Below are 57671 nucleotides of genomic sequence, written 5' to 3'. Positions count from 1 at the left end.
GGCAGGTCAATCAACTCGGCCGTGCTCAGTTCGCCGCCGATTTGCGAGTTGGTGGTGTTCAGGCCGTCGGCCGCGCCGCTCACCGTCACGACCTCGGTGGCCGCTCCGGGCTTCAGCACCGTATCCACCACCAGATCCTGATTCAGCACCAGGTTCTGCGGCTGGGTGATGTACTTCGCGAAACCGTCACGCTCAAAGCGCACGGTATAGGTGCCCGGCTTAAGGAAGGAGATGCGGTACACACCAGCGTGGTTCGTTACCGTCTTGTACTCCGTCTGCGTGCTGTCTTCATGAACAGTCACGGCCACGTCCGGCACCATCGCGCCATCGGAATCTTTCACGATGCCGCCCACCGATCCATAGAAGGTCTGGGCATGGGCGGCGACGCCCAACAGAAGCGCGAACATCAGGATGGCCCCAGCGGCGATGCGGCCCGCTAATCCCCTGCTGCCCGAGGGGCAGGGGCGAAGGCGGGCACGAACGCCGGCGGTTGCCGAAGAAAAGAAGACAGCACACGTCATAAAGGGCTCCAAAAAGCTTGAATGTTCGCAGCAGAAGAGAAGGACAAGGAGGCAAAAGGGGTAGCACAGCCTCCGGGCCGGGCTCCGAACACGTGGGAGTGCAAGGCCAGAGGGTCAGTCAAGGTGCGATGGAGACGACCCTACCAAGCCGATGTTAATAACGGACAAAATAGCACCATACGATGGTAATTATTCTCACAAGATGCCTGAAGTCCGGCTTCGGGCTCTCTTTGCATCAGAACCAGCGCTATTGCCGCCAGTATGCGCAAGATGTATATAATCGCGTGAGCATTTCCGGAGATGACGCACGGCCATGAGTGAGACAAACGAACGTTCGCGTCTCGATTCGATCGTTCAGATGTTAAAAATAAACACCTCCGCTTCCATTGCGGAGATCGCTGAAGCCTGCCACGTCTCGCAGATGACCATTCGTCGCGACCTGCAGAAGCTGGTTGAAGCCGGCCAGGTCATCCGCATCCCAGGCGGAGCGCGTATTGAACACTGGCGCGGTGCGGAACGCAGCTTCTTCGAGCGGCTGGAGAAGATGTCGCACGCCAAGCGCAGCATCGGTGCAGCAGCCTGTGCACTGGTTTCGGACGGCGAGTCCCTGGTGCTGGACTCCGGCACCACCACGTTGTATGTGGCGCGGGAGTTACGCGCGCGCCGCAATATTGTGGTGTTCACCTTCTCGCTGGCAGCGCTCGAGGAGCTGACCTCTGCCGAGGGCATTCGCGTGGAGCTGACAGGAGGCGTCTATCGCTCCAGCAGCCATGACCTGATTGGGCACGCCGTCGCCAAGAGCCTGACCTCGATCTTTGCCGACACGGTCATCTTCGGCGCGGCAGCCATCTCGTTCACTCGCGGAGTGATGGTGCATGACCCCGACGCGCAGCATGAGTTGCTGCAAGCGGGCAAGCGACGCATCCTTGCAGTGGACAGCAGCAAGATTGGCACAGAGGCGACCTATCGCCTCTGCGGCATCGAGGACTGCGACCTCATCCTCACGGACAAGGGAATCTCGCCGGACGATCTGGCCCGGCTCAGCCGCATCACAAAGGTGCAGGTGGCCGACTAGCGTAACGGATTCATACTCCTTGTATAGCGATCCGATAACCTGACCTGGCGAATGGCACCGTGGGATATCAGGAATCTGAACCCCAACCCTCTGGACGAAAAGACCGTCGTCGCCGAGTTGGCGGCACACGATTTCTTTGCGCCGGAGGCTTCTGTGCTGCTCGCACGCGCTCCCGGCCGCCTCGACGTAATGGGCGGCAACGTGGACTACACCGGCGGGATGGTGCTGCAGGGGCTGCTCCGCGAGTCTGTATGGGTTGCTTGCGCGCCAAACGCCACAGGACAGGTGCGAGTGCTGAATCCTGGTGCTGGCCGTTTCGGCTGGAATACCCACTTCGAACTTCCACTGGCCGACCTGGAAGATCCCGCGGCCATCGCCACAATGTGTTCAAGCTCCGCGGCGTTCTGGGGACGATATGTGCTGGGCGCAGTGTGCTTCCTGCTGCGTCGCGAGACAAAAGCACCTGCCGGCTTCCGCTGTGGGCTTGACCTCTTCATCGTCTCCGACCTTCCCCCCAACAAAGGTGTGAGCTCTTCGGCAGCGCTTACCGTGGCGGCGCTTTGCGCGGTCGCAGCGCTGTGGGAGATTCCGCTCAGCGGCGTGGCGCTGGCGACTGCGGCGCAGTGGGTTGAGAACGCGGTAGCCGGAGCCGCCTGCGGCATTATGGACCAGGCCGCTATCGTGCTCGGCCGCAAGGATCACTTACTTCCGCTGCTTTGCCAGCCATGTCTGCCATCCCCGGTGCTAGCGCTGCCTGCTGGGGTTTGCATCTGGGGGCTCGATTCCAATACACCGCGCTCGACAACCGGCCAGGCCTATGAGGCTGCACGGGCGGCTGCGTTCATGGGGTATCGCATCCTGTGCGACCGCGAGGGGCTGGACATCGTCCGCGATGAGAGCTCAGAGATTCCTCGCTGGATCGATGCGCGTTGGAACGGCTATCTCTCCAACCTCGCGCCCTCTGAGTTTCGCTCCCGCCATGAGCGCGCGTTGCCGGAATGGATGCCTGGCAGCGAGTTCCTCTCCCGCTACGGAGAGCATGTCGATCCGTTTACCCGCGTGAATCCCGAGCAGGAGTACCCCGTACGGGCCGCGGTGCGCTATGCGACGGACGAAAGCCTGCGCGTGCGGACGGTGAGAACTCTGCTGGAGTCAGCCCACTGGACCGATAGCACACTGAAGCTGGTAGGGGAGATTCTCTGCCAGTCCCACCGAGCGTATGCAGAGTGTGGGCTGAGAGCAGAGGCCTGCGACGAGTTGGTGCAGCGTGCGCTCCATGCGGGACTGCCAGGCGCAAAGATGACGGGCGGCGGCGCGGGTGGTGTCGTCGCCATACTGGGCCGCGCAGAGGATCGCGAGAAGGTCGCGGCGATCGCGGAGACCTGGGGCCGCGAACACGGCTCTGCCCCCTTGCTCTTCGAAGACAGCTCGGACGGCGTGGATGCCTTCGGCATCCGAATTCTGCGGCTGGAACGGGCTGAAGTCCCATGCTAGTGTGTTTCCCTCAGCGGAGCCGCAACCTCCGCGCCATCTTGTTGCTGATGGCTGCGAACCTGCTGTGGGCGGGCCAAGGCGTCGCGGTGAAGCTGCTTGCGGGTGGGCCGGGGCCGCTGACCATCGCGCTCTTCCCGCTTTACTTCGTTACTGCTGTGGGACTGGTTCTGCTCGCGCTACGTGGCGGGCTTGAGGAACGGTTTCGAGCTGCATGGCAGTGGCGACGCGAGTTCGTCCTCGCCGGCATCGGCGGTCAGTTGATGGCGCAGGTCGGCATGACGCTTGGCGTCACCTGGTCGACCGCTTCGAATGGCGCGATCCTCAGTCTTCTCATCCCGATCTTTGGCGCCGTGATCGCAGTGTGGCTGCTCCACGAGCGGCTTTCGTCGCTACGCGTGGGCGCATTGTTGCTTGGCTTTGCCGGTGTCTTCCTGCTGTCGCCCCTGCCCCGCTCCACTGGACCAGGAACACCAGCGCATGAACTGGCGGGAAACTGCCTCATCGCGATCGGCTGCTTCGGCTCTGCGTTCTACAACGTGTACTCCAAGCGGCTCCTGGAGTCCTTCAGCGGGATCGAGACGTTGTTCTTCAGCTACCTGGCAACCACCGCGTTCAGCCTGCCGCTACTGTTCGCTGTGGAGCCGCATTGCCTGCATTCGCTGGCCCACCTAAGCCTGATCCAGTGGAGCGCCTTCGGTTACCTGGCGGTATTTCTATACGGCGTCTCCATGGTGCTCTTTCTCCGCGCCCTGGCCTCTGTGGATGTCATCGTGGCCTCGGCATCGTTGTACCTGACTCCGCTATTCGGCGTGGCGCTGGCCTTCAGCATTCTGGGCGAGCGACTCGCCCCACAGGCTTTCGTCGGCGCCGGCATCGTGCTCTTCGCCACGCTGATGCTCTTTCGGTACGACTACGCTATATAGCCAGGACATCCCGATGGTGAGATCCCCCAAGACAGTATTGTTAATATTGAACATAACCCGCCCTACACGGGCGAAACGGCATTATCGTTTTGTTTTGTGAGATGTAGTTCGTTGCCTGACTCGCAGGGATTGCGGGACTGCTCAGAGGGAAACGTGGTTTATGTGAATTATTATCTTCGCGAGAGGGGAGAGTTTGTGATCTCCACCGACCCTGAACGTCTGGATCCTGCAGCCGTTCTCGGGTTCCTAGCTGAGGCCAAGTGGTGGGCGGACCTTACGGAGGAGACCCTGCAACGCGCCCTGCGCCATTCTCTATGCTTTTCACTGCTGGAAGGTGGCCGCCAGATCGGCCTGGCGCGCGTCATCACCGACTACGTCACCTACGCTTACCTATGCGATGTCTTCATCGTGGAGCAGCGCCGGGGTCAGGGCTTGGGCGCGTGGTTGATCCGCTCTGTGCTGGAGCATCCGGACCTGACTACGTTGAAACGCATCACCCTAATCACCCACGACGCGCAGAGGTTTTACCTTGCCCTGGACTTCCGCGTTGTCGCGCATCCTGCTTGGTATATGGAGCGATTGCAATAGGATGACCACGTAGACAACGAGGTTGTTGTCACCCGCTTCGTCATGCAAGGACAACTTGCGATTCACCAGTTCTACGCTCGCTTATGGGATATTCATCCGCCGCGCAATGCGCGATGATGCCATGCCCAGTGCCGACATTGGGCGTGGCGTTCAGGCAGAGCGCTGACAACAGGATGACGAGCGAATGACAGCTGTTCCGCGGGCGCTGATTACTTTCATGGATAGCTACATTGAGGAGCTCCATGTCGGCCACTCGCGAAAGCGTCATCCATTGCAACCCGGAAATCTTCACCGAGAACTTCAACCGTCTGCCGCATGCAGTGCAGCACACGCTTTCGGACAACCCGCTCTTCTCAGTTCCCGCCATCGCCGAGCTGGCCCAAAGAGTGGCGGCGCGGGAGAGGCCCCATCACGCCAGGGGCGACATCCACATCGAAGGCACGGCCGCGAGCGGAGCGCAGTTGCGCAGCGACGCGAAGGCCCATGTACAGCAGTTGGTGCAGGAGATCGAGCAGGGGCAGACCTGGATCATCCTGAAGCATATCGAGCGCGAACCTGGGTATCGCGAGGTGTTCGAGAACTGCATTGCGGACCTGGTGCGACTGGCCGGCAAAGAGTTCCTGAAGGATGTGAAGTGGTTCGAGGCGATTCTGTTTATCACGTCGCCGAACCGCGTGACCGAGTACCACATTGACCGGGAGTGCGCGTGGCTGCTGCAGATTCACGGCAACAAGGACATGCACCTGTTCGATCGCGATGATAAAGACGTGCTTCCCGATGAGGAGCTGGAGCGTTACTGGATGGGTGACAATCTTTCGGCGACCTACAAGCCACATCTTGAATCACGAGCGATCGTGCATCGTCTGCGCCCTGGGGTCGGCGTGCATAGCCCGGTGAATACACCACACTGGCTCAAGAACGGAGACAATGTTTCGGTGTCATTGAACATCAATCTCCAGCTTCACGAGTCAGCGTGGGAAAATCTGTTCCGGGCCAACAACTATCTGCGCCGCGCCGGGCTGGTTCCCTCGACTCCCGGCCGGAACCCGCTCGCGGACCGGATGAAGCGGGGCGCTTACACGGCCGTTCAGGACGTCAAGCGACTGCTGAAGGGTCAGCCGAGGGTTCCGTTAACCGAGGCGCGGCGGGAGTACAACCGCATCGTGCAGATGCTGAGAGCGCGGTAGGTGAGTACCCCAAGGGTTTCATCGGATGAACCACACCACTTAGATGGAGCAGGTGGGTCCGAAGAGGTACAAAAATGAACCAAGAAAACGCGCGCCTTTCGGCGCGCGCGCAACCATAGTGGTTGCCCCCCAGGGATTCGAACCCCGATTGAGCGAGTCAGAGTCGCTAGTCCTACCATTGAACGAGAGGGCAGCGCTGGTATGAAACCGTTGATCGCAGGCTCCGGGAGAGCCACCATCGACCAACTTTTCTAGTGTACGGAGAGAGCCGCCAGTGGTCAACCTGTGGAGAACATGGCGGCGATGCGTGATGTGGTGCGGGCCGAAATGAAGCTTCTTCGCGAGAGGAACCTGCTGATGGGCGATTCGCAGCGCAGACGCTTACCGACAGGTTTTCGGCTCCGCCGCACAATGCCGCACAATGAAGCTGTCCTGCTCCAGTCGAAATGACACATCCTCGATTGAGAGATTGCTGCTACAGCTTTAGTCCTCGCGGAGGATCTCGAGCGGCTTCTGGCCGAGGACACGGAAGCTTGCGCTCCAGCCTGCGGCTACGGTGAGAAGGCCAACGAGGAGCCACTCGCCGAGTGAGAGCCAGGGCTGGAACTGGTAGCCGAAGTGGAGTGCGTGCAGCAGCAGCGTGCGCGCGAGCAGGTTGGCGAAGATGATGCCGACGAGGCCGGCGACCAGGCCCAGCACGGCGAACTCGATGGAGAAGATGGTGGCGATGCGTGGACGCGTGGCGCCGAGGGTCTTGAGGACGACGACCTCGCGGATGCGGCGGTAGCGTGTGCCCGCGATGGCGCTGGCGAGGATCACGATGCCGGCGAAGATGGAGAACGCGGCGAGGAACTGAATGACGTAGGTGATCTGCAGGATGACCTGGCGGACGACTTCGAGAGTTGCCGCGACGTCGATGACGGTGACGGTGGGGTAATGCTCGTAGAGCACGCGGCGAAGCTGGCTGGTGGCGCTGGGATCGCAGTGGATGCCGCCGTACCAGACGACGGACATACCTTCGAGAACCTTCGAGGGCACGTTGAACTCGGCGCGCGAGAAGGCGTGGCGGCTATCGGTGTCGTAGAAGGCGACGACCCTGGCGGTGAACTGGGTGTCCTGCTCGGCGAAGGTGACCTGCTGGCCAACCTTGATGTGGAGGCGGTCGGCGCGGGAGCGTTCGATGGCGACGATGGGATGTTGCGCCGCGTCGGCGGCTTCCGCAGAGGTCCACCACTTCCCTGCTACCACGGTCTCGCCGGGGGGCGGAGCGTTGTCCGTCGGGGGCCAGGTGAGATTGATGGAACGGAAGGCGCCGGTGCCAGGACCGTTCCCAGGACCGCGCTGCTGGGGATTGCCTTGCTTTGCGCGCTCGGCGGCGCGCTGTTTTTCGAGTTCGGCTGCGGGTACACCGTCGATGGCGAGGATGCGAGAGCCGAAGACGGGCACGAGCTCGGGCGTGCCTTTGACCTGCGGCTGATGCGCGAGCAAGGTGCGGACACCGGCGACTTCGTCGCTGCTCATGTCGACGAGGAAGATGTTGGGCAGGTTCTCGGCGATGGCGGCCTGCATGTCGTTCACGATGGAACGCTGCACCATGTAGACGGTGGCAATCTGCATGACGCCGAGGCCGAGTGCAGCGAGCAGCGCGGCGGAAGGGTTGCCGGGGCGGTAGAGGTTGGCGAGTCCGTGGCGCAGGACGGAAGGCAGGCTGAGACGGGTGCGGGCGAGGAACTTCTTCAGCAGCCAGAGGAGAAGCGCGCAGGCGGCGAGAAGCACGAGAAGAATGGCGGCGATCGCGAGCGCAAAGGCGAAGCCAACCCTGGCGGAGTCGGAGACGCGCCAGGCGAGGGCTACGAGGCCAAGGAGGATCAGAACTACGGCGAGGATCTCCGCAACGGATTTGCGAAGCTTGCGCAGCAGGCGGGTGGCGAAGGGATCGTCGGAGACTTCGACAGCGCGACGAAGGATGAGGATGGGGCGGACGTCGCGGATGTCGAGCAGTGGCGGGAGCGTGAAGAGCAGCGTGGTGAGCAGGCCGGAGCCGAGGCCAAGCGCGGAGGCACCGGCGTCGATGCGGAAGGCGGGCGTGAGGTGCAGAAGCTTCGCGAGAAAGAGTGGAAACGCGGCTTGCACGCCGATGCCAAAGATCACGCCGAGCAGGCCTCCGCCAAGGCCGAGCAGGAGCGTTTGGATTGTGTAGATCTTGATGACCTGCGAGGAGCCTGCGCCAAGGGACTTCATGATGGCGATGGAGTCGAGGCGTTGCTGCAGGTGGGCTCGCATGGCCATCGCGACGCCGACCGCGCCGAGCACCAGAGCGACGAGGGACATGAGCGAGAGCAGGCCGGTGGCGCCATCGAGCGCGCGGGTGATGGAGGGGTTGGCCTCGCGGTAGTCGGTGAGCTGGGCTTCGGGCAGCGTGGATTCGAGCTGCGCCTTCAGCGCGGCTACGGCAGCGTCCGAAAGCGCGCGGCCCGGCTGTGGTGGTGGGAGTTTGTAGAGGTAGCGGCGATTGGCGTGGGAGCCGGGGGCAATGAGGCCGGAGTCTGTCAGGGCCTGCTGCGAGAGCAGAACGCGCGGGCCGGCGGCGAAGGAGCCGGAGAGGCGGTCGGGCTCTTCGAGCACTGTGGCGGCGATGCGGTACGTGCGGGTACCAAGCTTGATGGAGTCGCCGACCTTGAGGTGCAGGCGGAGCAGGAGGTCGTCGCCGACGGCGACGGTCGCACTCGTGAGGGCCTGCGGGAGGGGCATCGCAGGATCGAGTGTGACGTCGCCGTAAAAGGGATAGCGCGTGGGGTCGACGGCCTTGAGCGAGACGAGGAGTGGGTCGAGCGAACCGGCGGCGGAGGCCATCGAGACGAGTTCGGTGACCTCGGTTTCCTGCACGCCATTGGCTTCGAGAGCGACCAGCTTGGTGCGTTCCTCGGGTGTGGGCGGCTGGAAGGTCTTCGCGGCAATGTCGGCGGCCATGATGGCGCGGGCGCGAAGCAGGAGCGTGGAGCGGAAGGAGGACGAGAAGCCGCGCACGCCGGTGAGCGCGGCGACGCCGATGGCCACCGAGAGCAGCACGAAGGCGAACTTACCCCGCGAGGCTTTGAGCTCGCGCAGGGCAATGCGGGTGGCTGTAGCGTAGGAGAGACCTGCCATCTAGAGGCCTGCCTGCGATGCGTCTTCGAATTCGGAAGACGCGTCGTCGCTCACCACGAGGCCGTCGCGGAGGGTGATGCGGCGGCGGGCTTTGGCGGCGAGGGCGGGGTCATGCGTCACGAGGACGAGGGTGGTGTGTTCGGTTCGGTTGAGGTCGAGGAGAAGGTTGAGCACGTGGCCGCCGTTGGCGGTGTCGAGGTTGCCGGTGGGCTCATCGGCGAGGACGATGGGCGGCCGCAGCATGAAGGCGCGAGCAATGGCGACGCGCTGCTGCTCACCACCGGAGAGTTGCACGGGGTAGTGCTCCATACGCGAGCCGAGCCCGACACTGTCGAGTAGCTGACGGGCTCGCTCGCGGCCGGCTGCCGAAGAGCCTCCCGTGGCGTCATGGGGATCGCCGTTGAGCTCGTACGGAAGCAGTACATTTTCGAGCGCGGTGAGCGTGGGGATGAGCTGGTAGCTCTGGAAGACGAAGCCGATCGTCTTGCCGCGGATCTGGGCGAGGTCGTTCTCGGGCAGGTTGCTGATCACGGCGCCATTGAGCGCGACGCTGCCAGAGGTGGGGTTATCGAGCCCCGCGAGCAGGCCAAGCAGCGTGGACTTGCCGGAGCCCGAAGCACCGATGATGGCGACGAACTCGCCTTGCACGATGCTGAAGGTGATGCCTTTGAGGATGTCGACGGTCGTCGAACCGGTGCGAAGCGACTTACGCAGCGCGTCCACCACGATCATGGGTTTGCCGGGTGATGTGGAGGAGACGGGGGCGGCGTTGGTCAAGGCGAGGAATCCTCTGCAAGAATGATGGTGTGAAACTGGTGGGACGTAGCAACATCTTAGCTGTAACCATGGCAGCCGCGATTCTATGCGGTTCGGCGGTGTCGATTGGATGCAGGAGCGCTGAGCCTGCACCAGAGACTACGCCTGCAGCATCTTCGGAGTTCCACGCAATATCAACAGGGGCTCCTGCGTTGCAGCCGGAGGAGCCGGCAGACGCTCGCCCGCTGATTGTCTGCTTTGGCGACAGCCTCACGGCGGGGTTCGGTACGGATCCCGGCCAGGCCTATCCGGATTATCTGCAGCAGAGGCTCGATGCGGCTGGGTTCCACTACCACGTCGTGAATGCGGGAGTGAGCGGCAACACGACGAAAGATGGCGTGGAGCGGCTTCCCCACATCGTCTCGCGCCACCCGAAGATTGTGGTGCTGGAGTTTGGCGGCAACGATGGGCTTCGCGGGCTGCCGCTGGAGGCGACGCAGCAGAATATGGCAACGATGATCGAAGGGCTGCAGAATGGCGGAGCCACGGTGGTGCTGGCGGGGATCACGCTGCCGCCGGATTATGGGCCAGACTATATCCATCGCTTCAACGCGATGTACCCGGCGCTAGCGAAGAAGTACGACGTGCGGTTGCTTCCCTTCCTGCTGGACAAGGTGTGGGGCGTACCAGGCGACATGCAGGCGGACAGCACGCATGCGACGGCGCAGGGCAACAAGCAGGTCGCGGCGAATGTGCAGGGGCTGATTCAGCCGCTGCTGGCAAAGTAAACTCACGGCCGCGGCCGCCCAAGTAAACTCAAAGCGTGATCATTTCTATGCCCGAGCCCTCGCGCATGACGCGACAGACGCTGCTCTTCGACGCGGACGACACACTGTGGGAGAACAACATCTATTTTGAGAGCGCGATCGCGGCGTTCATCTCGTATCTCGACCACCGGGTGCACACGCCGGAAGAGGTTCGCACGTACCTGAACCACTGCGAGCATGTCACCATTGCGGAGCACGGCTATGGCTTGCTGAGCTTCCGGCGCTCGCTGATTTCATGCTTCGAGCAGCTCGCTGATGAGCCTCTGACGCCAGAGAAGCACACGCGGATTGTGAGCTTCACGGAGTCAATTGCGGCCCAGGAGATTGAGCTGCTGCCGGATGTGGAGGCCACGCTGGCCGATCTCGCGACGCGTCATCGCTGCATTCTCGTCACGAAGGGCAATGACGACGAGCAGCGCAACAAGCTGGAGCGGTCCGGACTGGCGCCGTTGTTCTCCGGGGTTGAGGTGCTTCCCGAAAAGAATGTGGCGGCGTATCGGAGGCTCATTGCGCACCACGCGTGCGAGCCGGCAACGACGTGGATGATTGGGAACTCGCCGCGGTCGGACGTAAACCCTGCGCTGGGTGCGGGGTTGAATGCGATCTTCATTCCGCACGACTTTACGTGGGTACTGGAGCACGAGGTGGTGGACGCGGCACCGGCGGGGCAGACGTTGATGGAGCTGGAGCGATTCGCGGAGCTGGCGAAGATCTTCTAAGGCTCGTCGCGATAGACGCCGAGCTGTACGGCGCCGCCTTCGACGAGGCGGGCGCGGAACATACCGGGTGTGTTGAAGCCCCAGGCGAGCTGGCCATCGGGAGTGAGGGCGATGACGCCGCCGTCGCCTTTGATGTCGCCGACCTGCTTGATGACTTCATCGACCGCGGCCTGGAGCTTCATGCCCTTGTATTCGACGAGCGCGCAGATGGTGCGTGCGACGGTGAGGCGGATGAAGTACTCGCCGGTGCCGGTGGCGGAGACGGCGCAGGAGTGGTTGGATGCATAGGTGCCCGCGCCGATGACGGGCGAGTCGCCGACGCGGCCGAAGCGCTTGGCTTGTGTGCCTCCGGTAGTGGTGCCTGCGGCTACGTTGCCGGCGCGATCGCGAACCACGATGCCCGTGGTTCCCCACTTGTGGGCGTCGGCATCTTCCTGCGGCATAGGTTCGAGCTCGGAGTGCAGCGTGGGCTCTGGCGGCGCGCCTGCAGGCCGCGGAGGTATCGGCGCACCCTCACGCTTGAGCTGCTTGATCAGCGCCTGCCAGCGAGCCTCGGTGAAGAAGTAGCTGGGGTCGACCTGTTCGAGGCCCATGCTGGCCGCGAACTCGTCTGCGCCTTTGCCGACGAGGAAGACATGCGGCGATTTGAGCATGACGGCCTTCGCGAGCGAGATGGGGTTCTTCGTTCGTGTGACCCCGGCGACGGCGCCGGCCATCATCGAGCGGCCGTCCATGATGGAGGCGTCGAGCTCGTTCTTGCCGTCGGCGGTGAAGACGGCGCCTTTCCCTGCATTGAAGAGCGGGTTGTCCTCGAGCACGCGGAGCGCGGCTTCGACGGCATCGACTGCGGGACCGTTTTTGTCGAGGACCTTCGCAGCGGCATGGGTAGCTTCCTCCAGGCCGGCACGGTACTCCTTGTCGCGCTCGGGCGTCATGCTGCTGCGCTCGATGACACCTGCTCCGCCGTGGAGCACGATGGCCCACTTGCCTGCGGGGGCCTGGAGGACGAGGTCCTTCGAGGCAGCGCTCTGAGCTACGGCGCTTGATGCGCTCAAGGACAACACTCCTGCAAGGATCCACGATGTTGCTGCACGCACGTTTCTCTCTCCCATGGGATGAGGGTAATCAAGAGAGTGTAGCGCGTGCGAGATGCGACGCTCGCCCCGATGTGGTCGGGGAAGCAAGCCCGGGTCCGAGGATCCGGACAAGGGGCACCCGATTGTGATGCCGCTCTAGCGGCTTACGCGGATGGCGAACTGGGCGACGCGTTCTTCCGCGCTGGTGCCGGTGATGGTGCCGAAGGCAGTGTTGCCGACGACGCCGTTGGGCTGGGCGAAGGCGGGAGTATTGAGGACGTTGAAGAGCTCGGCTCGGAACTCGACCACCGTGCGCTCGGTAACGTGAGTGTGCTTGATCAACGAGAGATCCATGTCGCGGAAGCCGGGGCCACGCACGGGATTGCGTGAGGCGTTGCCGATGGTGAACTGCGGGGCTGCGACGAAGGCTGCGCTTCCCTGGTAACTGGTCGGTACCGCGGAGTTGGCGTTGTTGAACCAGTGTTGCGTGGTGCGTTGATTCATGGGCAGCGTGGGGTTGGAGACGTAGTTGGGGCGCGCGGTCACGAAGCCGGCGAAGCTGTTGAAGTTGGTGGTCTGGGTCACAGCGACAGGCATACCCGACTGGGCGGTGTAGATGCTGTTGATCGACCAGCCGCCGAAAATGTGGTCCATTACGGGGCCGGAGGCGAAGCGATGGTTGCGGCCAGCGGGCAGGTCGTAGACCACGCTGACGGCCTCCACGTTGGGCATGTCGCCGGTGGAGCTGTCGCGCTCGAGATACGGGCGATAGGTGTCCGCGCCGGTGAGGCTGGAGGAGTTGGGCGACGAGAGAACCGTGGAAGAGAAGACGCTGGAGGCATCGTCGATCAGCTTGGAGTGCGTATACGCCACAGTGAAGGTGAGGCCGCGGGTGACGCGCTGCTCGACCTTGGCCTCGATGGCGTTGTAGTTCGTCGTGCCAGAGTTGTTGCGGTAGACCGCGACGTTCTGGAAGCGCGGATAAGGCTTGAGCAGCTGCGCGGCGGCGATGGTCTTGGTGCCGATTGAGCTCCAAGTCGGGATCTGGCCGTAGTAGGGATTGGTAACCTGACCAGTGAGCGAGCCGGGGTTGGTGAGGCCGGCGGCGAGTTGTGCGGCGGTGAGTTGGTTGAGGTTCATGTCGGGGATGCCGACGTGCACGATGTGCGAGCCGACATAGGCAACCTCAAACGAGAGCGAGGACGTGATGGCACGCTGCACGGCGAGGTTCCACTGCTCGACATAGCCGGGGCCGGCGGTGCGATTGGCTGTGTAGACGCTCTGGCCGAGGCCGGCGTTGGGGGTGAGTGTGAGCGGCTGCACACTGGGGCCGCTGGACAGCGCGAAGGCCGCGTTCACCGAGTCCTGGGTCTTCTGCTGCACGTTCTGGATGAAGGGAAACTGCGGCGTGGTGAAGGGCGTGGTGATACCCGACTGGTCGATGAAGACGATGCCGAAGCCGCCGCGCAGAGCGGCGCGCGGTGTGAGCTCATAGGCGAAGCCGACACGCGGAGCGAAGTCGAGGTAGTGGGTCTCGCGGGCTGACTTCGGGTTGCCGTTGACGCCGAGATAATCGAGTTGCTGGGTTGCGAGATTGAAGACCGCGCCCTGGTTGGTCTTCTCGGTGGAGGGATTGTGGATGTCCCAGCGCACGCCAAGGTTCGCGATGAGCTTGGGGGAGAGACGCCAGTCATCCTGCGCAAAGAAGGCTTCGATGTGATCGCGGGGGCGGATCGTGGAGCTCTGCAGGTCGATGGAGAAGGTATCGACCTGGCCGAGGAGGAAGCTGGCGAAGGCGTTGCCGCCGGCGGCGGCGCCACTGGCCTGCGTGTCAGTCCCGGTGTTGGTGAAGGCGAAGGAGCCGGTAGGGCTGGGCGGCGAGACGGCGTTGAGCTGGTACCAACGGATGTCCGCGCCGACCTTGATGGAATGTGCGCCACGGGTGAAGAGGACGGTATCGACGAATTGCCAGACACCGGTCTGATAGTTCGTGAAGGCTCCTACGGGGGCACCGATCTGGCCGAAACCGTTGGAGAAGGTGAAGGTGGGCAGAGCGTTGTTGAAGGCCGCGTTGGTGGGGATACCGGGGATGCCGAGAGCGGTGGAGGCCGTGGTGCTCACCGTGTTGCCGGAGAGGTAGTTGGCGCGGCGCGTGTAGCCGACACGGGCGTCGTTAAGGAGATGCGTGGTGAAGGTGTGGGTCTCGTTGAGCACGGCCTGCTGGCCGAGGACGTTGGAGAGGCCGGTGACGTTGCCGGTGCCGAGGACGGAGCCGGTGATCGCGCCGCTGCCGTCTGGGAACGGCGTGACGGGCTGCTCGACTTCGTTGTAGTAGGTGTAGCGGGCGAAGGCGTGATCGCGCGTGCCGTGCGCTAAGTCTACACGGAAGTCGAACTGGTTCTGGTGGTCGATGTCGTTGGCGGTGCGGCTGTAGTTGTTGGTGGCGGCGTTCGAGGTGGGCAACGGAATTCGGGCAAGCAGGGCCTGGGCCGCGGGATCGAACGGTACGTTGATGGTGTTGCCCGGGAACTGCTGGCGGGTGTAGACACTGCCGTTGTAGGTGGTGGTCGCGGGGTTGTAGATGGCCGTCGAACCGAAGTTGCCGGCGCGCTGCGCCAGCGTGGGCACCGTAGAGATGCGGGTGACGCCAATGGCCTGCTTGATGCCCTGGTAGTCGCCGAAGAAGAAGAGGCGGTCGCGGAGGATAGGACCACCGATAGTGCCGCCGTAAAGGTTGCGACGGTAGTCGGGCTTGCGGCCGGTGGGAGCGAAGAAGTTGCGGGCGTTCAGGTTCTCGTTGCGGAGGTACTCGAAGAGGCTGCCATGGTACTGGTTGGTACCGTAGCGGGTGCTGACGTTGACGACGCCGCCGTTGAAGCGGCCGAACTCGGCGGAGACGTTGTTGGCCTCAACGGCGAACTCGGCGATGTCATCGATGATCGGAAAGAAGGCGACCTGGCCGGGCTCGGGCTGCAAGGCGGAGATGCCGTCGTAGAGGTACTCGTTGGTGCGGGGGCGGCCGCCGTTGATGCGCGGCAGCAGCGTACCCGGAGGCAGTTCCACTCCGGGAGCGAGCTGGGTGAGATTGATGAAGTTGCGCGAGTTGAGCGGGATGGCGGCAATCTTTTCGGCCGAGATGGCCATCTGGATGTCCGAGGTCTCCGCCTGCAGCACCGGCAAAGCCGTGGTGACATCCACCGTCTCGTTCGCAGCACCCGCGGCGAGCGTGAGCGGCACGTTGACAGTGGCTCCGATGCCTACGGCGATGCCCTGCTGATGCAGTCCCTTGAAACCGGAGGCAGCAGCGTCGAGATCGTAACGTCCGGGGACGAGTTCAGCGAAGTCGAAGTAGCCTCGTGCGTCCGTGGTGACGGCGTAGCGCTGGTGGGTGCTCTGTTCCATCAGCGTGAGGCTGGCGAAGGGGATTCCGGCGCCGGTCGCATCCGCGACCTGGCCCTTCAGCTCGCTGGCGATCTGCGCGAATGAGACGGGGGTGATGGCAAGAAAAGCAAGAGCTGCAAATGAGCGTGCGGTCACGCGGGCCTCCGGTGGGTACTGCAATAAATCGCTATAACAATCTGTATAAAAACGATAGATGCAAAAGGCAAGTCCGAGACGTATAGATTTCCTCAATGCCGTGACCTTTGGCGGGTGCTGCAAGCCTCAAGGGGCTGTGCGCACCGGGCACCAGCGTGCTTACCGCTGCACTTCAGCCGCAACGCTCCGCTGCTCCGTGGCTGTCACCTTGGTTTCACGTAAGCGGCAGAATGCGCTATACTAGGTCTCGGTTCGCACGGTAGCTCCTGCCACACCCCTCGCGGTGTTCCGCAGGCCCGAGCTGCGGAGGTGGCGAAATTGGCAGACGCACTAGCTTGAGGTGCTAGCGGGTAAAACCATAGGGGTTCAAGTCCCCTCCTCCGCACCATAGAATCTTGAAACACAGATTCCTGGTGACACAAACGAAGAGGCCAGCCCATGGGCTGGCCTCTTCGTTTGTGCGGATGCTTTACGTTCCTACCGAACCTTCCAGCGAGAGTTCAATGCAGCCAGCTTTTCTTCCATCGACTGCGGAGCTGCGGGCGTGGGCTTCGCAAGACGGCTCTGCGCAGGCCTCGTGGCTGGGCCTGATGGGGTCTGCAGCTGCTTGATGGAGAGAGCGATGCGTTTTGTCTTGGCATCTGCGGAGAGGACTTTGACCTTGACGATCTGGCCCGCCTTCAGTGCCTCGGATGGATCTTTGATGAACTTGTTGGAGATCTCCGAGATGTGGACGAGGCCGTCCTGGTGGACGCCGATATCGATGAAGGCCCCGAACTTGGTCACGTTGGTGACGACGCCTTCGAGCACCATTCCGGGCTGAACGTCAGAGAGCTCGCGTACGGTCTCACTGAAGGATGGGGCGACGAACTTGTCGCGGGGATCGCGGCCGGGCTTCTTCAGTTCTTCGAGGATGTCGGCGAGAGTGAAACTACCCGCACTGATAGCGTTTTTGTTCACCTTCTCGAGCAGCTTCGGATTCTTGATGAGTTCTGGCACGGGCGTTGCGAGTGAGCTCGCGATCTGCTCGACGAGGGCGTAGGACTCGGGGTGCACGGCGGTGTTGTCGAGGGGCTGTTCGCCGTCGCGCACACGGAGGAAGCCGGCGGCCTGCTCGAATGTTTTGGGGCCGATGCCGGCGACCTCCATGAGCTGCTTGCGGGAACGGAAGCGGCCGTTGGCATCGCGGAAGGTGACGATGCTTTGTGCAGTGCGCTCGGTGATGCCGGCGACGTAGCGCAGGAGCGTCCACGAGGCGGTGTTGAGGTCAACGCCAACGCGATTCACGCAGCTCTCAATGGTGGCTTCGAGCGACTCCTGCAGCTGGCGCTGATCGACGTCGTGCTGGTACTGGCCGACGCCGATGGATTTGGGATCGACCTTGACGAGCTCGGAGAGCGGGTCTTGCAGGCGGCGTGCGATGGAGATGGCGCCACGCACGGTGAGATCGAGGTTGGGAAACTCCTGGCGGGCGACATCGGAGGCAGAGTAGACGCTGGCGCCGGCTTCGGAGACGGTGACGCGGAAGATGTCGGCGAGGCCTTTGGCCTGCAGGAACTCGCGGACGAAGGTGTCGGTCTCGCGAGAGGCGGTGCCGTTGCCGATGGCGATGGCGCGGATGGTGTGCTTCGAGAGCATCGCCGCGAGCTTGTCGTTCGCTTCGTTGGTGCGGCCGGTGTGCGGATAGATGACGTCCTCGGCGAGGAACTTGCCTGTCTCATCGACGACGGCGATCTTGCAGCCGGTGCGGAGCCCGGGATCGATGCCAAGCACGCTGATGGGGCCGGCGGGTGCGGCGAGGAGCAGATGCTGCAGGTTCTCGCGAAAGACATCGATGGCTGCGGTGTCGGAACGGCGCTTGAGCTCGAGGCGGATCTCGCCCTGGATCGAGGAGTTGAGGAGGCGCTTCCAGCAGTCTTCCATTGCGAGGGAAAGATGCGGCGTCCAGTCGCCGTCGGCGGTGGCGATGCGCGAACGGATGAGGCCGATGACGCGGGGCTCGTCCATCTCGATGAGCCAGTAGAGGACGTTCTCTGCCTCGCCGCGGCGGATGGCGAGCATGCGGTGCGAGGGGATCGTCTTCACGGGCTCGCGATACTCGTAGTACATCTTGAATTTTTCCTGCTCGTCCTTGGCGTCCATAGCCTTGCGAGCAATGATGATGCCTTCGTCGAAGAGGAGGGCGCGAGTAGCCTTGCGGACGGCAGCATCTTCGCTGATGCGCTCGGCGACGATGTGCCGAGCGCCTTCGAGCGCGTCCTCGATGGTGGGGACTTCCTTGGCGGGATCGACGAGCGTCTGAGCAAGCGCGATGAGATCAAGCGCGGCGGGCTGCTGGTTCCAGAGGTAGTCCGCGAGGGGCTCGAGGCCGCGCTCGCGGGCGATGGTGGCCTTGGTGCGGCGCTTGGGCTTGTATGGGAGGTAGAGGTCTTCGAGCTCGCTGCGGTCGAGCGTGGCGAGGATCTTGGCCTTGAGCTCGTCTGTGAGCTTGCCCTGCTCGGCGATGGAACTGAGGACGGTTTCGCGGCGCGAGACGAGCTCGCGGAAGTAGGTGATCTTCTCCGCGATGTCGCGGATCTGCACCTCGTCGAGGGCTCCGGTGGCTTCCTTGCGGTAGCGCGCGATGAACGGCACCGTCGAGCCCTCATCGAGCAGCGCCATCACGGAGCGAATGCCGGGGAGCGGAAGGTTGAGGGACTGGGCGATGTGGACGAGGAGTTGCGAATCGAGCAGTGTTGCTTCAGCCATGCCTCTTCATCGTAGCGAGTACGCGAGAGGAAAACGGGTCTGCTCGCAGGTTGAGCTGGAGGGTGGTCGAACGTCGATGCGTGTCGATGACCGCACACACTGGCACCAGCTCTTGGCCCGGAGGTGTCGAGACCGACCGGGTGTTGTGATGCAAATCACCGCGTAATACCGCGCTTCGTGTAGCGCTCCTATTACCGCGCAACTCGCGAGATATCCCCCTATAGAGGGTCGCGAAGGGATGGAAGACCGTCGTAGGATCGTGCTGAGGTCGCACGCCGGATGGACGCTCTCACACTACATCGAATCCACTTCGCCTTCACGATTACCTATCACTACCTCTTCCCGCAGCTGACGATGGGGCTTGCGCTGCTCATCGTCGTCCTGAAGACCATGGCGCTGCGGACCAACGATGAGCGCTACGACAATGCGGCCCGGTTCTGGGCGCGCATCTTCGCGGTGAACTTTCTGCTGGGCGTCGTGACGGGCATCCCGATGGAGTTTCAGTTCGGCACGAACTGGTCGGAATTTTCGCGGCGCACGGGTGGCGTGATTGGACAGCCGCTGGCGATGGAGGGGGTGTTCTCGTTCTTCCTGGAGAGCTCGTTCCTGGGGCTGTTCCTGTTCGGCGAGAGAAGACTGTCGCGGCTGGCACACTGGGGTTCAGCGTTCCTGGTGTTTGTGGGGTCGTGGATCTCGGGCTTCTTCATCATCGTGACGGACGCGTGGATGCAGCATCCGGTGGCGTATCGCCTGCTGCCGAACGGCACGTATGAGGTGAGCAGCTTCTGGGGGCTGATGATGAATCCCTGGGCGTGGCTACAGTACATCCACAACCAGTGTGCTGCGGTGGTGACTGCGGCCTTCGTCATGTCCGCTGTCGGCGCCTTCTATGTATTGCAGAAGCGGTCCGATGACTACGGGCGAATCTTCCTGAAAGTTGGCGTTGTCGCGGGCATCGTCTCGTGCATCCTGCAGATCTTCCCGACGGGCGATCTGCACGGCAAGTATGTGGCGAAGCATCAGCCGGTGGCGATCGCGGCGATGGAAGGACTCTTCCATTCCGAGAAGGGCGCGCCGATGGTGCTGATGGGCCAGATGGATGTCGAAAACCAGAAGATCGACAACCCGCTGGCCGTGAATGATGTGCTGAGCTTCCTGATCTATGGCACAACCAAGGCCGAGGTGCAGGGGCTGGACCAGTTCCCGAAAGACCAGTGGCCGAGCACACTGCCGCTGTTGTTTTACAGCTACCACATCATGGCGGGGCTGGGGACGTACTTCGTGGCGATCATGGCGCTCGCGGCGTTCCTGTTGTGGCGCGGTGTGCTGTATCGCACACGATGGGTGCTGTGGTTCCTGCTGCTCAGCTTTCCGTTTCCGTACATCGCGAATATTGCGGGATGGATGACAGCGGAGATCGGACGACAGCCGTGGCTGGTGTATGGGCTGATGCGGACATCGGAGGGTTACTCCAAACACATTGGCGCGGGGACCAGCCTGTTTACTCTGCTGGGGTTCCTGGGTATGTACAGCGTGCTGTCGATTCTCTGGATTGTGCTGGTGTATAACGCCATCCAGAAGGGCCCCGAAGATGCACCACACAGTGAAATACCCGGCACCCTGACCGGAGCCTGAGGAGAACATCATGGGATTGCTCTGGTTCTGGATCGTTGCGGTGATGCTGGCCGCATATGTAGTGCTCGATGGCTTCGACCTGGGCGTGGGCGCAATCATGCTGCTGGTGGCTCGAAGCGAGGAGGATCGCAAGCAGGTCTACCAGTCGATTGGCCCGGTGTGGGACGGCAACGAGGTGTGGTTGCTGGCGGCGGGAGGCACGCTGTTCTTCGCGTTTCCGCTACTGTATGCGTCGGCGTTCAGCGGCTTTTACATGCCGCTGATGATTGTGCTGTGGCTGCTGATCCTGCGTGGGCTTTCGGTGGAGCTGCGCGGCCATGTGCATGATGCGATGTGGCACTCGTTCTGGGACGTGGTGTTCGCGTTCTCCAGCGGTTTGCTGATCATCTTCTTCGGAGCGGCGCTGGCGAATGTGATCCGTGGCGTTCCCATTGGCCCGGACAACTACTTCTATCTTTCGCTGTGGACGAACTGGCGGACTGGGGAGCACCCGGGCATCCTGGACTGGTACACAGTGCTGGGGGGCGTGCTGGCGCTGTTGGCGCTGGCGCTGCATGGGTCGCTGTATCTTGCGTTGAAGACCGAAGGCGGTCTGCATGATCGCTGCTACGCGCTGGCGAAGCGGTTGGGCCCAGCGGTGGTGATCGGATGCATCGTGTCGATTCCCTTGACGGTGGTCGCGCGGCCGAACTCATTGGCGAATTACGAAAAACATCCGGCGGAGTTCCTCGCGCCGATCGCGGTGGCTATTTGCCTGGTACTGCTGCCCATTTTCATTCATAGGGGAAATGAGCTGCGAGCGTTCCTCGCCTCGTGTGCCCTGCTCACAGCGATGATGTGTGGCGCGGCTGCGGGGCTGTATCCTGTGCTGCTGCCATCGACGCTGGGCAGCCAGTCGGACATCACGATGGCGAACGCGCTGGCGGGGCCGCATTCACTGCGAGTGGGGCTGGTGTGGTGGAGCATCGGGATTGTGCTGGCGGGGGTTTATTTCACGACGGTGTACTGGCTGTTCAAGGGCAAGGTCAGCAGCTACGCGGATACGTACGGGCATTAGGGCATCAATGTGCAGTGTATTTTGGGGCGGGTCTGAAACCCTATCGCTTCAAAGCGGGACGTGTAGGCTTCCTATGCTGGCGCGCTCTGCATGCCATCACTGACGACGTCGTTGCCCGCTGCTATACTCGCCGCAAAATCGCTCGGACAAATCCTGTCTCCGTCGATTCTGCGAGGTAGACGTGTATGGCTTTCAAGCTTCTGATCAATAAAGAGCAGAAGACGGTTGACGCGGCCGACGACACGCCACTGCTGTGGGCGCTGCGCGATAACCTGCAGATGACTGGCACCAAGTACGGCTGCGGCGTCGGCTACTGCGGCGCGTGCACGGTGTTGCTGGACGGTCATCCGGTGCGGGCTTGCCAGACGACGCTCGCGACGGTCGGCGATAGCACCATCACGACGATCGAAGGCCTTGCGATCGGGGATGTGCTGCATCCGGTGCAGCAGGCCTGGGTGGATCTTGATGTGGCGCAGTGCGGCTACTGCCAGGCGGGACAGATCCTTGCCGCCTCGGCGTTGCTGGCGAAGACGCCGCAACCGACAGACGGGCAGATCGATGCGGCGATGAGCCTGAACCTTTGCCGCTGCGGAACGTACACGCGTATCCGCGAGGCGATTCATCATGCCGCGGGCAAGATCGTAGAGGGCTCCGGGACTTCCACGGCGAAAGGGGCGGGCAGATGAACAGCGTCATGACGATGCCGCCCCTTTCGCGCCGCAGCTTTCTGCAGATCTCGGCAGCTGCTGGCGGAGGCTTTCTGCTGGGTCTCTATGAGCCTATGGGCATGTTTGCGCAACGCCCTGGTGCGCTGAGCCTCGTGCCGAACTCCTTCATCAAGATCGCACCCGATGGCACGATCACGCTGAAGGCTCGCACCGCAGAGATCGGACAGGGCGTGAAGACTTCCCTTCCGATGATGATTGCGGAGGAGCTCGATGCCGACTGGGCGCACGTGAAGATCGAGCAGGCGGATTATAACGAGGCGCTATATGGCTCGCAGTCCGCAGGCGGAAGCACTTCCACGCCGAATGCGTGGGAGCCGCTGCGGCGGATTGGAGCGGCAGGGCGCGAGGTGCTGGTGTCTGCGGCTGCTGAGCAGTGGGGGGTGCCGGCGTCAGAGTGCTCGACCGAGCCTAGCCGCGTGGTGCATAAAGCTTCAGGACGCAGTGCGGGTTATGGCGAGCTTGCCGAGCGCGCGGCAAAGCTTACGCCACCCGCGTTGGACAAGGTGCAGCTGAAAGATCCGAAGGACTATCGCATCATTGGAACATCGCGCGTGAGTGTGGACGCCCGGGCGATCGCTACCGGCAAACCTATCTTTGGCATAGATACCCAGCTGCCAGGGATGCTGCATGCGGTGATCCAGCGCTGCCCGGTGTTTGGCGGCACGGTAAAGAGCTTCAACGAGGCCGAGATCGCAAAGATGCCCGGCGTGAAGCATGTGCTGTCGGTCGAGAGCACATTGTCCAACGATAGGGTGCTGCCGAATGAGTCGGGGCTGGAGCCGGGGGTGGCGATTGCCGCCGAGACGTGGTGGCAGGCACAGACTGCGCGCAAGGCGCTGAAGATCGATTGGGATCTTGGGTCAAGTGCGACGCAGAGCAGCGAAGGGTTTGCGAAGCAGGCTTCAGAGGCGTTGGGCAAGCCGCCGGTAAACACGCTGCGCGCCGATGGCGACGTTGATGGGGCGCTAAAGTCCGCGCATAAGGTCGTTGAGGCCGACTACACCTTCCCATTCCTTGCGCATGGCACGTTGGAACCGATGGGCACTACCGCGCAGTTCAAGGATGGCAAGTTGGAGATCTGGACACAGAGCCAGAATCCCGCACCGGGTGCGGCGGCTGTTCGCAAGACGCTGGGCATCGCAGATGGCGACCTGACGGTGCACATGATCCGCGCGGGAGGTGGCTTCGGACGCCGGCTGATGAACGATTACATGCTGGAGGCTGCATACCTGGCGAAGAAGCTCACGGGACCGATCAAGCTGACGTGGTCGCGTGAAGACGACTTCACGCATGATGCCTATCGCGCGGCAGGATACATGAACCTGAAGGCAGGCCTGGATGCTGACGGCAAGGTTGTGGCATGGCGGCAGCATCATGTGACCTTTGGTGATGGGGCTCGGTTTGCGGCTGGATCAGCCGTCGGTGCAGACGAATTCCCTGCTGGCCGTATCTCGAGCTATGGGCTATACCGCTCGCCGATTCCTCTACGCCTGCGCACCGGATGGCTGCGAGCCCCAGGCGCGAACGCGTTCTGCTGGGTCGGGCAGAGCTTCCTCGATGAGCTTGCGGTCGAGGCGGGGCGTGATCCGCTGGATGTACAGCTTGAGATTCGGAGCAACCCTTTGCTGCAGAACCCGCAGGCTCCGCCGAGCCGCAATCCCGCGGCCATCCTGATCCCTGAGAGGATGATGGGTGTGCTCGAGATGGTTGCGGAGAAGTCCAACTGGCGCAAGCGCTCAAAGCAACCCGACCGCGGGATGGGCATCGCAGCGTACTTCTGCCACCTTGGATACTTTGCAGAGGTCGCGGAGGTGAGCGTGGATGCGCGCAATCGCGTAACAGTGCATACCATCTGGGCGTGCGGCGATGTGGGCAGCCAGATCATCAATCCGCGCGCGGCGGAGAACCAGTGCTACGGCGGCATCATGGAGGGCCTCTCGATGCTGCAGCAGGAGGTCACGCTGGCCGAGGGAAAGGTGCAGCAGACGAACTTTCCGCAGCACCCGCTACTGCGGATGCGCCAGGCGCCAAAGGTTGAGGTCTACTTCCGCAAGACGGACTATTCGCCGACAGGGCTGGGCGAGCCTATGCTGCCGCCGGCGTTGCCTGCGGTGACGAACGCAATCTTTGCGGCAACGGGCAAGAGAATTCGTACGCTGCCGCTGCAGAAGAGCGGATTTTCGCTGGCTTAGATACGTTTGAAGGCGCAATGGCAAAGGCCAGCTCAATCGAGCTGGCCTTTGCGTTGTCCTGAGGCGCGGTCTTAGCGGATGACGGCAGCAGCGGTCCAGAGGAGCGGAGCCTGGCCATGGAAGTCGCCGGTCTTGCGCTTGCGGAGGAGATAGTAGTCGAGGTCGTTGAACTTGTTGGTGCCTTCGCAGGTGTTGGTCACGTCGAGGTTCTGGTCGACGTAGCCGACGAGGCCGATCCAAGCGCGACGGGCTGCGGCGGCGTACTGTGCGTGGTCCAGCCAGCCCATGCGAACCCCCGTGACCATGGCGTAGGCAAACATGCCTGTGCAGGAGCTCTCGGGCCAGGACTCTTCGTGGTCGATGAGCTGACGCCACATGCCGTCCCTGGTCTGGTAGCGCAGCAGCGACCCGAGCATGGTGCGATAACCCTTCTCGATGCGCGCGTGCTCGGGGTGGTCCTTGGGAAGGTCGCGGAGCATCTCGGTCATGCCGGCGGCAAACCATCCATTGCCCCGGCCCCAGAAGAATGGAACGTCCGGCGAGTGGAAGAAGAGGCCATTGGGCTGCTGCAGCTTGTCGAGGTACGCGGACATCTCGACGGCGGCGCGGTCGAGGTACTTCTTCTCGCCGGTAGCGCGATACGCCTGCAGCTGGACGATGGTGATCATCCACATGTCGTCGATCCAGAAGCGGGTCTCGTCGGTGAGACCTTTTATGTCGGGCTTGGCCCACTGCGCGTCGGCGTACTTGAGGCCTAGCTCGAGGAAGCGTTTGTCCCTGGTCTGCATATACAGCTCGAGTGGAAGCGAGCCGAACATAGACAGGTCGACGTGCTTGCCCGGCTCAGGCAGCCAGCTCGCGTCGGAGTTGAAGAGCGGCTCGAAACGGGCAGCCAGCTTGCCGACGAGGTCCGTATCGTTGGTGAGCTTGGCGATCTCCAAGGCTCCCCACCAGGCGCAGACCTCGGGATAGACGATGAAGTGCTGGTTGGGTACGAGCATGCGTGGCGACGCGAGAAAGTGCAGTGCGACGGCGGGACCCAGTTCCTTCGGGTCATAGCCCTTGGGCCAGTCATCGAAGGTTGTGCCACCGAGGTGCCCCGTGGGCTTGACGCCTTCATAAGAGGCGGCCTGGGCCGCGAGGGCCGAGGGCGCTGTGAGGCATGCGGCGGGGATCGAGATGAGGCTCTGGCCGAAGCGGCGGCGCGTGAGCTGATTCATGGAGGAGTTCTCCTGAAGGCTGGATCGTGTTCGGAGTGCAAACTATCGGGCGTGGAAAGTGCGCGAGCATCGTAACCGATTGGGCTAGCTGATGGCGTGAGTGGATTCTTTGGCGCTAGCTGATCGCTCCGAGTTTGCGGAGCTTCGCGGCCCAATGGGCGGTAGGACGAGTCTCACCCGGATCTTTGGGCTCAAGCGTGGCGAGTTGTACGGCGAAATTGCCGAGAGTTGAGCACTCGATTCCCGCGCGGATGACTTCTAATCCGGTGGCTTCGGCCGTGAGGCGATTGAGGAGCTGGTTCTGGCTGCCTCCGCCCATGAGGTAGAGCTTCGTAAGCTTCTTGCCGGTGATCTCTTGCACGGAGCGAAGCACCTCGCCATAGCGCGCCGCGAGAGAGTGAAACAGGAACGCAGCCACGGCAGGCGCGTCGGCGGGATGGGTGCTGAGTTCGGGAAGATTGCGGCGGTGGAGCTGCGCATTGATGCGCTGTGGCATACGACCGCTGAGGAGCAGATCGGGATCGTCGACATCGAGGACGTAGTCCGGTACTACGATCTGCGATGCGGCTTCGACCAGCGCGCCGATCTCGATCTTCTCGCCGTCCGCGGCCCACGTCTCCATGCACTGGCGGAGGAGCCACATTCCATTCACGTTCTTGTGGAAGCAAATCGTGTTATCCGCGCCGATGAGGTTGGTGAAGTTCTCATCGCGCGCACGTTGGGAGTTATTGGGTTCCGGCAGTAGCGTGCCGATGAGCGACCAGGTGCCAGAGCTGAGGTAAGCCCAGTCATCGCCGGCATCGGGGATGGCGGCGATGGCGGAGGCGGTGTCATGCGTGCAGGGTGCGATGAGACGCGTGTTGCGGAATGCAGGCAGTTCGGCGAGCGGGCCGGTGAGTTGACCGACATCGGCGCCAGGATCGACGAGCTCGGGCATCGCGGAGGAGGGGATGCCGAGCTCGCGGACGATCTCTTCGCTCCACTCGCCGTGGGAGGTGACAGAGGGCATGGAGAGGATCTGCGTATGGCTGGCGAGGGTCCGCTCCGAGACGGGACGACCGCCGAGAGCGTAGAGGATGTACTCAGGCAGGTTGAGCCAGGGCAGCGTGCGCAGCTCAGCTTCGTCGGCGAAGAGCTGGTAGGCGGTGTTGATGCGCAGGATGCCGATGCCGGTGATCTCGCGCATGCGCTCGACGCTGATGCGCGCGTTCAGCGACTCTTCGGCGACGACCGTGCGTTCGTCGCGATAGCAGAAGGGCTTGGCTGCGGGCTTGCCGTCGTTGCCGAGACGAACGTAGTCCACGCCCCAGCCATCGATGGCGATGGCTCGGACGCCTTCGGTGGCGATCTCGGCGCTGCGGCGGAGTCCGATGTCGAGGCCTGCGAGGATGCCTTCGAGGTTCCAGTGCAGGCCGTCGGCGGTCTCCGTTGCACTATTGGGAAAGCGATGCACGAGTTCGATGCGCGGACCGGCCGCGGTCCAGCGAAGCAGCGAGACGCGACAGCTCTCCGCGCCGAGGTCGATGGCGACGAGTGCGCGGGGATCGGTGGTGGGGTTCAGCATTGAGGTTGATGCCTCCGGGGTCTGCGCCCCTCGCAGTAGAGCCTGGCTTGCAACGAATGAGGTACGGGCCGAAGCCCGTACCTCTACTTTCGTAGTCGTGTGCGACGCGCGATCTAGCGCAGGAAGGCTTCGACGAGGCCACCGTCCACCGGAATCAGGTGACCGGTCGTTACCGGGGCCTTGGGGCCGCCGATAAACAGGATCGCCTCGGCGCAGTCCTTGGGGTCGATGGGCACATGCGTGAGCGTACGCCGAGCGTAGAACGTGGCGAGCTTGTTGCGAAGCTCGTCGTCGCTCTCGGCCTCCTCGAAGGGAATCTCATACTTCGAGAGCGAAGCTTTCACGCGGTCGCGCGGGAACATGGTGGAACCCTTGACTACGGTCGCGGGCATGATGCCGTTGACGCGCAGCAGCGGCGAGTAGGTCACCGCGAGTTCGCGCACGAGGTGCGAGAGCGCGGCCTTTGAGACGTCGTAGGCCTCGGAGCCCTTCTTCGCGACCACCGCGTTGGCCGAGCTGGTGAGCACGACGCTGGAGGGCAGGTCCTGCGGCTTGAAGACCTTGATCGCCTCATCGGTGAGCAGGTAGTTGGCCGTGACGTTGATCTCCAGCGTAAGCGCCCACTGACTGTCAGTGATGATGCCATCGGGCGAGGACGGGAAGATGGCCGCAGTGTTGATGAGCAGGTCGATGCCACCAAAAGCCGCGACCGCAGCACCGAGCGCGGACTTGATGAGGTCGCGCTTGCGGATGTCGATGGCCGTGGCGACGGCGCATTCCTTGCCGCCGATGGCCTTGGCTTCGTCGGCGACCTTCTGCGCAGCTTCCTGCGAGAGGTCGGCGACGACGATGTGGGCGCCGCGCTCTGCGGCTAGCAGGACGACTTCCCTGCCGATGCCGCTTGCGCCTCCGACGACGAGGACCACGCGGCGAGAAAGTTCCTTCTCGGGTGGCTGGCGGCGGAGCTTGGCCTCTTCGAGAGCCCAGTACTCGATGCGGAAGGCCTCGGACGGAGGCAGCGCGACGTAGTTCTGATGCACGGCGAAGGCCGAGGTAGGAGCCGCAGGGCCAGCTTGTGGAAGCTCAGGCGGGCAGGCATTGTCGTCCAGCGAGCCGGCGCCTTCCATCACGTGAATGGCGTTGGTGTAGAACTCGCCGGTGATGCGGGACTCCGCCTTGTTCTTGCCAAAGCTGAACATGCCGACGCCGGGCACCAGCACGACGGTGGGACTGGCGTCACGCATCGCAGGGGACTCGGGCAAAGCGTGAGCCTTGTAGTACTCGGCGTACTCGGCGCGGTAGGTCTCGAGCGCCTCGGCGAACTTGGCTTCGAGATCCTTGACCTCGGACGAGGGATCCCACTCGACGAAGAGCGGGCGGATCTTGGTGCGGATGAAGTGGTCCGGGCAGCTGGTGCCGAGATGCGCGAGCTGCTTCGCCGAATGCGAGTTGACGAAGTTGAGGACATCGGCCGAGTCGGTGAAGGTGCCGATGGAACGCAGTTTCTTCGAGACGCCACCGCGGATGATCGGCATCAGCTTGGTGGCGATGGCCGCGCGCTCGGCGTGGGTCTTGTACTTCGCTCCGCCGAATGCCGCGGGCTTCTTCTCGGCGTGACGCGCCAGGAACTGGCCGATCTGGTCGATGATGGTGATGGTGTTCAGGTAGGACTCGCGCTGCGTGTCGCCCCAGGTGAACAGACCGTGGCCGCCGAGCACGATGCCATCGCAACCGGGGTTGGCTTCGACGGTGCGCTTGAGCATCATGGCGAGCTCGAAGCCGGGACGCTGCCAGGGCACCCAGGCGATCTTGTGGCCAAACTCCTGGTTGAACTCTTCCATCTTCAACTTGCCGTTGGCTGAGGCCGCCAGCGCGATACCCCAGTCGGGGTGCAGGTGGTCGACGTGCGCTGCGGGAAGGAACGCGTGCAGCGGCGTGTCGATGGAGGCTGCGACGGGGTTCAGGCCGAAGGTGCAGAGCGGGTACATGCCCACGATCTCGTCTTCGAATTCGACACCGCGATAGGTGTTCTCAAGCGCGAACACCTTGTCGAGGTACAGGGTCGCGAAGCCGGCGCGCTTGATGGAGCCGAGATCGCCGCCGGAGCCTTTGACCCAGAGGACCTTCTTCGTCTTTCCATCCAGCGGGTCCATCTGGTCGAGCTTGGAGCTGGTATTGCCACCGCCGAAGTTGGTCAGGCGCAGGTCCGAGCCGAGCAGGTTGGAGCGGTAGCGAAGGAGCTCCGGGGCATCGAGCTTGGACGCGACCGCATCGTCCCAGCGGTCTTCGAGGAATCGCAGTTTCGGTGTATCAGCCATGATGGATCTTCTGTATCTCCGGTAGTCGGTTCAGGTCGCGGCGGGCGGCTTGCAGGGTTGCGCGCGCGAAGGCACCGCGAACCAGCATAGTCTCCGCCACACCAATAGGGCAATGATTTCTATAGGGACATTCTATCTTCCGCCGCGGTTGACCGGCCGGTTGCGGAGGGGGCCGAATTTCGCGCTGCGGAACGCTTGCGGGTGGGCTTCGCTTTGGGCTCTGCCACGGGCTCTTCGGTTGTGGACGAGCTTCCGCCGGCTTGGCCACCTCCGAGCAGGCCGACCATCTCCGGGCTGCGGCGCAGAACGTCCGCGGTGATGGCCCGGTGCTGCACGTAGTTGTACGGCGGGACGGTTTCGCCACGAAGAATAGCGAGGCCCAGCTCAATGAGGCGAGGGCCGTAGAGGTGCACCTCGTGGGAGATGGAGGCCAGCGCGGGGCTGTCCGGCTTTTCAATCTCACGGAGCATCTCGTCGACACAGTCGGAGCCGACGATGGCAACATGCTTTTCGCGGCTGAGCTCGCGGGCGGCAGCAATAGCTCCGAGCGCGGAGGTGTCGTTGGCAGCGGCGATGAGGATGTGTTTGTCCTTGGGGTGGCGCTTGAGGAACTCGAGGACGATCTTGTAGCTCGTCTCACGGAGCCCGCGGCCATCGACGCGCACGAAGGACTCGATGGGGACATCTGGCAGGCGGGCCTTGACGCCTTCCATGGCCCCGGTGATGCGGCTCTGGACGAGCGGGCCGGCCTCGTTAAGGTCCAGGCCGAGCATCCAGTCGACGTTGCCGCCCCAGTGATTGATGGCGAAGTCGGCGAGCACGCGGCCTGCCTCGAGGCCCGCACGGTAGTTATCGACGCCGAAGTAGGTCGCGTGGGGGTGCGGAATGTCGACGGCGATGAGGGGGATCTTGGCTTCGGCGATCTTGTCGGCGATGATGGGCGCGGCGCGCTGTTCGACCTGGAAGTCGATGACCAGGTCCACACGCTCCGAGATGAAGCGTTCGGCGTTCGCGATGGCGGTGTCGGCGTCGTAGCGGTTATCGAGGACGATGAGGTCGATGCCCACGGCGGCGGCGGCCTCGCGGAGGCTGGCGGTGACGGCCTGCGAGAAGGGCATCTCGGCGCTCTGGCCGCCGAATCCGAAGCGCAGCTTGCGGGGGCGCGCGACGTGGCGGTACTGGCGGTCACCAGTCTGGCTAACGTAGCCGCGATGAACCAGCGTCTTGAGGATGCGGTAGACGGTGGTCTTGGAGATCTTGGTGCGCTTGTGGATCGCCTCCAGCACCATCGGCTGGTTCTCGTTCTGCAGTAGCTCGAGGATATCGAGCGCCTTGGTCAGGACGGGGATCAGGTAGAGCCGCTTGGATTTGCTCTTGGGAGCCATGTCCACCTCCATCAGACGTTTCAATACGGGTACAAGGACGCAATCTGGGTCGAACCATTATCCACGGGCCGGACCTCTGCGTTCCGTAACGCGGACTTCCGGGCAATTTCCTCCGCTGGGGGCCGTTCTGAGAAAGACAAAGACCCCGCATCTCGTCGAGGTGCGGGGTCCGGCTTGCGTCAGCTTCTGCAACGCCACGAACGCGCGATCAAGCGTACGAGCTCTGGGCAGTCGCGTTCTTCTCTTTGCGCTCGGCGGTGATCTTTTCCATGTAGCCGCCGTCGCGGAGGGCTGCCAGCGGATCGGCGGGCAGGCCGCGGGCGGTGCGCCACTCGCGGACGAGGGGGCGGACGTCCGTCCAGAAGGCTCCGCGGTAGAGCTCTTCGGCTTCGACGAGCGAGCAAGAATCCTGGAGACCGGCAAGCTTCTCCTGGTCGATAAGCGCGGCCTTGGCGAAGAGCTCCTGCGCGGTGCCTACGGTCTGGACCATGGCTTCCATCTTGCCCTTGAGGTTGTGGCTCTGGTCAATCATGAACGCCGGGAAGCGCTTGCCGCCGCGGAGTGTCTTCTCCACAAGCAGTTCATTAAAGATGCGGAAGACCTGATAGGGGTCGATGGAGCCGATGGTGAGGTCGTCGTCGGCGTACTTGCGGTCGTTGAAGTGGAAACCGCCGAGCTGATTGCAGGAGAGCAGCCAGGCGACGACCTGCTCGATGTTGGTGGACTGGTAGTGGTGGCCGGTATCGACGAGCACGCGGGCCTGAGAGCCGGCGTCGCGGGAGAGCTCCATGGCCATGCCCCAGTCGGCGATGTCGGTGTGGTAGAAGGCTGGCTCGAAGGGCTTGTACTCGATGAGCATGATCTGCTCGGGCGAGAGCGCCTTGTGGGTAGCGCGGAGGACTTCCTTCATCCAGTCGATGCGGCGGCGGATGCTCTGGGTTCCGGGGTAGTTGGAGCCGTCGGAGACCCAGAGCGAGACCTCGGCAGAGCGGAGGGCTTTGCCGATCTCGACGGAATCGAGCAGGTGGGCGAGCGCCTGCTCGCGGACCTTGGCATCTGGGTTGCAGATGGAGCCGTACTTGTACTCGGCGTCCTGGAAGAGATTGGGATTGATGGAGCCGGGGCGGATCCCGGTGGCGGACTCGAGCTTTTGGATCTTGGGGACGTCGGAGGTGCCGTTGGGGAGGTCCCAGAGGACGTGCAGGGCCAGGGTGGGGGTCACGCCAGTGAGGCGATGGACCTCGGCAGCATCGGCGAATTTCTCCTCGATGGTGGAGGCGGCGGCGGGCTGCAAAAACTTGCCGAAGCGGGTTCCGGTGTTGGCGAAGCCCCACGAGGGGATCTCGATGAAGAACTCGTTCAGAGCCGCAAAGACTTTTTCGTCGGTAGCCGATGACATGGTGCAATTCCCTCGAGACTTGACAGCCCTCTATCGGGGCAGGCAGTTTTCCAATCGGAACTATAATACGTATTGAAACCAGCCACGAAAAGAACGTCCGCAACCGTCCGTGACCGTCGCCACGTCTGGCACCACCAGCGTCTCATGCGGCAGCATGGTTCCGGTAGCATGAGCACGCGGGAAAACGCGCGCTAGAACCACGCGCAGAACGCCTTCAACGCAGGACTCTTTAGAACGAGGACCACGAGTGAACCCGAATCCGTTTCTTGGTGTCATCTTCCACTGGATTGGGGGCTTTGCCTCCGCCACCAACTTCATTCCGTTCCGTGGAATCAAGCGCTGGTCTTGGGAGGTGTACTGGATTATCCAGGGCGTGGCGGCCTGGCTGATCGCGCCTACGGTGCTGGCGCTGATCTTTGTACCGCACCCGTTTGCGATCCTGGAGACGGCCTATGCCGTGGCGCCGGGGAACATTTGGTGGCCGGTGTTCTGGGGCCTGCTGTGGGGCGTGGGGGGACTGACCTTCGGCTTGGCGATCCGCTACCTGGGCCTGGGTCTCGGCTACGCGATCGCGCTGGGGTTCTGCACGGCGTTTGGGACGGTGATTCCGCCGATCTGGCACGGGCAGATGGGCGCGATTGCGCACTCGACCTCGGGCCAGATCACACTGGCGGGTGTGGGGCTGTCGCTGATTGCGATTGCGGTGAGCGGAGCGGCGGGAGCAAGCAAAGAGCGCGAGATCACTCCCGAAGAGAAGGCTGAGACCGGTGAGCGGGATTACTCGTTCGTCAAGGGCCTGGTCATCGCGATCTTTGCGGGCGTGATGAGCTCGTTCTTTGCGATTGGACTGGATGCGGGCAAGCCCATCGGCGACATGACGCTGAAGGTGCTGCAGGCCACGGGGCGCGCCCAGCTGTACTCGAACCTGCCGGTGCTGATCGTGGTGCTGTGGGGAGGGTTCGTCACCAACTTCGTGTGGTCGCTAATCCTGCTGGCGAAGAACCGAAGCTTTGCGCAGTTCACGGGCAAGCCGGGCGACAACCCGATGGGGACCTCGGCGGTGACGGGCGAGACGCTGGTGGACTTCGACCCGCGGGACTACATCGGGCACATCAACGGGTCGGTGCTGACGATGAACTACCTGTTCGCGGCGTCGGCGGGCATCATCTGGTACTTTCAGTTTTTCTTCTATTCGATGGGCCAGACGAAGATGGGCAAGTACGACTTTGCCAGCTGGACGCTGCACATGGCCAGCATCATCATCTTCGCGAACCTGTGGGGCCTGGCTCTGAAGGAGTGGAAGGGCACCAGCGGACGGACGCGGGGGCTGGTGTTCAGCGGGCTGCTGCTTCTGATTGGATCGACGGTCATCGTGGGGTATGGGAGCTATCTGGCGGCGAACGCGAAGTGAGGCACGTTGTACGTTATGCGTTCCATGTTGCATGTGGAACCGTTCGCACGACGTAGAACTTACGAATGCACAACGGAGCGGCATACGCGTAATCTCGCCCGGCACCGGTTACAAACAGTGGTAAAATCTACTGAGCATTCCAGCGATTCCGCGCCGCTCTTTCTTGTGGGTCGCCATGCGAAACCTCTGCCGCTTTGAGTGGCGCGAAAGACAGCTTCCCTACCGATGGCCGCATTCCTCATCACCCTTCACGTTATCGTCTGCTTGTTCCTCATCGGCGTCGTCCTGCTGCAGCAGGGCAAGTCGGCTGACATCTCCAACGCGTTCGGTGGGCAGGGTTCACAGACGGCGTTCGGCCCACGCGGTGCGGCGAACCTTCTGACGCGCCTCACGACCTGGTCGGCGGTCATCTTCATGCTGACTTCGGTCTCGCTGACCATCGTGCTCTCGCGCTCGACCAGCGGAAGCCGCTCGGTGCTCTCGAACATGACGAACAGCCAGAGCAAGAAGTAGGTTTCGTACCGGAACTTCCGGTGCACGATTGGCGCAGGCTCCTCGAGCCTGCGTTTTCGTTTGCGGCAAAGCTTTTGCCAGAGAAGGAGCGTCGATGATTCGTGAGACCTTTCCGGTCGGCCTACTGGGCTGCAACTGCACCATTCTTGGCGATGAGACCACGCGCGAGGCGATGGTGGTCGATCCAGGAGCGGATATCCCGCAGATTCTCGCCGTGCTGGCCAAGCACCAGCTGACGGTGAAGCAGATCGTGATCACGCATGCGCACTTCGACCACATTGCGAGTGCTCAGGAGCTGAAGGAGATCACCGGGGCTCCCATCCTTTACAACAAGGCGGACCTTCCGCTGGTGGCGATCATGGCGGAGCAGCCGACGTGGGTGGGGATTCCGAAGGGTGCGCTGGGTGAGCCCGATGTCCGGCCTCCGGACCATTCGCCCGAGGATGAGGAGCATGTGACCGCCGGCGGGATCGATGCGACCGTGCTGTACACGCCGGGCCATACCGAGGGCAGCCTGAGCTTGTGGATTCCGGCAGAGGGCCTATTGCTGGCGGGCGACACGTTGTTTGCCGGTGGCGTGGGGCGGACGGATTTTCCGGGCGGCGATACCGTCAAGCTGCTGGCGTCGATCAAGGAGCGCCTGCTACCGCTGCCGGGTGCGACGGTAGTGGTCCCGGGGCATGGGCCGGATACGACGATTCTCGAGGAGCGGATTTCAAATCCTTTTGTCGGCGAAGTTCTACGCTAAGCGGCAAAGAGAATGTCGCTGTAGAGGTGCGAGGCGTGAGGTAAGAGCGGGAGCGAGGTCTTCGGACAAATCGCTCAGCCGATGGGCAGGCGTTTGAGGCCTTCGTGCCAGACGTCCGGCGGGGTCAGCAGACTGAGGACACAGCGTCCTGCGCCGAGGCCGTAGAAGTCGCCGGGCTGGACGAGGACTCCGCAGTCGAGTGCGGCCAGAGCAAACTCCGCTCCAGCTACATCCCGTGGGACGCGGAGGATGGCGGTCCAGCCGCCTTCGAGCGGGAGCCGTTGCGCCTGGGTTCCCTTCAGCCTCAAGTCGAGGGATGTGAGGTTTTCCGCGACGCGGCTACGGATCTGCTGTTGCATGACGTGGCGTGCAGCGAGCCAAGGGCCTAGCGACCATTGCGTCGGCGCATTGACGGAGAGGAAGGTGTCGGCGATGATCTCGATCCGCTGCATGGCCTCGCGGACAAGCTCACGAGGGCCGGCCGCTGCAATCCACGAGAGCTTCATCTGCGGCAGAGCGCAGACCTTGCTCAAGCCGCTGAGGACGAAGGTGAGAGCTTCGCCGCCGGCCGTGAAGGTACGGGGCTCCGCACCGCCAATGAGGTAGTCGAGGAAGACTTCATCGACGATGAGTGCAAGCGAGTGCTTGGCGCAGAGAGAGTCGAGCGCGCTGCGCTCGGCGTCCGAAATTAGGCTGCCGGTGGGGTTGTTCGGATGGACGACGATGATGGCGCGGGTGCGGTCGCCGATGAGGTCTTCGAGAGCTTCGAGGTCGATGTGCCAGGCGTGGGCGCCGTCGGTGGTCGCTCCTGGGTCTAGCCAGAGGGGATACTCGCGCAGGCGCACAGCGTCGAGTTGGGCGATGTAGTCGAAGAGTGGGTAGCTGGGGCGTGCGATGAGTACCTCGTCGCCGGGATTGCAGAGCAGGCGAAAGAGGAAGCTGTAGGCCTCGCTGGTGCTGGTGGTGAGGCAGAGATTGGCGATGTCCAGCGTGACACCGTGGTCGCGATAGTAGGCGGCGACGGCCTCGCGGGCGTGCGGCATCCCGAGCGAGTCGGGTTCGTAGAGCATGGCGCTGGGGCTGGCTAGGGGGGCGAGCCATAGCGCGGGCTCATAGTCGAAGCCGCAGGTGGTCGGGTTGGAGGCGGTGAGGTCGAAGAGTTCGCGACCGTTGGCGCGAGCTTCGCGGGTCGCCAGCGTCATCGCGTTTTCTTCCAGCTCCCAGGAGGTTCGTTCGGAGAAGATCATCGGTTCCCTACAATGGTGTCACGATGCCGTCCCCCAAGCCCATTCGCGCGGTCCTCTTCGACTATGGCCAGGTGCTTAGTGCGCCTCCCGACCCGGCGGCGTGGGAGCGGCTGAAGGCGGTCTTTGGTGCGGAAGAAGCTCCGTTTCATGCGGCCTACTGGAGGCATCGGCACGATTACGACCGCGGCACGCTGAATGCCGACACGTATTGGCCAGCGGTGGCAAAGGATTTGGGACAGACGATCACGCCGGAGCAAGAACTGGTGCTGCGAGAGGCCGACACCGACCTGTGGACGCAGCTGAATGAGCCGATGGTGGCGTGGGCGCACACGCTGCCTGCGCTAGGGTTGAAGCGCGGCATCCTCTCGAACATTGGCGATGCGATGGAGGAGGGTGTGCTGGCGCGGTGTCCGTGGCTGCAAGCGTTCGACCACCATACGTTCTCCCATCGGCTGCGGATGGCCAAGCCCGAGGCAGCGATCTACGAACATGCGGCTGCGGGGCTGGGGTTCGAGCCGGAGGAGATTCTGTTCCTCGACGACCGTGCGGAGAATATTGCGGCGGCGCGCGCGGCTGGAATGCAGGCGATTCACTACACGGACCATGCGGCGTTTCTGCGGGAACTGGAAGCGCTGGGGCAGTTCTAGACTGGAAGAGCCGCCGCTTTGTAGTGCCAATTTGGGACGATTCCGAGCCTAACCGCACCTTCGTCTTAGCTTCGTACAGCGCGCCAGGCTCGATATGGATTCGTATGGAGCAAGGCCGCGGGCAGAGTGGAGGGCGGCCGCTCTGCGATGACCCTGCGAACCTGTCTGCACTCTATGTTGGGGCTGGCTTTCTGCGCTTTCCTCGCGACAGCGGGAGGCGACACAGTAGCGACTGCGCAAGCGGTGAACGCGACGCAGACGGTCACGGTGCAAGGACTGCGGACGAGTGCAGGCCACGGCGCGTTTCGCGCGGCGGCGTTCGGGCCGAATGGCAATCTTTACGTGCTGCTCGACCAGCATGATGGGATCCGGGTACAGGAGCTCGACCCAGGTGCGACGACGGTGCTCGCCCAGACGCAGCAGGGCGCGACGGGCGATGCGGCGCTGGCGATGTCGTTCGACCCGGCGGGCAATCTGTACGTCACCGGGACGACCTCCAGCTCGACACTGACGGGCACGAGTGGCGCGGTGTTTCCTACGCGCGCGGATAACTCGACCAACAGCTTCGTCGCGAAGTATGACGCGAACCTGAACCTGATTTTCCTGAGCTTCCTGGGCTCGCGCGCTACTGCTGCGGCCAGCGTTGCGGCCACGGCCGATGCGGTCTTCGTCACGGGCATCACCTTCAATCCGTCGTTCCCGGTGACAGCCGCGGGGCTGCAGCAGAGTCCGGCTTCGGGCTCGAGCGAGAACGGCTTTTTGGAGCGGTTCAGCGCGGACGGCGGGACGCTGGTGTATGCGACCTACCTCACGGGACAGAACGGCAACACGGTCCCTACCGCGATTGTGGCCGATGCCAGCGACGATGCGTATGTGGCGGGGGCGACGAGCTCGAGCGGCTATCCGACATTCGCGGCGCTGATCCCGCAGATGATTGGCGATACGGGGGCAACGTCGGGCTTCCTGACCAAGCTCAACCCGGCGGGTAGCCTGCTGGTGTTTTCGACTTTCATCCCGGGCGCCGGCATTACGGGCATGGCTCTGGATTCAGCGACCAACACGCTGCTGCTGGCGGGGAATGTGGCAATGGGTCAGTTCCCTGTTGCGACGGTTGCCTCGCCGCTGACCTCGGCGAGTTACCAGAGCATACTGCGGATTCCGGTCGACGGGCAGAGCGTGATGGGCTCAGCGGTGACGGTGCCTGGGAACGCCAGCTTCGTCACGCCGGGTCCGGCCGGCTCGGCGTGGGTCTCTGCGGCACTGACGACGCCGCTTTTTCCGGGAGCGACGCCGCCGGACTACGGCCTTGGCGACTCGGGGCTGCTGCACCTGACCTCAGTCTATGAATTCGACCAGACGCTACGCTTCGGCGGAGCGCCGACGGCCAATGCGAGCTACGTGACGCTGACCAGCGCGCCGGGAGCGCCTGCGGTGTCGGGGGCGAACGTCGCACTGCCGATGGTTGAGAGCCTTACGATGAGCGGGACGCTGGTCGCGACGCAGGGGTTTGAGGATCCGTTAGCGGGAACCCCGAACGCCGCGCTGCCGAGCACGATGCGCAATGCGGTGACCGGTGCAGGCTGCGGCACAGGGCAATGCACGGCGTCAGCAGGACTGCTTGCGGTGACAGAGACGGCAAGTTCGCAGGCGAGCTTGGCGCTGTCGGTGGACAGCCTGCCCAACCTGACGCTGAGGAACCTTGGGTCCGCGGCGGCGTCCGGGATCGCGATTACTGCGAGCGGGTATACGGTGTCCGCTACGAGCTGCGGCGCGACGCTTGCCCCTTCGGGCCAGTGCGCGATCACGCTAGGTGGCGGCGGTCCGGGGTCGGTGACTGTCTCGGCAGCCGGCAGTGGCTCGCAGACGTTCGCGCTATCCGCGACCACAGCGAGTAAAAGTCCGCTGGCGTTGAGCACGTACGAGCTCGACTTCGGCATTGTGGCCTCGAGTAGTTCCGCGGCCACGCAGACGTTGACGGTCACCAATTTGACGGCCACGCCGCAGAGCTTTCCGGTGAAGCGCGATGGCGGAGCGTCGAGCAATCCGTACACGCTAACTGCGAGTTCGAGCGACTGCGCGGCGGGATCACCTGCGGGTACATATATCGTGGCGGCTTCGGCGAGTTGCCACATCGTGTTCACGCTGGTGGCCTCCACCACTGGGGATGTCGGAGTGCGGCAGACATGGCTGGCCGGCACGCGCGATGTCGTGCTGACAGGCTGGTCGCAGGTGGGATCGCTGAATCTCTCCGCAGGGGAGATCGACTTCGGCGTGCAGTTTGCGGGAGCGGCGTCGATCCGCCTGCCGCGGTATCTCTATCTCTCCAACAACGGCAGCACGGCGATAGCTCACGCTATGGCGGGACTTCCGGCGAGTTCGCCGTTCACGGTCACGGACCTGTGCCCGACGGTGCTTGAAGCACGTACGGTCTGCCAGATCGCGATTGCCTACAGTTCCTCGACGGCGCCGAGCGATGACACCGCGACGCTGAACCTGGACCAGGGGCTTAGCGTGCAGATCACGGGTCAGACGCTGCCGCAGCAAGGCACAACTGGCACCTCGGCGAACCCGAGTCTAACGGTGAGTCCGGGGACGATCACCTTCGCTACGCCGGTGGTGACTACGGGATTTTCGACGAGCACGCAAACGGTGACGGTGAGTAACTCCGGCGTCGTGCCGCTGACGCTGGGGATTTCGATCAGTGGTGACTTCACCATGGCAACGAGTTGTGGAGCGACACTGGCGGGCGGTGGGAGCTGCCAGGCTCTGATCACTTTTGCGCCATCGCAGCCGGGCTCGCGCAGCGGCCTGCTGAGCATTTCGACGGGGAGCACGTTTGCACCGACCGACGTGGCACTTTCGGGGACGGGACTGCCGCTGCTGCCGGCCAACAACGGAACGCTGAACCTGGGGCAGACGTACGTGGGTGAACCGCTGATTGCGTGGTACCAGGTGCAGCAGCCGCTGACCACACTCACGGTCGCGAGCAGCAGCTCCCAGTTCGGCGTGGTGCTGGAGCCGAACACAGGGAGCGTGCCCGGGAATATTTCTCCGACAGCGTTTGCACAGACGGCAACGGGTGCTTGCAACGGATGCTACGTCGGGGTGCGTTTCCTGTCGTCGACTGCAGGCGCGCAGACGGGATCGCTGACGATGTCGACCGTTGCGGGTGGAAGCCCTTACGTCGTCGCATTGGCGGCTACGGCGATGCCGGTGCAGGGGATGCTGCTCTCTCCGATCGTGGAAGACTTCGGTCCGGTGGCGGTGAACAGCAGTTCAGCGCCAGTGGTGTTCACGCTGGCGAATCTGCTCGCTGCAGCGGCTACGGCGAACGTGCAGACGGTGATCGCGAGCGGCGACTTCCGTGTGGCGACGAATCAGGCAGGAGGTGCGGCGTGTTCTGGTGCGCTGGCCGAGACGGCTTCGTGCTTCGTCGCGGTGCAGTTTGCGCCGACGAGTATGGGGGATCGCACGGGGACGCTGACGATCACGACCGATCAGGGCACGGTGATCGCCAGTCTTACGGGTTTTGGCCTCGCCGACCCGGGATTAGCGCTGAATCCCGATGCGCTGGCGTTCACGAACGCGCCGAACAGCACGGCGACGCAGCAGGCGATTACGCTGACCAATACCGGCACGGTAAGCCTGGGCATCGGGACGCCGACGGCGAGCGATCCGAGCTTTAGTCCCAGTTCTAACTGCGCCACGCTGGCGACGGGTGCGACCTGCACGATCACGGTGACGTTCGTGCCGCAGCCGGCTCCGGTGAATGCCATGCTCTCGATCCCCGTGACCTCGACCGTAAACGGGCAGACGGTGACGACGAGCTATCCGGTGCCGCTGACGGGCGGCTACACCACGCAGCAGGCGGGACTGGAGCTGGTGCCGGGGCAGGTGAACTATGGAGCGGCCGCGACGGGAGCTCCAGGCTCGACGCGGACGTTTACGCTGAACAACCTGACGGCGAAGGCGCTGGTGGTGTCGTTCACTGTGCCGCGGGACTTCCCTCTTGATGCCACAGCGCCGTGCGCAACGCTTGCAGCCAACGCCAGCTGTTCCTTCGCTGCGGACTACCTTCCAATGACGGCGGGGCCACTGACGGGGACGATCTTCGCGAATGGTACGCCGACCGATGGTTCGGTTGAGGTGCAGGCGCTTTCCTACCTGCAGGGGTATGGCACAGGAGGCGCGACGCTGAGCCTGACTGGCAACCTGACTCCGGGCGCACCACTGAACTTCGGCCAGGTGACGAGCGGGCAGTCGACCTCGCAGACCCTGACGGTGACGAACACGGGGACAGGATCGCTGAATGTCCGGCGCGTTGTCAGCCAGCCTCCCTTCCTGGGCACGACGACCTGCGGCAATGCGCTGGCTGCGGGCGCGACCTGCACGGTGACACTGACCTATGCGCCGATCTATGAGGTGGCGACGGGGAGCTCTGCCGGGCCGCGCAACGATGCAGGGATGCTGACGATCGAGAGCGATGCGGTGTCGAGCCCCGATGTTCTCGCGCTCATCGGGACGGCCGGCCCTATCACGTCGCCGGGGCCTTCGAGCGGGGCGCAGGTGGCTGCCTATTCCCTCTCCGAGCAGGCGCTGACCTTCCCGCCGACGGGCATCGGCAATGCCTCCGCGACACAGACGGTGACGCTGACCAACACGGGCACGACGCTGCTTAGCGTCAACGGGATCATTGCGCCAGCTGACTTCACTACGACCTCAGGGTGCGCTACGGTGTTGCCGGGAGCGTCGTGCAATCTCTCCGTGACCTTCACGCCGACGACGGCCAGCACTGCGGCGATGCGGGCCAATGCGATCGAGATCAGCACCAACGCGACGGCGGCGCTGGACTTTATCAGCGTGGTCGGGACAGCGGGAACGTCGCAACTGCAGCTAAGCCCCACGACTGTGCAGTTCGGCACGGTCGATGTGGGATCGACGGGAACAGCGACGGTGACGGTGACCAACGTGGGCACGGCGCCGGTGATCTTCTACGGCGAGACTGCGACAACGGGCTTCACCGCCAGCGCGGGGACATGCCCGCCCGCGGGAGGATCGCTGGCGGTGGGCGCGAGTTGCACGGTGAGCGTCAGCTTCACGCCGACGGCGGCGGGGATGGCCACAGGGACGATGAGCCTTTCGAGCAGCGCAGGCAGCCAGCCGCTGACGGTGCAGCTCACCGCCACCGCTGCGGAGGCCTCGATCAATGTCACTCCAGGAGCACTGAACTTCGGAACGATCACCGTGGGCGCTTCGGGCTCGCTGTCACTAACGGTGACCGACACGGGCTCGGCACCGCTTCTGAACATTGCCTCTACAATCTCGGGGAGCAACGCCGCCAACTTCGCTGTCACGGCACCGTGCCCGGCGGCGCTGCAACCGGGGACGTCCTGCACGCTGAGCGTCAGCTTCACTCCCACATCAGCTGGCGCGGATTCCTCGACGCTGAACCTTTCGAGCAGCGCGGGCAGTCTGCCACTCACCGTACAACTCACCGGCAACGCCATCGAGGGCACGCTCGCTGCCGCTCCCGCTGCGCTGAGCTTCGGGTCGATCAATGTTGGCTCTTCCGGCACGGTGCTGTTGACGATGATCGACACAGGCTCGGCCCCGGTCACAAACATCGCGGCCTCAGTCTCTGGAGCGAACGCGAGCGACTTCGCCGTCACGACGCCCTGTGCAGGGACCCTCCAGCCGCAAGCATCCTGCACAGCGGTGGTGAGCTTCCTCCCCTCCGCAGCTGGAGCACGCACAGCGACACTCACCATTACCAGCTCTGACCCCCACGGCCCCACGATCATTCCTCTCAGCGGAAGCGGCACTGGAGTGGCTCTCGGGGGGTCGTTCGTGCTCACAGTCGGTAGCGGACAGACGTCCGCATCGGCGACGGTGGCGAGTGGATCGCCGGCAGTGTTCCCGCTGACGCTGACGCCGGTGAACGGATTCACCGGGACCGTGGCTCTGACCTGCACTGCGGTGAATCCAGGGCAGTATGCTACGTGCTCGATTACGCCTTCGGCCTTGACGATCACGGGTGGAACGCAGCCCTCGACGGCGACGATCAACACGATCACAAAGCTCGCGGGGATGCGGAGTCCAGGGTGGGTGGTTGGGCTCACCACGGTGCCGGTGGTCGGGCTGCTGTTGCTCGGAGGCGTGCGGCGGCGGCGCTCGCAGATGGCGGCGCTGCTCTTGCTGAGCGCACTCGGCCTCGGCCTGATGGGTTGCGGCGGGAAGGCGGCGCCGGTGACCGGAGGTGGCGGCACGGGCGTGCTGGACACTCCGGTAGGCGCCTACCAGTACGTCGTCACGGCGACATCGACGAGTGGGCCGACGATCACCTCGAGCGTGACGCTGAACCTGACGGTCCAGTAAGGCCGTGAGACCTCAGTAGACGTCGGGCTCTTCGACGGCCAGTTTGGTCGCATTCGCGGGCTGGGCGAGCGGTATCGGCTCCTGGCCGACGATCTCAATTCCGAAGCCGTGCAGCGCTGGTACGTGCGTGGGGTGGTTGGTGAGCAGACGGATCTTCTTGACGCCGAGGTCGGAGAGGATTTGTCCGCCGAGACCTACCTGGCGAAGCACGCGGAGCTCGCGCGAGTCGCGCTCGACCGGGGCGGATGCTGCCTGCGCGCCAGTCTGGTGAAGGATCAGGCGGTTGGGCATGGGGTTGCGGTCGATGCCGAAGCCACGCTGCGTGTGATGCAGGTAGAGCAGGATGCCGTGGCCGGACTTGGCGATGGCTTCCATGGAGGCCTCGACGGTGGCGCGGCAATCGCAGAGCGTGGAACCGAAGACGTTCCCGGCGAGGCAGTGGGTGTGCACGCGTACCAGGACCGGTTCGCCATTCTTCACAGCCTCGGCTATATCACCGTAGATGAGCGCGACGTGGGACTCCGCTCCTTCGGCGGCTTCGGCGGGCGCCATGCCGGGAGAGCTGTTGTAGGCGATCATGCGGAACTCGCCATGCTCAGTGGGGAGCAGACCTTCCCCAGCGCGGGTGACGTAGCGCTCGTGCTGCAGGCGGTACTTGATGAGCTCGGCGACGGTGACCATCTTGAGGTCATGTTCGCGGCAGAACTGGACTAGGTCGGGCACGCGCGCCATGGTGCCGTCGTCGTTCATGATCTCGCAGATGACGCCGGCAGGGATGAGCCCGGCGATGCGCGCGAGATCGACGGAGGCCTCGGTCTGGCCGGCGCGGACAAGAACGCCGCCGCGGCGGGCGCGCAACGGGAAGACGTGGCCGGGGCGGGCGAGGTCGGTCGGCGAGGTGCCGGGCGAGATGGCTACCTGGATGGTGTGGGCTCGGTCGGCGGCGCTGATGCCGGTGGTGACGCCCTCGCGGGCCTCGATGGTCTCGGTGAAGGCGGTGCCAAAGCGCGAGGTGTTGTCCTGGGTCATCGGGGAGAGACGCAGGAAGTCAGCTCGCTCCTCCGTGAGCGTGAGGCAGATGAGGCCGCGGCCAAACTTCGCCATGAAGTTGATCGCCTCGGGAGTGCAGAACTCGGCGGCGAGTGTGAGGTCGCCTTCGTTCTCGCGGTCTTCATCGTCGATGACGACGACCATGCGCCCGGCTTTCATCTCTGCTACGACCTCAGGGATGGAGGAAAAGGGGGACTTCGGCGAATCGGGCATGAGACTACCTTCCTTGCCGGCGGACAGAGCGAGCGGAATTGCTCAAGCGCGGTCTCGCGGGCTGTCTAACGCTCCTTAGGATAACCAACCGAGGCGGAAAGATTCTTGAAGAGTTCAGGCGCACTGGTTCAGCGAGTTGAGGCGGGAACGGGCTTAGCAGCTGCGTCGCGACCGAGAAGTGTGACGAGTACGCCGGCGATGATGACACCGCAGGCGACATATTGGTGGCGCGAGAGGGTCTCGCCCGCGAGGATTGCGCCGAGGATGAGGGCGAGGACCGGGTTGACGTAGGCGTAGCTGGCGACGCGCCCCGCGGGCTCCCGATGGAGGAGGTAGACATAGGCGCTGAAGGCCAGCAGCGAGGCGAAGAGGATGAGGTAGGCCATGCTGAGGAGAACCTTAGGCGTGAAGGCGGCGAGGGAGACGCGGCCCCACTCCTGCGTCACGCCGGATAGGGCCAGGAGGGCTAGGCCGCCGGCCGTCATCTGCCACCCAGCGCTTACCGGGCGGGAGGTGGGCATCGTGAGGCGAGTGCTGAGGACGGTACCAAAGGCCCAGAAGGTAGCAGCGAGGATGCCAAACAGGACGTAGCGGTTGAGGCCTTCGCGGTTGACGAAGAAGTTGGGCGGGAGGCTGAGGGCGATGACTCCTCCGAGACCGAGAAGCAGGCCGAGGCCGGTGGTCAAGGTCATGCGGACGCGGCGGATCCAGAGCCACTCGAAGAGGAAGATCTGCGCGGGGATGGTGGCGGCGGTGACGGCGGCGAGGCCGGAAGGGAGCTTCTGCTCGATCCAGAACAGGAGGGCGTAGTCGCCGACGAAGAGGATGAGGGCGACGACGATGAGGTTTCGCCATTCGATGCCGCGTGGCTGAGGCAGGCGGCGGGCGAGGCCGAAGAGGACGAGCAGCAGTCCCGCGAGGAAGAAACGCACGCCAGCGGCAAAGATCGGCGGAACCTCCGCGACGACGATGCGGATGGCGAGGAACGACGCTCCCCAGAAGAGATAGATCGCCGCATAGGCGAGGAGGCGCTGCATGAAGGGATTGTAGGGGCGAATCTGTGTGGCCCGGGCGATCACCGTAGAGCCAGAAAAGAAAAGACCCCGCCGGTTGGGCGGGGTCGGTAAGTTCCTGTGAGGCGTGTCGGTCGAGCCTAGAGCGTCGACTCGATCTCGAAGCCCCAGGCTTCAAGTAGCGCTTCAGGAATGTACTTGGAATTCTTGTTCCGGCGGGCCCACTCGCGGAGGCGAGTCGAGCGGACGTACTGGTCCGGGGTCAGCTTGTACTCCTTCACGATCTGCTCGAAGGAGGTAACAGTAGGAACGACGGGGCCGATCGGTTCGGGCTTGCCCCAGTTGGGATTGCCACGGCGCTTTGCCAAGTCTTTGGGTCCTTTCCACGCCCAGGGCCATCGCCCGGGCGAACACCTTAGTTTACCACGGTTTTCCTCGATTTCCGTGGGTTTGGGCGTCAGGGCTCCAAAACAGAAAAGCCGCCGGCCCTCGATGAGGGCCGGCGGCTTTCCGTTGCTTCTTAGTGGCGGAGGGCGGTGGGGTACCACTTCTCCAGGTCATCGTGGAACTGGTGCAGCGCGTCGACGTTGAGGTACACCATGTGACCGGCCGGGTAATAGCCGAAGCTTACGTTGGTCTTGATGTTGTCCGGCAGCATCATACCGGCCAGATCATGCTCGGTCCCGAAGAACGGGGTGGCGAGATCGAACCAGCCATTGCCCGAGAAGACCTTCAGAGCCGGGTTCTTGCGCATCGCGTCCGCGAGGTCGATGACGGTGTCCGGCATGGGCATACCCTGGCCGCCGCCACCGCCGCCGAAGCCACGCATACCCGAAGGGCTGTGATGCATATCCCACTGGGCGCGCGCGCTGAGCAGATAGGGCTCGGAGCTGGTCCAGTTGAGCTGCGTCTGAATGTAGGTGTGGAAGGCGTCGACGAAGGGACCGGAGATGCCGGTGTCCGAGGGGTCGAAGCTTGCGGTCTCCTCGATGCCGTCCGTGTCCGGACCGACGAAGCGGGCGTCGTAACGGCCCATCAGCTGTTCCTGGTCACGGAGCAGTTCGGCGCGGTAGGCCGAGGCCTCGATGCGAAGGTTGGACTTCTTCACATAGTCGACGCTGAGGCCGGTGAAGGCAGCGACCTTCTCGGCGACGGCGTCGAACTCGGCCTTGGGCAGCATGTCGCCCTGCTCAAGGGCGGTCAGGTATTCGCCACGGGCGAAGACGCGGGCCTTCTGGACGAACTCGGGCATCGTGCCAGTGTGCGGCACCTTATTGTGATACCAGGCGATGGCGGCATAGCTGGGCAGATAGGTAATCGCAGCAATGTCATAGCCGGGAGCCCGCATGTAGTAGTTGAGGATTGAACTGAGCAGAACGACGCCGTTGAACTGGACGCCATCGTTGTTCAATGCGGCGACGAGTGCGGCCGAGCGCGGGGTTCCGTAGCTTTCCCCGAAGAGGAACTTGGGCGAGTTCCAGCGCTTATTGACCGTGATGTAGCGCTCGATGAACTTGCGGAAGGCCGCGACGTCCTGATCGACACCGGCGACGTCAGTTGCCTTCCCCTTGCCTACGAGGCGCGAGAAGCCGGTCATGGGAGCGTCGATGAAGACGAGATCGGACTTGTCGATGAGGCTGTACTCGTTGGTGACCCAGGGATGCGGCGCCGGACGGGTGGCCTTGGGGCTGTCGGTCTCGACGCGCACCGGGCTGAAGGAGCCCATGTGCAGCCAGATGGTCGCGGAACCGGGGCCGCCGTTGTAGAAGAAGGTGACGGGGCGGTCTTTGGACTCGACTCCATCCTGGGTATAAGCAACGTAGAAGACGCTGCAGATGGGCTTGTCGTCGTTGCCGTTGACGAGCAGGTTGCCAGCGGTGGCAGTGTAGTGGATGGATTTCCCGCCCGCACTCCACTCATGCTGCGTCTTGATGGCCTCTTCAGGCGGGATAGGCAGGCTGGGGGTATCGCCCTGGGCCGGAGCGTCCGCAGCGGCAGCAGCGCGGTTGGGGCGCTGGGCAGACAAGGGCAGGCAGATAAGGCCCAGAAAAGCAGGCACAAGTGCGGCGGATAGCAGGCGACGCATGACGTACGGCCTCCAAATGGAGTTGAGTTGAGTGATGAGGAGTTGACGGATGATCGTGCGCAGGAGTCTCAAGTTGCGGCGTGAGGGCTCATCTCGCGTTGTTCATCTTCCCTGCCCTGTGGAGATGCGGTACCTAGGAACGGCAAAGAATATGCGAAGATTAGGCCAGACCGATGCCTCCCGATACGACCCTGACCGAACTAAGCGAATTGCTGCACCGTGTCTTCGGGCATCGCGAGTTCCGGCCGCATCAGCAGAAGGTATGCGAGGCTGCAGCGAGCGGCCGGGACGTGCTTCTGGTGATGCCGACAGGCGCGGGCAAGAGCTTGTGTTATCAGCTTCCAGCGCTCGCTCTCGGGGCGCATGGGGATGTTGAGCAGGATGCCTTTGAGGCTCCTGGAGAACATCGTCAGCTCGAGTCCGGGCGTCTGCGTCCTCGGACGGGACTGGTGATCTCTCCGCTGATTGCATTGATGGACGACCAAGCGACAAAGCTGGAGCAGCTGGGGCTGCGGGTGGGGAGGGTGCATTCGGGGCTGGACCGCGAACACGCCCGGGCGGCTTGCCGCGCCTATCTCGATGGCGAGCTGGATTTCCTGTTCATTGCGCCGGAAAGGCTGCGGGTTCCCGGGTTTCCCGAAATGCTGGCGCGTCGCAAACCGGCGTTGATTGCGATCGACGAAGCGCATTGCATCTCGCAGTGGGGACATGATTTTCGGCCGGACTATCGGACACTGGGCCAGCATCTCCAGGCCCTGCGGCCGGCGCCGATCATTGCTCTGACCGCGACCGCTACGCCTGAGGTGCAGAAGGATATCGTGCGGCAACTGGCGCTTGAGGATCCCGCGATCTTCATCACCGGCTTCCGGCGAACCAACCTTGCGGTTGAGGTCATTGAGCTGTCGAAGCCACAGCGCGCGGAGTATGCGACCAACCTCCTGCGCGACAAGGGTGCGAGGCCGGCGATCATCTACGCCGCCAGCCGCAAGCAAGCCGAAGAGCTGGCCAGCAAACTGGGGTCGCACTTCCCTTCCGCCGCGTATCACGCGGGGCTCGACCCGGCGACGCGGGAGCGGGTGGCGCGGGCGTTCTCGTGCGGTGAGCTCGACGTCGTGGTCGCGACCGTGGCATTCGGCATGGGCGTGGATAAGGCGGATGTGCGCACGGTGATCCACGTTGCGCTGCCTTCGACCGTTGAGGCTTTCTACCAGGAGATTGGGCGCGCGGGGCGTGATGGCAACCTGTCGCGTACGGTGCTGCTGCACAGTTTCGCGGACCGCAAGACGCAGGAGTTCTTCCTCGAAAAGAGCTACCCGGAGGTTCGGGAGCTGGAGCGCGTGGCCGCGATGTTGACCGATGAGCCGGTGGCGATGGAGTCACTGTGCAAGCCCTTGCGGATGGACCTCGAGACGGTGCAGCGGACGATCGAAAAATTGACTGGAAACGGCGTCGCCTATGTGGAGATGAACGGCGAGGTGCGGCGCGCTGCGGAGCCTCCGCGGGCGATGCGCTGGACCGCCGACTACGAGATGCAGGTGGCGCACCGGCGCTCTCAGATCGACCGCATGATCGCCTTCGCCGAGAGCAGCGACTGCCGCATGGCCGCTCTGGTGCGGCATTTTGGCGATACGAGCGATAAGGTCGTCAGCTGCGGGCTATGCGATATCTGCAAGCCGAACGAAAGTTCGATGCGTGTACCGACGCGCGAGGAGCTGGGCTGGATGCGGCAGGCGCTGGCATCGCTTTCGTCGCGCTCGACCTCGACCGGCAAGCTGTTTACGGAGGTTGCGCCGAGGAGCGACCGCAAGGACTTCGATCGCATGCTGGATGCGCTGGCTCGCGCGGGGATGCTCACCATAGCCGCCGACAGCTTCACGGCAGAGGACGGCAAAGAGATCAACTACCGCAAGGCGACGATCACGTATGAAGGACGGACTTCGGATGCGGCGGACCTCGATCTCGTGCGGCTGCGAGATGAAACGTCCGGGCTGACGAGTTCTCCGACCCGCAAGCTCTCGCGCACCTCCGCTCAAAAGAGCGGCGACAGGGTCACCGCTCCGGCCGCGGCTGAGGTGGAGATGAATCCGGAGCAGAAGGCGCTCGAGGACAAGCTGCGCCTGTGGCGTCGCGATGAGGCGAAGGCTGCGGGGCGGCCTTCGTTCTTCGTGCTGGCGGATTCAGTGCTGCGATCGATTGCGTTCTCTGGGCCGAAGTCGATTCCAGAGCTGGAACGGATCAAGGGAATTGGGCCGGAGAAGCTGGATCGCTATGGGGCGGCGATCGTGGGGCTCTGCCGCGAAGCATAGTTGACCGTTCAATCTCATCCTCGTGACGTGCGGGAATCGCGGGAATGAGATGATAGTCGCGATATGGACACCAACGTTTTCGGCGTAGCGATTCTCGCGGCAGGCAAAGGCACACGGCTCAAATCAAAGCGTCCCAAGGTCCTCCATGAGATCTGCGGGCAGTCGCTGCTAAGTCATGTGATCATGGCGGCGAAGTCGGTGGCGCCGGCGGAGCAAATCTATTGCATCATCGGCCACGAGGCGGACAAGGTTCGCGCGGCGGTTGAGAGCTCCGGCGTGCGCTTCATTCTGCAGACCGAGCAGCGCGGCACCGGTCACGCGATGCAGATCGTCAAGGAGGAGTTCGGGCGGCTGGCAGCAGCCGGCGAGACGCTTCCTGAACACCTGATGGTGTTGTCGGGAGATGTTCCACTAATCCGGCCAACGACGCTGGAAGCTCTGGCGAGCTTCCACCTGAGCGAAGACGCGGCGATGACCATCCTCACGGCCGAGCCGCAGGAGCCGTTCGGGTACGGGCGCGTGATCCGCAAAGGCGGCCAAGGCTCCGAATATGACCGTGAAGGCCGGGAGGCTCCGGCAGCGACTGATCTCGTCGAGGCCATTGTGGAGCAGAAGGACTTGCAGCCGGAGCAGCGTGGCGTGCGCGAGATCAACTCCGGGATCTACTGCTTCCGGACGTCGGCGCTGTTCAATTACCTCGATCGACTGAGCACCAACAACGCGAACGGCGAATATTACCTGACCGACGTTGCGGGCCTGATGGTTGCCGAGGGCCTGCGGGTGGTAGCGTTGAAGGCGGAGAGCGTGGATGAGGTACTCGGCGCGAACACCATCGCCGAGATGATGCACCTGGATGCGGCGATGCGGCGGCAGGTTGCGGGGCGGCTAATGGCTCAGGGCGTTACGATCTTCCGCCCCGATACCTGCGTGATCGACGCCGAGGTGGAGATTGGCGCCGATACGGTGATTGAGCCGTTCGTGCAGATCCTCGGCAGCACAAAGATCGGGCCGGATTGCCGCGTTCGCTCCTACTCGGTCCTCAGGGACTCCGTCATCGGTGCGGGAACGCTCATCCGCAACGGCGTCATCATGGAGGAGGCCGTGATCGGCGAGGCGGCGCTGATCGGGCCCTACACTCACATTCGCCCCGGCAGCGAGATCGGCGACTCGGCGCATCTTGGCAACTTCGTCGAGACCAAGAAGGTGCGCATGGGCAAAGGCTCCAAGGCGAATCACCTGAGCTACCTGGGTGATGCCATCATCGGCGCGGGCGTCAACGTGGGCGCGGGAGCGATCACCTGCAACTACGATGGCGTGCACAAGCACATGACGACGATCGGCGACGCAGTGTTTGTGGGTTCGGATTCGACGCTGGTAGCGCCGATTACTGTTGGCGACGGAGCGTACATCGCGGCGGGTTCATGCATCACAGACGATGTGCCCGCCGGCGCGCTGGCCCTGGGCCGCAGCCGCCAGGTGACCAAGGACGGCTGGGCGGCAGCGAAAAAGGCCGAGAGCGACGCTGGCAAGGTGACATCGGATCCGGCTGTGGATGCGGTTAAGGGTAAGGTCTAGCGGTTCTCGCCCGTCGCTCGCGACTTCGGCAGGAGGATGGAAATGGGAGAAGCAAAGAAGCTGAACTCTCCGGAACTCGACGCCGCTGTCGCGAAGCTGCCGGAGTGGACGTTCGATGGCGGCGAGATTGTGCGAACCTGGACCTTCAAGGACTTCGTAGCAGCAATGCTGTTCGTGAATCAGGTGGCAGCGATGGCGGAGTCGGCAGGGCACCATCCCGATATCGACATACGATACAACCGCGTCCGTCTGGCACTCGTAACGCATGATGCCGGAGGCGTAACCTCTGCAGATGTGGAGATGGCGGGACGGCTGGACCTCCTGGAAGTGACCAGGGCAGCATCTTTCTCGGAAGAAGGAATGGGTTTGAGCCATTAGGATCAGCAACTTACGGACACAGTAAAAGAAAAATGGATTTATACAGGAACACGTATTGCAAAAACTCCTGGATATGGTAATGTGTAAACAGATCAGGAGGGGCTGAGCAATCGCCCACCGGTCGAAGGGTTCTCGAGCAACGGATAGCTCGACACAAGTTGCGTCACTGGCCTCCCGCCATGGATAGGAAACTATCCATGGCGTCTTTTTTTTGCTCCGGCCAGCTCCTCTGATCGCAAACAACCATAAGCCGCAATCCGCTATGATCCTTTCCATGAAGCGTTTGCTTGGATGTCTGGCCGCTGGCCTGCTGACCATCGGCGCGTATGCGCAGCTCTCGAACCCGTCAGACATTCCGGCATTTCATCCAGATGTACCGCACGCCGCCATGCCTACGCTGATGAAGGGCGCGCAGCTGACCGGGCCGTATTTCGAGCATGGCTACCAGGTGACGAGCTACAAGATGGCCGCCTCGGTGGAGCGAGTGTTGTGGCAGCAGCCCTGCTACTGCCGCTGCGACCGCGGGATGGGCCACCAGAGCCTGCACAGCTGTTTCGAGGGCACGCACGGCGCCGCCTGCTCGACCTGCATGAAGGAAGCGGCGTACACCTACGTCGAAACGAAGAAGGGTCGCTCCCCAGCCCAGATCCGGGCTGGGATTGAACGCGGCGAATGGGAACTGGTCGACCTGGACACGATCAAGATGTAGGGACAGCGCCTTGCGTGCACGCCGCTAGGAAGCACTTCGTGCTGGCGAATTCGCGGTAGCGGGTTCGCCTTGGGATAAGGGCAGCGGAAATTTCCAACACCTAACAACTGAAAACTGAGAACTTCCATGTCCTGGGTTGTGTGGGCGATTCTGTCGGCGGTATTTGCAGCGGCTACGGCACTGCTGGCCAAGGTGGGCGTCGAGAAGATCGACTCCAACCTGGCGACAGCAATTCGCACGAGCGTGGTGGTGTTGTTTGCGTGGGCCATCGCCCTGGCGCTCAACTCGCACCATGGGTTGGGGCAGATCAGCCGGCGGAGCTGGATCTTCCTGGCGCTGAGCGGCCTGGGAACCGGGTTGAGCTGGCTGTGCTATTTCCGCGCGCTCTCGCTGGGGCCAGTCTCGGGTGTTGCGCCGATCGACAAGCTCAGCGTGGCGATCGTGATCGTGTGCGGCTGGCTCTTCTTCGGCGAGGCGCTGACGCCAGCGAAGCTCCTTGGCGGGGCACTCGTCACCGCCGGTGCGCTGGTCATAGCGTTCGCATAGGCACCGGACGCTTCCCTCTCACGCCAACGGACGATACTTCTTGTCTGCGAGATACGTCAGCACGACAAAGACAACCAGGAGCGCGCCCTGGGCGAGCTTGACGGGGAGCTCGTTGCCGGTGGGCGCCAGGGCGTGTAGCGGGCCGATTTTCATAAAGGACTGCACGATCAACACAAGGCAGTTGAAGAACAGCGCGATCATCGCTGTGATCACGAATGGCCTCCGCCACGCGCCCGAGGCGTGTTTGCCGTAGTAGGCGATCATCGCGATGAGGAGGACAACTAACGAAATCGCTCCAACGACAATGCCCGGAGTGACGCCATGAAAGGGGAACATGAATCCCGTAACGCTTGTGAGCACCGTGGTGATGAGGAACAGAGATGCGATGGCAGGCATGAGCTTTCCGGCCAACATGCCGAAGGCAACGACGAGGCCCGCGCCGATGGCAACAATGCTGATGAAGACGTGGATCTGGGTGAAGAGGGAAAGACTCATGCCGAGGATCATGTTCGACTCCTTACGTCGTGACTTGTGCGTCCTGACTTGTGCGTCCTGAGTTAGGGCGTGGCACCTGACGTACACCTGGCGACGGTGATGATTGGGGCTACAAGTTTAGTGTAGGGGGCGAAGGCTGGACTGAAACGGCTCGAAAGAGCTGTTCTGCCGGCCTGCGCTATGTGTTCGGAGTGCTGCCAGGCCGTGAATCACAGCAGCGTATACTGGAAGGAGTTCTTTGACAGTGCCTATCGCACTGTTGAGGCCGGTCTCACCAAGAGTGGGGGCGTCACGGCTTCGACGGGATTGCTTGTGGCAAAGAGGCATGCCGGGGTGGGTACACCCGTAATCGCGCCCAAAACCATAAGTGCCGAACCTCAATTCGCACTCGCAGCTTAATTAATTAGGTTGCCGGAGTCCCCAGCTTCGCCTACGGGCCGGGAGCCTCCGTCGCACAGTAGGCTGGCCCAAGGAGTTCCGTCTGGACGCCAAGGGTGAGATCAATCAGGCTGGTGGTGCGCGCATCTTCGTCCGTTCCTAGCGCGCGCTACGAGACAAATCGGAACCGGAAAAAGCATGAAGGCTCTTTGTCGTTGGTAGTTTCGGACGCGGGTTCGACTCCCGCCGCCTCCACCATTTGTAAAGTATTTACAATGAACAGCTTCAAGAATTTGTACTAACTTGTTCCAGCGCTAGATTGTTGGCAGCATGTTGACCGTCTACACCCGGCACGCCCCGAACTGCCCCCAAAAAGGACGATAGGTCTGGGCGTCGCTGCCGGTGTGGCAAGTAAGCCAAGGCCCCCCAGACTCCTTCGCGAGACTTCCTTGCCGCTCGCTATGCCCTTGCTTCGGAAAGCAGGCCGGCTAGCAAAGGTCGCTAGGGCGCCGGACTCGCCGCACCCTGCACCAGCGTCAACGCAGCCGCGCCCGGCCCCAGCGTGCCTCCCGCAGCCAGTACTCTCGTAATCGCTGCGGCTGATATCGGCCGCGAATAGTAATACCCCTGGATCTCCTTACATCCCCACTCCGTCAACAGTGCCAGCTGCTCCTGCGTCTCCACGCCCTCGGCAATCAGGGACATCCCCAGCTCGCGTGAGAGCCCGATCGTCGCCCGCACAATGCTCGCATCCCCCGGTTCCGAGCCCAGATGACTCACAAAGTTCTGAGCAATCTTGATGCGGTCCACCGGAAACCGCCGCAGGTAGGCGAGTGATGAGAATCCCGTCCCAAAGTCATCAATCGCAATCGTGATCCCCAGCTTGCGCAAGCGGATCATAATGTCGCTGTGCTCCGTTGTCGCCTTCATCAACACGGTCTCCGTCAACTCCAGCTCCAGCCAGCGCGGGGACAACCCCGTCACATGAAGAACGTTCAAGATGTTCGCTTCCAGCGACACGGACGACTTGAATTGAACAGCCGACACATTCACCGCCACCCGAAACGGATCGAACCCGGCGTCGATCCACAACCGCATCTGCCTGCAGGCCGTCATCAAAACCTACTGCCCCAACCGCACGATCAGACCGCTCTTCTCCGCGATCGGGATAAAGACGTCCGGCCCCAGGATGCCCCGCACCGGATGATGCCAACGCACCAGCGCCTCCACACCTACCAGGCGTGACGTCGCAATTGCTACCTGCAGCTGGTACTCGAGGAAGAACTACTCTTTATCCAGCGCCTCGTGCAGCTCCGTGCCCAGAGAGACTTGTGTTCGCACCTCGCGATCCATCGACTCGGTGAAGAACCGATAGCTGCTTCGTCCCGCGGACTTGGCACGGTACAGTGCCACATCCGCGTGCGAGAGCAGGAGCTCCGCATCCTCGACCTCTGGCCCATAGATATCGACGCCGATACTCGCGCTGCTGTAAATCTGGTTGCCCTGGATCACATACGGAGCTCCCAGCGCCGCAATCAGCTTCTCCGCGACAGCCGCCGCGTCGGCCGGCTCTTCCACATCCGCAACCACCACTGCAAACTCGTCTCCTCCAAAACGCGCCACCGTATCCAGCTCGCGCGTGTTCGTGCGCAGGCGTACCGCAACCGCCTGCAGCAGTCCATCCCCGATGGGATGCCCCATTGTGTCGTTCACATCCTTGAAGTGATCCAGATCGAGATAGATCACTGCGAACCCGGGCCCCCCGCGCTTGGCCCGCGCCGTCGCGACATCGACAGCCTCCACAAACACGCTCCGATTCGCCAGCCCCGTCAACACGTCGAAGCGCGCCATCCGCAGCGTGTGCGCCGCGCCTTCCACGCGCTCGGTCACATCCCGGAAAAACCAGATCCGTCCCAGGTATACCCCCGAGTCGGTAGTCAGTGGCACCGTGTGACGCTCAATCGATCGCCCATCCATCATTTCGAAGGCGTCATCGCTCACCGACGGCGGATGTTGATACAGCCGCTCCACCAGCTCCGAAAACTGCTGCGGGTTCTTCACCGTCGCTTCCCCGGAGCTCAGCACCCGGGTATCCTCACCCGCCACCAGCGTCGCATGAGGAATTTTCCAGATCTCCTCGAAGCGCTTGTTGGAAGAGATCACCTTCCGCTTCGTATCCACCACCAGGATGCCATCCGGCGAGGCCTCCATCTCCGTGGTCAACAGAATGTTTGCGAACTGCAGCTTCTTCTCGGCCGCCTTGCGTTCCGTGATGTCACGCAAGATGCCGATCGCCTGCCACTCCGATCCGATCAGGGCACCGGCCAGCGACAACTCGATGGCAACCTCCGTACCAGCCTTGCGTAGAGCCACCAGCTCCCGCGTCTTCCCCACCACGTCCCCGCGCCCGGTCAGATGAAACGCCTTCACCCCTTCGTCCGCCGCCGGCCGCGATCCTGCCGGGGCCAGCAGCGCGTGCGCCTCCTGCCCGATCGCCTCACTCGCGGTGTACCCCAGAATCCGCTCTGCCGCGATGTTCCACGAGCTGATGCGTCCCTTTCCATCCGTGATGATGATGGCGTCCGCGGCCGTCGCACCCAACACACGGAAACGCTCTTCACTCCGCTCTAGCGCAACGCCGGCCTCGTGATGCACCATGATCGCGCCCGCGATATCGCCAAACGCCTTCAGAGTCTCAATCTCCGTTATCGTCCAGTTCCGCACCATGGTGATCGAGTCCACCGCCAGGGTGCCCCACAGCTTGTCCCCAATAAAAATCGGCACCAGCAACGTCGACTGGCTATGCAGCCACTCCAGCATCTCGCGAACAGCGCCCTCCGCCGTCTGCAGTTGCCCGATCACCGGCTTGCCCTCTCGCAGTGGTGAACGCCACGCCGCCAGCGCCACGCTGTCCGCGGAGTGCAATCGAGGCGAATCCCTATCGACCGGCTCCGGCAATCCCGCCTCCTGCCAGCTGTAACGCAACGTCAGAAGACCGTCATCCTCTTCTTCCATCACCACGCCACGCGTCACGCGCATGCTCTCGCACACGATCCGCAACGCATCGGGCATTCCCTTCTCCGGCGACACCGCCTTCACCAGGATGCTGGCGCCCACTGTCACCGCATGCAGCAAACGATCGCGATAGATCAGCTCCTCGTTCGCTCGCTTACGCTCCGTCACATCGCGAAAAAACCATACCCGTCCCAGGTACTCCTGCGTCGGCGTCAGCAGCGTCTTGGAGTGGCGATCGATGAAGCGCTGGAGCTTGATGTTCGGTCTCGTCGGATACCTTCTGCCCGGCATGTGGCTAGGGCAACGCACAGCGAAACGGCGCGACAAAATCAGGAACGGCCTCCCCGATGCCCTCGACCTCATGGTCATCTGCGTCGAAGCGGGCCTTGGCCTCGATCAGGCCATGCTCCGCGTGGGACAGGAACTCGTCATCAGCCATCCCGAGATCAATCAGGAGTTCACCCAGATCAACCTGGAGCAGCAAGCCGGAAAAGCACGCCTCGCCGCCTGGAAGAGCGCGGCATTGCGCACTCAGGTGAGCGAGTTCGGCCTCTTCGTCACCATGCTCTCCCAGGCTGACAAATTTGGCACGCCCATCATCCGCGCACTCAGCAGGTTCGCCGACGAATTACGCATGAAGCGTAAATAACGAGCCGAGGAGTTATCCGCAAAGACCAAGATAAAAATCCTCTTTCCCCTGGTAATTTTCATCTTCCCATGTATCTTCGTCGTGCTTCTGGCCCCGGCAATTCTAAACGACTACCGGCTGAAAGCCGGTAGGTTGGGGTTGCGACTGGAAGTCGCCTGAGTGCGGCTGAAGCCGCCTGCAAGGCTTCCGGCTGAGAGCCGGCTTAAGGCTCGGTGGGCGCG

The 57671-nt window shown here is 63.0% G+C and carries 40 protein-coding genes, 2 tRNA genes, 1 other RNA gene and 1 pseudogene (1 of these 44 running past the window's edge); 24 read left to right on the top strand and 20 right to left on the bottom strand.

Features of this window, described 5'->3' with window-relative positions; translation table 11 throughout:
- Positions 1-521 carry the 5' end (the start) of a TonB-dependent receptor domain-containing protein gene (locus AC5E6W_RS20140; protein ID WP_491754127.1) on the bottom strand. Its footprint begins 2857 nt before the window's first position, so the window shows 521 of its 3378 coding nt (coding positions 1-521); it begins with the start codon at positions 519-521; the stop codon falls past the left edge of the window.
- Positions 522-834: 313 nt separating this feature from the next.
- On the opposite strand from AC5E6W_RS20140, the gene AC5E6W_RS20135 reads away from it, so the two are divergent.
- From AC5E6W_RS20135 to AC5E6W_RS20115, 5 genes are all read left to right on the top strand, one after another.
- The gene (locus tag AC5E6W_RS20135) at positions 835-1596 is read left to right on the top strand and encodes a DeoR/GlpR family DNA-binding transcription regulator (protein ID WP_491754126.1); all 762 of its coding nucleotides are present in this window, start codon (positions 835-837) and stop codon (positions 1594-1596) included.
- Positions 1597-1647: 51 nt separating this feature from the next.
- Complete coding sequence (locus AC5E6W_RS20130) at positions 1648-3090, top strand: GHMP family kinase ATP-binding protein (RefSeq protein ID WP_491754125.1); 1443 nt, start codon at positions 1648-1650, stop codon at positions 3088-3090.
- On the top strand, positions 3090-4013 hold the full coding sequence (locus tag AC5E6W_RS20125) for a DMT family transporter (RefSeq protein ID WP_491754124.1): 924 nt from the start codon (positions 3090-3092) through the stop codon (positions 4011-4013). The genes AC5E6W_RS20130 and AC5E6W_RS20125 overlap by 1 nt, the downstream gene beginning before the upstream one ends.
- 195 nt (positions 4014-4208) lie before the next feature.
- Positions 4209-4601: a GNAT family N-acetyltransferase gene (locus AC5E6W_RS20120; RefSeq protein ID WP_491754123.1), complete on the top strand. Its 393-nt coding sequence runs from the start codon at positions 4209-4211 to the stop codon at positions 4599-4601.
- 242 nt (positions 4602-4843) lie between these two features.
- Positions 4844-5788: a hypothetical protein gene (locus AC5E6W_RS20115; RefSeq protein WP_491754122.1), complete on the top strand. Its 945-nt coding sequence runs from the start codon at positions 4844-4846 to the stop codon at positions 5786-5788.
- A gap of 119 nt (positions 5789-5907) precedes the next feature.
- Here the strand turns inward: AC5E6W_RS20115 and AC5E6W_RS20110 are convergent.
- The 3 genes from AC5E6W_RS20110 to AC5E6W_RS20100 form a co-directional block, all read right to left on the bottom strand.
- Positions 5908-5981 (bottom strand) — tRNA-Gln (locus tag AC5E6W_RS20110).
- A gap of 290 nt (positions 5982-6271) precedes the next feature.
- Positions 6272-8935 (bottom strand): ABC transporter permease, encoded by a 2664-nt coding sequence (locus AC5E6W_RS20105; protein WP_491754121.1) that lies wholly within the window; start codon positions 8933-8935, stop codon positions 6272-6274.
- A complete protein-coding gene (locus AC5E6W_RS20100) occupies positions 8936-9667 on the bottom strand; it encodes an ABC transporter ATP-binding protein (protein ID WP_491754130.1) in 732 nt (243 codons plus the stop codon). It abuts the gene before it with no gap.
- Positions 9668-9780: 113 nt separating this feature from the next.
- Here AC5E6W_RS20100 and AC5E6W_RS20095 point away from each other — a divergent pair, with 113 nt between their 5' ends.
- Together AC5E6W_RS20095 and AC5E6W_RS20090 are read left to right on the top strand one after the other, a co-directional pair.
- Entirely contained in the window at positions 9781-10479 is a 699-nt protein-coding gene (locus AC5E6W_RS20095) for an arylesterase (protein ID WP_491754120.1), read from the top strand.
- 35 nt (positions 10480-10514) lie between these two features.
- A complete protein-coding gene (locus tag AC5E6W_RS20090) occupies positions 10515-11237 on the top strand; it encodes an HAD family hydrolase (protein ID WP_491754119.1) in 723 nt (240 codons plus the stop codon).
- Here AC5E6W_RS20090 and AC5E6W_RS20085 read toward each other — a convergent pair.
- Positions 11234-12301 carry an isoaspartyl peptidase/L-asparaginase family protein gene (locus AC5E6W_RS20085; protein ID WP_491754129.1) on the bottom strand — a complete coding sequence of 356 codons (1068 nt, stop codon included), beginning with the start codon at positions 12299-12301 and terminating at the stop codon, positions 11234-11236. The genes AC5E6W_RS20090 and AC5E6W_RS20085 overlap by 4 nt on opposite strands.
- A gap of 168 nt (positions 12302-12469) precedes the next feature.
- The gene (locus AC5E6W_RS20080) at positions 12470-15850 is read right to left on the bottom strand and encodes a TonB-dependent receptor (protein ID WP_491754118.1); all 3381 of its coding nucleotides are present in this window, start codon (positions 15848-15850) and stop codon (positions 12470-12472) included.
- Between the two features lie 303 nt (positions 15851-16153).
- Here AC5E6W_RS20080 and AC5E6W_RS20075 point away from each other — a divergent pair.
- Positions 16154-16238: transfer RNA gene (locus AC5E6W_RS20075), tRNA-Leu, on the top strand.
- 89 nt (positions 16239-16327) lie between these two features.
- On the opposite strand, the gene AC5E6W_RS20070 is transcribed toward AC5E6W_RS20075, so the two are convergent.
- Complete coding sequence (locus tag AC5E6W_RS20070; protein ID WP_491754117.1) at positions 16328-18598, bottom strand: Tex family protein; 2271 nt, start codon at positions 18596-18598, stop codon at positions 16328-16330.
- A gap of 279 nt (positions 18599-18877) precedes the next feature.
- On the opposite strand from AC5E6W_RS20070, the gene AC5E6W_RS20065 reads away from it, so the two are divergent.
- The 4 genes from AC5E6W_RS20065 to AC5E6W_RS20050 all read left to right on the top strand — a co-directional run bounded on the left by AC5E6W_RS20065 (position 18878) and on the right by AC5E6W_RS20050 (position 24210).
- Positions 18878-20233, top strand: a complete 1356-nt coding sequence (locus AC5E6W_RS20065; RefSeq protein ID WP_491754116.1) for a cytochrome ubiquinol oxidase subunit I — start codon at positions 18878-18880, stop codon at positions 20231-20233.
- Positions 20234-20243: 10 nt separating this feature from the next.
- Positions 20244-21290, top strand: coding sequence for a cytochrome d ubiquinol oxidase subunit II (cydB, locus tag AC5E6W_RS20060; RefSeq protein ID WP_491754115.1), 1047 nt, complete (start codon positions 20244-20246; stop codon positions 21288-21290).
- A gap of 185 nt (positions 21291-21475) precedes the next feature.
- Positions 21476-21976, top strand: coding sequence for a (2Fe-2S)-binding protein (locus AC5E6W_RS20055; protein WP_491754114.1), 501 nt, complete (start codon positions 21476-21478; stop codon positions 21974-21976).
- Between the two features lie 8 nt (positions 21977-21984).
- The gene (locus AC5E6W_RS20050; RefSeq protein ID WP_491754113.1) at positions 21985-24210 is read left to right on the top strand and encodes a xanthine dehydrogenase family protein molybdopterin-binding subunit; all 2226 of its coding nucleotides are present in this window, start codon (positions 21985-21987) and stop codon (positions 24208-24210) included.
- A 71-nt stretch (positions 24211-24281) separates the two neighbouring features.
- On the opposite strand, the gene AC5E6W_RS20045 is transcribed toward AC5E6W_RS20050, so the two are convergent.
- The 5 genes from AC5E6W_RS20045 to AC5E6W_RS20025 form a co-directional block, all read right to left on the bottom strand.
- Positions 24282-25430 carry a glycoside hydrolase family 88/105 protein gene (locus AC5E6W_RS20045; protein ID WP_491754112.1) on the bottom strand — a complete coding sequence of 383 codons (1149 nt, stop codon included), beginning with the start codon at positions 25428-25430 and terminating at the stop codon, positions 24282-24284.
- A 115-nt stretch (positions 25431-25545) separates the two neighbouring features.
- Entirely contained in the window at positions 25546-26994 is a 1449-nt protein-coding gene (locus AC5E6W_RS20040; RefSeq protein WP_491754111.1) for a rhamnulokinase, read from the bottom strand.
- Positions 26995-27107: 113 nt separating this feature from the next.
- A complete protein-coding gene (locus AC5E6W_RS20035) occupies positions 27108-29312 on the bottom strand; it encodes a bifunctional rhamnulose-1-phosphate aldolase/short-chain dehydrogenase (RefSeq protein WP_491754110.1) in 2205 nt (734 codons plus the stop codon).
- A gap of 119 nt (positions 29313-29431) precedes the next feature.
- Positions 29432-30697, bottom strand: coding sequence for a substrate-binding domain-containing protein (locus AC5E6W_RS20030; RefSeq protein ID WP_491754109.1), 1266 nt, complete (start codon positions 30695-30697; stop codon positions 29432-29434).
- Positions 30698-30905: 208 nt separating this feature from the next.
- Complete coding sequence (locus tag AC5E6W_RS20025; RefSeq protein WP_491754108.1) at positions 30906-32096, bottom strand: sugar isomerase; 1191 nt, start codon at positions 32094-32096, stop codon at positions 30906-30908.
- A 247-nt stretch (positions 32097-32343) separates the two neighbouring features.
- On the opposite strand from AC5E6W_RS20025, the gene AC5E6W_RS20020 reads away from it, so the two are divergent.
- The 3 genes from AC5E6W_RS20020 to AC5E6W_RS20010 all read left to right on the top strand — a co-directional run bounded on the left by AC5E6W_RS20020 (position 32344) and on the right by AC5E6W_RS20010 (position 34768).
- The gene (locus tag AC5E6W_RS20020; RefSeq protein ID WP_491754107.1) at positions 32344-33507 is read left to right on the top strand and encodes an L-rhamnose/proton symporter RhaT; all 1164 of its coding nucleotides are present in this window, start codon (positions 32344-32346) and stop codon (positions 33505-33507) included.
- Between the two features lie 225 nt (positions 33508-33732).
- The gene (gene secG / locus AC5E6W_RS20015) at positions 33733-34020 is read left to right on the top strand and encodes a preprotein translocase subunit SecG (RefSeq protein WP_491754106.1); all 288 of its coding nucleotides are present in this window, start codon (positions 33733-33735) and stop codon (positions 34018-34020) included.
- Positions 34021-34114: 94 nt separating this feature from the next.
- Positions 34115-34768, top strand: a complete 654-nt coding sequence (locus AC5E6W_RS20010; protein WP_491754105.1) for an MBL fold metallo-hydrolase — start codon at positions 34115-34117, stop codon at positions 34766-34768.
- A gap of 74 nt (positions 34769-34842) precedes the next feature.
- Here the strand turns inward: AC5E6W_RS20010 and AC5E6W_RS20005 are convergent, their stop codons facing one another.
- On the bottom strand, positions 34843-36015 hold the full coding sequence (locus AC5E6W_RS20005; protein WP_491754104.1) for a pyridoxal phosphate-dependent aminotransferase: 1173 nt from the start codon (positions 36013-36015) through the stop codon (positions 34843-34845).
- Positions 36016-36038: 23 nt separating this feature from the next.
- Between AC5E6W_RS20005 and AC5E6W_RS20000 the strand changes: the two genes are divergently transcribed.
- The gene (locus AC5E6W_RS20000; RefSeq protein WP_491754103.1) at positions 36039-36662 is read left to right on the top strand and encodes an HAD family hydrolase; all 624 of its coding nucleotides are present in this window, start codon (positions 36039-36041) and stop codon (positions 36660-36662) included.
- A 147-nt stretch (positions 36663-36809) separates the two neighbouring features.
- The gene (locus AC5E6W_RS19995; protein ID WP_491754102.1) at positions 36810-43037 is read left to right on the top strand and encodes a beta strand repeat-containing protein; all 6228 of its coding nucleotides are present in this window, start codon (positions 36810-36812) and stop codon (positions 43035-43037) included.
- Positions 43038-43049: 12 nt separating this feature from the next.
- Here AC5E6W_RS19995 and ribB read toward each other — a convergent pair whose 3' ends face one another.
- The 4 genes from ribB to AC5E6W_RS19975 all read right to left on the bottom strand — a co-directional run bounded on the left by ribB (position 43050) and on the right by AC5E6W_RS19975 (position 47399).
- On the bottom strand, positions 43050-44300 hold the full coding sequence (gene ribB / locus AC5E6W_RS19990) for a 3,4-dihydroxy-2-butanone-4-phosphate synthase (RefSeq protein WP_491754101.1): 1251 nt from the start codon (positions 44298-44300) through the stop codon (positions 43050-43052).
- A 128-nt stretch (positions 44301-44428) separates the two neighbouring features.
- Positions 44429-45337 (bottom strand): EamA family transporter, encoded by a 909-nt coding sequence (locus tag AC5E6W_RS19985; RefSeq protein WP_491754100.1) that lies wholly within the window; start codon positions 45335-45337, stop codon positions 44429-44431.
- Between the two features lie 116 nt (positions 45338-45453).
- Complete coding sequence (locus AC5E6W_RS19980) at positions 45454-45681, bottom strand: hypothetical protein (protein WP_491754099.1); 228 nt, start codon at positions 45679-45681, stop codon at positions 45454-45456.
- Positions 45682-45833: 152 nt separating this feature from the next.
- Entirely contained in the window at positions 45834-47399 is a 1566-nt protein-coding gene (locus AC5E6W_RS19975) for a S10 family peptidase (RefSeq protein WP_491754098.1), read from the bottom strand.
- Between the two features lie 173 nt (positions 47400-47572).
- On the opposite strand from AC5E6W_RS19975, the gene AC5E6W_RS19970 reads away from it, so the two are divergent.
- From AC5E6W_RS19970 to AC5E6W_RS19950, 5 genes are all read left to right on the top strand, one after another.
- Positions 47573-49705: a RecQ family ATP-dependent DNA helicase gene (locus tag AC5E6W_RS19970; protein WP_491754097.1), complete on the top strand. Its 2133-nt coding sequence runs from the start codon at positions 47573-47575 to the stop codon at positions 49703-49705.
- Positions 49706-49768: 63 nt separating this feature from the next.
- Complete coding sequence (gene glmU, locus AC5E6W_RS19965; protein ID WP_491754096.1) at positions 49769-51280, top strand: bifunctional UDP-N-acetylglucosamine diphosphorylase/glucosamine-1-phosphate N-acetyltransferase GlmU; 1512 nt, start codon at positions 49769-49771, stop codon at positions 51278-51280.
- Between the two features lie 42 nt (positions 51281-51322).
- Positions 51323-51658: a 4a-hydroxytetrahydrobiopterin dehydratase gene (locus AC5E6W_RS19960; RefSeq protein ID WP_491754095.1), complete on the top strand. Its 336-nt coding sequence runs from the start codon at positions 51323-51325 to the stop codon at positions 51656-51658.
- Positions 51659-51932: 274 nt separating this feature from the next.
- Positions 51933-52367, top strand: coding sequence for a CYCXC family (seleno)protein (locus tag AC5E6W_RS19955; RefSeq protein WP_491754094.1), 435 nt, complete (start codon positions 51933-51935; stop codon positions 52365-52367).
- 126 nt (positions 52368-52493) lie between these two features.
- The gene (locus tag AC5E6W_RS19950; protein WP_491754093.1) at positions 52494-52913 is read left to right on the top strand and encodes an EamA family transporter; all 420 of its coding nucleotides are present in this window, start codon (positions 52494-52496) and stop codon (positions 52911-52913) included.
- An 18-nt stretch (positions 52914-52931) separates the two neighbouring features.
- Here AC5E6W_RS19950 and AC5E6W_RS19945 read toward each other — a convergent pair whose 3' ends face one another.
- Entirely contained in the window at positions 52932-53408 is a 477-nt protein-coding gene (locus tag AC5E6W_RS19945) for a hypothetical protein (protein WP_491754092.1), read from the bottom strand.
- 282 nt (positions 53409-53690) lie between these two features.
- On the opposite strand from AC5E6W_RS19945, the gene ssrA reads away from it, so the two are divergent.
- Positions 53691-54044, top strand: a transfer-messenger RNA (tmRNA) gene (gene ssrA, locus AC5E6W_RS19940).
- 243 nt (positions 54045-54287) lie between these two features.
- Here the strand turns inward: ssrA and AC5E6W_RS19935 are convergent.
- Both AC5E6W_RS19935 and AC5E6W_RS19930 read right to left on the bottom strand, forming a co-directional pair.
- Positions 54288-55058, bottom strand: a pseudogene (locus tag AC5E6W_RS19935) (putative bifunctional diguanylate cyclase/phosphodiesterase); the annotation flags it as partial.
- Positions 55059-55070: 12 nt separating this feature from the next.
- Entirely contained in the window at positions 55071-57092 is a 2022-nt protein-coding gene (locus tag AC5E6W_RS19930) for a sensor domain-containing protein (RefSeq protein ID WP_491754091.1), read from the bottom strand.
- On the opposite strand from AC5E6W_RS19930, the gene AC5E6W_RS19925 reads away from it, so the two are divergent.
- Complete coding sequence (locus AC5E6W_RS19925) at positions 57091-57450, top strand: type II secretion system F family protein (protein ID WP_491754090.1); 360 nt, start codon at positions 57091-57093, stop codon at positions 57448-57450. The genes AC5E6W_RS19930 and AC5E6W_RS19925 overlap by 2 nt on opposite strands.
- The last annotated feature ends 221 nt before the right edge of the window (positions 57451-57671 follow it).

Source organism: Bryocella sp. (genome assembly GCF_058498515.1).
Note: the sequence above shows the minus strand (reverse complement) of the source record. Positions and strands in the feature narration are given on the sequence as shown.

Coding starts and splice junctions, on each gene's coding strand:
- AC5E6W_RS20135 (WP_491754126.1), top strand. CDS start 835: ATGAGTGAGACAAACGAACGTTCGCGTCTCGATTCGATCGTTCAGATG.
- AC5E6W_RS20130 (WP_491754125.1), top strand. CDS start 1,648: ATGGCACCGTGGGATATCAGGAATCTGAACCCCAACCCTCTGGACGAA.
- AC5E6W_RS20115 (WP_491754122.1), top strand. CDS start 4,844: ATGTCGGCCACTCGCGAAAGCGTCATCCATTGCAACCCGGAAATCTTC.
- AC5E6W_RS20105 (WP_491754121.1), bottom strand. CDS start 8,935: ATGGCAGGTCTCTCCTACGCTACAGCCACCCGCATTGCCCTGCGCGAG.
- AC5E6W_RS20100 (WP_491754130.1), bottom strand. CDS start 9,667: ATGATCGTGGTGGACGCGCTGCGTAAGTCGCTTCGCACCGGTTCGACG.
- AC5E6W_RS20095 (WP_491754120.1), top strand. CDS start 9,781: ATGGCAGCCGCGATTCTATGCGGTTCGGCGGTGTCGATTGGATGCAGG.
- AC5E6W_RS20070 (WP_491754117.1), bottom strand. CDS start 18,598: ATGGCTGAAGCAACACTGCTCGATTCGCAACTCCTCGTCCACATCGCC.
- AC5E6W_RS20065 (WP_491754116.1), top strand. CDS start 18,878: ATGGACGCTCTCACACTACATCGAATCCACTTCGCCTTCACGATTACC.
- cydB (WP_491754115.1), top strand. CDS start 20,244: ATGGGATTGCTCTGGTTCTGGATCGTTGCGGTGATGCTGGCCGCATAT.
- AC5E6W_RS20055 (WP_491754114.1), top strand. CDS start 21,476: ATGGCTTTCAAGCTTCTGATCAATAAAGAGCAGAAGACGGTTGACGCG.
- AC5E6W_RS20050 (WP_491754113.1), top strand. CDS start 21,985: ATGACGATGCCGCCCCTTTCGCGCCGCAGCTTTCTGCAGATCTCGGCA.
- AC5E6W_RS20045 (WP_491754112.1), bottom strand. CDS start 25,430: ATGAATCAGCTCACGCGCCGCCGCTTCGGCCAGAGCCTCATCTCGATC.
- AC5E6W_RS20040 (WP_491754111.1), bottom strand. CDS start 26,994: ATGCTGAACCCCACCACCGATCCCCGCGCACTCGTCGCCATCGACCTC.
- AC5E6W_RS20035 (WP_491754110.1), bottom strand. CDS start 29,312: ATGGCTGATACACCGAAACTGCGATTCCTCGAAGACCGCTGGGACGAT.
- AC5E6W_RS20030 (WP_491754109.1), bottom strand. CDS start 30,697: ATGGCTCCCAAGAGCAAATCCAAGCGGCTCTACCTGATCCCCGTCCTG.
- AC5E6W_RS20025 (WP_491754108.1), bottom strand. CDS start 32,096: ATGTCATCGGCTACCGACGAAAAAGTCTTTGCGGCTCTGAACGAGTTC.
- secG (WP_491754106.1), top strand. CDS start 33,733: ATGGCCGCATTCCTCATCACCCTTCACGTTATCGTCTGCTTGTTCCTC.
- AC5E6W_RS20010 (WP_491754105.1), top strand. CDS start 34,115: ATGATTCGTGAGACCTTTCCGGTCGGCCTACTGGGCTGCAACTGCACC.
- AC5E6W_RS20005 (WP_491754104.1), bottom strand. CDS start 36,015: ATGATCTTCTCCGAACGAACCTCCTGGGAGCTGGAAGAAAACGCGATG.
- AC5E6W_RS20000 (WP_491754103.1), top strand. CDS start 36,039: ATGCCGTCCCCCAAGCCCATTCGCGCGGTCCTCTTCGACTATGGCCAG.
- AC5E6W_RS19995 (WP_491754102.1), top strand. CDS start 36,810: ATGACCCTGCGAACCTGTCTGCACTCTATGTTGGGGCTGGCTTTCTGC.
- ribB (WP_491754101.1), bottom strand. CDS start 44,300: ATGCCCGATTCGCCGAAGTCCCCCTTTTCCTCCATCCCTGAGGTCGTA.
- AC5E6W_RS19985 (WP_491754100.1), bottom strand. CDS start 45,337: ATGCAGCGCCTCCTCGCCTATGCGGCGATCTATCTCTTCTGGGGAGCG.
- AC5E6W_RS19975 (WP_491754098.1), bottom strand. CDS start 47,399: ATGCGTCGCCTGCTATCCGCCGCACTTGTGCCTGCTTTTCTGGGCCTT.
- AC5E6W_RS19970 (WP_491754097.1), top strand. CDS start 47,573: ATGCCTCCCGATACGACCCTGACCGAACTAAGCGAATTGCTGCACCGT.
- glmU (WP_491754096.1), top strand. CDS start 49,769: ATGGACACCAACGTTTTCGGCGTAGCGATTCTCGCGGCAGGCAAAGGC.
- AC5E6W_RS19960 (WP_491754095.1), top strand. CDS start 51,323: ATGGGAGAAGCAAAGAAGCTGAACTCTCCGGAACTCGACGCCGCTGTC.
- AC5E6W_RS19955 (WP_491754094.1), top strand. CDS start 51,933: ATGAAGCGTTTGCTTGGATGTCTGGCCGCTGGCCTGCTGACCATCGGC.
- AC5E6W_RS19950 (WP_491754093.1), top strand. CDS start 52,494: ATGTCCTGGGTTGTGTGGGCGATTCTGTCGGCGGTATTTGCAGCGGCT.
- AC5E6W_RS19945 (WP_491754092.1), bottom strand. CDS start 53,408: ATGAGTCTTTCCCTCTTCACCCAGATCCACGTCTTCATCAGCATTGTT.
- AC5E6W_RS19925 (WP_491754090.1), top strand. CDS start 57,091: ATGTGGCTAGGGCAACGCACAGCGAAACGGCGCGACAAAATCAGGAAC.
- AC5E6W_RS19930 (WP_491754091.1), bottom strand. CDS start 57,092: ATGCCGGGCAGAAGGTATCCGACGAGACCGAACATCAAGCTCCAGCGC.